This is a genomic window from Chengkuizengella sediminis (assembly GCF_010078385.1).
GTDB classification, from domain to species: domain Bacteria; phylum Bacillota; class Bacilli; order Paenibacillales; family KCTC-33759; genus Chengkuizengella; species Chengkuizengella sediminis.
Genome location: NZ_SIJC01000009.1, coordinates 57,672 through 115,342 on the forward strand (window position 1 = coordinate 57,672; position 57,671 = coordinate 115,342).

Genomic DNA, 57,671 nt, shown 5'->3' on the forward strand with positions numbered 1-57,671 from the left:
CCCATTTTTTTATTTATCTTTTATTATATCTCTACATTAATTGTCAATTCATTATTCTCTGAATATAAATTTAACTATTATTATGGCAATAAGAACAAAAAATAAACTAATCATAAAAGGAATAATTCCTGCAGCTAATACAAAAGGTAAGGCTAATAGCAGAACTAGATAAAAGAAAATTTTATACATACTATAATCCCCTTATTATTTTTGTTAACAAACCAAGAAGCATGGTCTTCTTATTATAGTATGTTAGTTAGTATTAATTCTATAGTAGCCTTGTGCGTAACCTGAATACACTGGATAAGAAAACATAAAATCTTGTTTAACTGTATAACCTATACCTACATAAGGTCTAAATGTGTAGTTGTAGTTATCCCTCTCACCAATAGAAAATTTAAACCATGCATTAACTCCTGTAGTATAACCGCTCTCTGCACGTTCGTTAGCATAAGTTTCAACGTGCCATGCGTCATAACTATTGTCTGCGCCAACAGATAAAGGTAATCCGAAAGTATCATAAAATTTTATTCCTTTATTATCATATCCAGAAGGTTCACCAGCTGAAAAATATTCTGTTGAACTACATACCCCATTTGTTATTACTTTAACTACATCAGCTAAATAAGTAAATGCTGCTAAATCATAAATAGCTTCAGGAATACAATTGCTACTACTTTCACTTGGAGAACGTCCATCTATCCACATTGCACTTCTTGGATCTGCATCAGCTAAACCTGCTTTAATATAATCAACTTTCACTTGACTTTGGCCAGTTATGCGTTGAATACTTTCATAACGAGCAAAACCTCTTACATTAACACGAGCCTCAGCAGTTGTGCTACTCATCCATGCATTTAATGTCATAGTAGATGTTTCATGGCTTGATGGATTAAAATTACTACCATCAGTAGAATAATCCTTATTATTTGCAGCACCCTTATACCAATACGTCCCTGATGGTGAAGCAATTGCTTCGGTTGGGAAATTCATGCTAAATGTCATAAATGCAATCACTAAAACTAATAATATTTTTTTTAGTTCCAATTTATTACACCTCCCGAAGCTTCTACTGCTTCTTCCCATTTCATATGAACATTAAAGTCACCATAAATTGTTGTTCCACCATTCTCTTCAAATCCTACAGTTGAGGCTATATAAAATTCAGTTTCAGGATTTTCTGCATTAAAGACAATAATAAATCCACCGTTCTGACCATCTATAGCTTCATATGTTGACTGATTTTTGTTAACATTTACACCTTTTACCTCTCCTGTTAAATGCCCATAGTAATAAGTTTGTTTTGTCTCGGGGTTTGTAACTCCTTTTACTGGACCAGAAAATTCAAAACCGTAAGCTCTTTCATCAATCTTAAATGCCCCATTTGCTTTTCCTTTATACTCTTCATTATTGCCATCTGTTAGTTTTAATGTCATTTGAATCATAGTGTTATCTTTATTTAATTTATCAGTATTAAACTTTTCCATAGCAGAGTTTACCGCATAATTAGGAAGTTTTTTCATAATATTTTCATTTAATTTGGAATTGAAATGATATATGTTATTTTCTGACTTAGCATCTATTAGTTCTGGTTGACTTATTATAGTTGTTATAGATACAGTTCCCAATACTAACGTTAATGCTAGTAATATTTTCTTGAAATTACTCACAATATACCCTCCTTAAATATTTTCATAAAATAGGACAATTAGTTGTAAAAAACTTTCATTAACGCGCGTCAATGTTATTATAATCCTATTTAAATATTTCAGTAAGTCATCAAATATTACCATATCCACTTGAAATTACTAATATAGAACAAAGAAGATGATTTTCTCGTAATTAAACTGATTCTTTTTGGATAAATAAAAAAATACTTTCCGTAAGTCCCATCACCTCTCTATAAGGAATGTCTAATTAAATGTTTATTGCAGGCTTATCTAATTGAACGGGATGATTTTTCTAAACTTCGCTCGACTTACTCTTCGGGAAAAAGTATAATGAAATTTGCAGAATTCCTTACGAGTGAAGAGAAGGGTGTAATGTACTATAAATTATCGGTCCATGCTTACAACTTGTGTTTATTTAAAGAGAGTGTAGAGATGGGTGAAGAGGCACTGGATGCTTCTATCTTTGATACTAGAATAAAGGCGAACACTATTCAAGCTATATGCAATAGTCACTACTATTTAAGTAATTATGAACAAGCAAGAATATATTTGGATCAATACAAAGAATTCTCGCTCCCAGAAGTGAAGGACAATGTAAATGTATTAGAAGCGATGTTATATTCAGCCAATGGAGATTATCATATTATCAGTTGGCTATTTCACTCTTAAAAGAGAATATACTGAGTTGTGGAAATAACGCCTTGTTACATGCAGTAAATGAATTAATTACAATATACTTGCAAACGCATAATTTTTCGGAAATCAAAGAACTTCTTGAATTAGAAGACAAACTTTTAACTGTTCCATGTGTCACTCCATTTAAAAAGGCTGAATTAGCCCTTTACTACAAACTAAAAGGGGAATATTTTTTCCTAACAGAAAGAGAAGAAGAAGGGGTAGTTTGTTACTTGGAAGCAGCAACTCGATACTCTAAGCTTGACTTTGTTAATAAGGAAAGTGAGTGTTTACAACAAATTACAAATATACATACTAATAAAAATGCTAACCCATGAAAGGTAACACTAGGAAGGTCATGACGGGATGTGTTTGCTCTCTAATCCAAGAATTTCTGAGCTTTCAAAACCATTAAGCCATACGGGGACTTGTTGAATGAAACTTTCAATAAGTCTTTTTTACGTCTTCTGCAGAATGTTGGAAAAGAAGCAATCAACAAAGGATGAGGTTGGCTCATGTTTACTATAATGAGCAGGGTTTGCTTTCTTTTAAAAAAATCCCATCTGAAGAGATCATTGCGCTTTGGAAAGATGCAGCTCATACCATCCTCGATGCTGTGATCCGTGCTTATGATATTGAAGTCTATGAAGGCAAAGCTAAAAAGACAATTACCAAAGTTGTTTTGGAACATTCAAGGTGTAAAGTGATTGCAAAGGGTTAAACTTGATTGGGTTGTAGTCGAAGAACTTTTAGCCGCTGGATCGGATGGTAGGGGTGCTCCTACTCCTAATTTGTTTGAGGTAGATGTGACCCTTGTTGCTTCTGTAGAATATAGACTTTATAGAAATAATAAACAAATTGGAACTGTAGTTACATCAAGTAAAGAGTTTAATACTAAGATTAGTACAGATATTAATACGGATATTGGTGTTTTTGGTCTTGCATTAGAAAATGAATTTAAAGAAAAACTTCAGCCTAATTTTGCATTTTGTGATGAAGAACCAGATTTGGGAGTCAATTGTTATCAATTGAAGGCCAAATTATTAGATAGCGATGCGAATTTATTCGTTCGATCATTGAATGCAATTTATTAAAAATGACTGTTCTGAAGTTTTAGACAACTGAAAAACAGGCTCATTTTTACCTTGAAAGTTAATTTAAAATCATCTAATAATTATTCTTAAATGAAATGTACAGAAGACATAAGACTTTTAGATGGTTATCTAAATTTACTCAGTTAAGGCAAATTAGATTAGAGCATGAGGATGAATATGAATGGATCAAGTTTGATGATATCGTGGGTATTTTATCGTGAATATACAAAAAATAGTTCTGTAGGTTATTAAAATTAACAAAATAATTAGTGTATAATTAATTAAAAGTATTTTCCTTTAGCTGGAATTTATGAGGTTTAAAAGTTTTATAGGGAAAGTATAAAAAATTGAAGGGTGATGAAAATATTGAAAAAAATCCTTATATCTTTAGTTGCAGTCGTTTTATGTTTTATGTTAGCTTTTCCAGTGTATGCAAATGATACTCAGTCAGAAATTGATTTAGCGAATATTGAATTTATCGAAAATTTAATCACTCCTGATATTGAAGTATCTGGAGAAGATGAGCCATTTAACTATGATGAATTCTGGGATAAATATCGCTACCACGTTTTACAGTCTATTGATAATTTAGTAGCTCCTGAGGTAATAGTTGAAACAGAAGACGATATTTCAATAATAGAATTATTAGACACTTTAGTAGCTCCTGAGGTAATAGTTGGAACAGGAAGCGATCCGACTTAATAGATACTTTAGTTGCACCTGAGATTGAAGTAAATTCACGTAGACCATGAGATGATGTTGAAATTAGGCACTACGTTGTAATTCCCTGAACGACCCTGCAAACTCATGTTTGTGGGGTTTCCCATTTTCTTCTATACTTCATTTCCTGTATAACTTCACGCATCAAAACGTAGAATGCCAACAATACCAGAACTCGAAATCAAAACAGGTAAAGAAATGATCAAGAAAGTATTTATTGGTATCCCGCAACTAGTAGTCTTGAAAATAACAGTGAATATATGACTGCTATTTAAAGTAAAATTCTCAACTAATGATGTTGAATAGACAAGGGAGAGTACTTACGAAATTTGTTTTCCTAGATATTTCTGATTAAAATTACAAAAATCCACCAATCTTAACTACTTTAATACTGTCATCTTCAAATACAACTTTATAATAATCTTCCATTGCCGTTCCAGATTTGAGAGGGATCTATTTCCAATCTAATTCATTAATATTTTAATTTCATTAGTATGAAAATTATAAATACAATTTTGAATCTTAGTATGGTTTGTAATCAAATCTTAACATTACATTCATCTGATATTAATATTGAACTTTTATAATGGACTTAACCCCTTTTTAATATATAAAATTTTTCGACCTACAGACAGAGAAACTGTAGGTTTTTTCTTTTATTAAACTTTAGATTAAATTACAGTCGTTAATAATTTCCTGCATAGAAAAGATAAATCAGTCCATACTACTCTTGACGGTGAAAGAGAGGTGTGGTTCCGTTGGACAACCAATTCAACGAATCAGCCAAAGTGATTCTTTCTGATTCGATGTAAGAAGCCAATCCTTGTGATTGAGCTTAAAAACCTTAAACACAAGTAAAAAGTTGAGTTGTTGTTTCACAATAATAAGACAAAAGTTTCTTCTCGTTATATTTAGAATGAGTGCTTAACTAACACCGTCAAAAGAGGTCCCTTCATTGGGACCTTTTTATAATTGGGGGTGATGAAATGGATGATTTAAGTCAATTTGTGAATGAAATTAATGAGACTCAAGAAAAAAATGAAAAAAATAAAAAACACTATGGCAAAGGACAACCGAATAGAAAATTACAGAATAAACAGCATGCTACAAATAAATGAATTAATAAAATACCCCAAAAAGTTTAAAGGGTTCAACCTAACTTTTTGGGGTTTGTTTTTACATTTTAAGAAATCATATTATCTTCTTAGATCGATTCTTTACTCTTCAATTTATGAAGCATATCAATCATCGTATCAATTTCTTCATTGGTTAATTCATCCACACGATCCAGTTCTTTTTTCAAATAATCTACTTTAGGATTTTCTTGTTTTTGACCTTCCATGAAATAGGTTGCGACAGATCCTGTAACCATACCTATTAATCCTATTCCGAATACCATAAGGACAACAGCTATCATTCTCCCCCATGGTGTTTCTGGTGAGAAGTCACCATATCCTACAGTGGTTGCAGTGACGATACTATACCAAATTGCATCATCATAACTTTCAACGGAAGGTTCTACTAAATAAATTGGAACAGATGCTATGAAAATTAAAGCAAATACTGCCGCAATGACTTTATTTAACCCATTGATTTGCATAATATCTATAATAGAAGGTTTAAATAATCTAGATATAATGGCAATGGCTCTTATAACACGAAATAGGCGGACAATTCTAGCAAGTTGGAAAATGGCATCAAATGGAATAGCAGCGATAATATCAAAAGGATTTTTTTTAACATATTCCCACTTCTTCTCCGCTGTAATAAATCGAACAGATACATCAATAGCAAATATGCCCCATATAATCCAATCGACAAGTGTTAATGTTAAATTATTTGTATCATCAAAGGCTAAAGATACTGAAGTAATGGCTAGTATGAGCAGAGAAAACTCATACATTAATGATAGTTTTTTCATAAAAATTAGATCACTCACTTTCGAAAATATGATTAAATATGTTTCATTTCATTTTTTTATTAAATATATGGTAAAATAATAGTTATTTGAATGAAAAGGTGATTTAATGAAGTTGAAAAGATTTATGCTTTCAGATGGATTATATGTTAGCTGGGCTATTTCCCTCATCGCAACATTAGGCAGTTTATATTTTTCTGAAATTAGAGAGTACATTCCATGTACATATTGTTGGTATCAGCGTATTTTGATGTATCCACTAGTGATTTTATTAGGAATAGCAGCGATAAAAAAAGATCATAAGATTGTAATATACACTCTACCTATGACCCTACTAGGTATGATAATATCCGGTTATCATTATATCATTCAAAAAACATCATTATTTCAAGAAACAGGCAGCAGTTGTGGTATTATTCCATGTAACGCAAGTTATATTAACTGGTTGAACTTTATAACCATTCCGTTTCTTTCATTTACTGCATTTACTCTTATATCTATAATTTTATTATTTATTTGGAAAAACACATCTAATGTAAAGGCGTAAATAGAAAAAAAGAGTCTAGGTACGCTTTCTTACATATAAACATATCTTAATCATTGTATAACAACATTTTATTATTGTGAAGGAAGCGGTTCATGTGCAGCAAGCGATTGGCATATTTGACTCAGGTGTTGGTGGGCTTACAGTTGTCAAAGAAATTAAACGTCAACTCCCTAAGGAAAAAATCATATATTTCGGGGATACTGCCAGAGCACCTTATGGTCCAAGATCAGCTGAAGAAGTACGTTCATATGCACTTCAAATAGTGAGTTATTTAATTAAATTTAATCCAAAGATGATTGTCATAGCGTGTAACACAGCAACAGCAGTTGCGTTGGAAGATATAAAAACGATATTACCTATACCCGTAGTAGGAGTCATTCATCCTGGCGTGAGAACTTCCATTAAAAATACAAAATCAGGTTCAATTGGGGTGATTGGGACAGACGGTACTATTAGGAGCGGAGCTTATCAAGAAGCTATTCATATGATTTCCCCAGAGATCAATGTAATAAGTCAAGCCTGTCCAGCGTTTGTGCCACTAGTTGAAAAAGGATTGTTTATGCATCAGGAATCATTGGATATCGTAAAACGATCACTTGAACCTCTAATGAATGAATTATTGGATTGCTTAATACTAGGTTGCACTCACTATCCTTTTTTAACCGAGCTGATATCTGAAGTCATGGGTTCAGAAGTGAAATTGATTAATTCTGCGGAAGAAACAGCTAGAGAAGTGAGTGCGATTTTATTTGATAGAGGTCAATTAAATTCAACAACCCATTCATCACCACAACATGAGTTTTACTGTAGTGGGGACAAGGGTCTTTTTCAAAAAATTGCACAACAATGGTTAGATGAACAAGTAGAAGTGAAACATACTTCTTTAGTACGATAAATTTAAATGGAAATATTAGTTGAACTTATAGAATACAATATGAGAAACTGTCCAAGTTGATCTTCTGATCATTGAGGATGGTTTTTTCTATTTAGAAGTTTATTTTATCTGCTTTTGGGCTCTATTATTTCATGTGACAAGTTATAAATACATAATCATTTAGAGGAGATATCTTTAAGGAGGGTTCACGCATGAGAACGTATGTCGTTCAATCAGGAGATACCTTATCTAGAATAGCAAAACGTTTTGGAGTTAGTGTTAGTTCTATTATAAATGCAAATTCACAGTTAACAAATATGGATTATATTATTCCTGGTCAAGTATTACAAATACCAAATGCCTCAATTCATTATTATGTGATTCAGGCAGGAGACACATTTTATGGAATATCTCAGAAATTTAATATTCAAATAAACGATCTTATCTCTGCAAATCCCAATGTTGATCCACAACGTTTATACATTGGTCAAAGGATTGTTTTACCAAATAGTTCCGGTAATAGTATTGTGGATACAACATCAGAGTATGGATTTCAAGAAATGGTAGAAGATATCGATGCTTTAAAAAAGAAATATCCATTTTTAGAAGTTGTTAGTCTTGGAAAAAGTGCCATGGGCAAAGATATTTGGGCAATTAAAATTGGTGAAGGACCAAAAAAAGTACATTATAATGGCTCTTTTCATGCAAATGAATGGATTACAACGGTTTTGTTAATGAAATTCATCGAAGATTATGCAAAAGCTTACAGCACTGATGGAAATTTAAGAGGTTCAGATATGAAAAAGTGGTTTAACAATACCTCTTTATGGGTTGTACCTATGGTTAATCCTGATGGGGTGGAGCTTGTACAAGAAGGTATAACAGAGCAGCATCCTTATTATAAGCAGCTACTAGAATGGAATAATGGATCTTTTAATTTTAGTGGTTGGAAGGCAAATATTCGAGGCGTTGATTTAAATGATCAGTTCCCAGCTAATTGGGAAGAGGAAAAAGAGAGGCGTGCAGCAACAGGTCCAGGTCCGAGAGATTGGGTTGGTCCATATCCTTTAAGTGAACCTGAAGCGAAAACCATAGCTAATTTTACAAATAATAATAATTTTGATATGGTCATAGCTTTACATACACAAGGTGAGGAAATATATTGGAACTATCGTGACTTAGAGCCACCTGTTTCTGAAGAAATTGCAAACCATTTTCAATCAGTAAGTGGATATAAACCTATTAAACTAACAGGAAGTGATGCTGGGTATAAGGACTGGTTTATTCAAGATTTTAGAAGACCTGGTTTTACTGTTGAAGCAGGAAGAGGAATTAATCCTCTCCCTATAACTGATTTTCCTAGAATTTATAATGAAGTGATTGGGATTATGATCGATGGATTAAAAGTAGTTTGATAAATTGTTCGATAAATCCCTAAGTCCATTTCGCTGCCCATAACTTCATCTGTTTAATAATTGGATGTAAATCATCCCCTTTTGGAGTGAGAGAATATTCTACAGTTACGGGTACAGTAGGAATAGCATGACGTTCTAATACGCCTTGTTGTTCTAAATGCCTTAATGTATTTGTTAAAGACTTTGGGCTTATTCCTTGTATACTTTTTTGTAATTCACCGAATCTTTTTTTTCCGCAAAACAGTTCTCTTAAAACTAAAAAAGACCATTTTCCTCCCACTACATCGATCGTTTTTTCTATAGAACATTCAATATGGACAGGATCATTAGGAATGTAATTTTGTTTTGTTTTTTTAGTATTTTCTTTTGAAATCATTGTAGTTATCTCCCTCAAATGATTCATTATACTTACTATAAAAAAGATAGTAAGTAAAAAATAAGTAATAATGTAAAAATAAATTCACTACTTTCCATATTAAAGAATAAGGACTAAAATAGCAATGAGTGGTTTAAAATACTTACTGTGTTTCATTATTTAAACTATGATTTGAATAATTAACTAGGAGGAGAATGCTTTGAAATATCGTCGTTTAGGAAAAGCTGGAATAAAAGTTAGTGAAATTGGTTTAGGTAGTTGGTTAACCTATGGAGGTTCTGTGGGAGATAATAATGCAGAAGCGATTGTAGATCGAGCCTATGAATTAGGAATTAACTTTTTTGATACTGCTAACGCATATTATAATGGAGCAGCTGAAGAAGTAGTAGGAAGAGCATTGAGTAAATATCCTCGGCATTCTTATGTTTTAGCAACCAAAGTATTTTTCCCAATGGGAGAAGGTCCAAACGATAATGGATTATCTCGTAAACATATTATGGAACAGTGTGATGCAAGTTTAAAAAGATTAGGTGTAGATTACATAGATATGTATCAATGCCATCGTTATGATCCAGAAACACCACTCGAGGAAACATTACGTGCATTAGATGATTTAGTTTCACAAGGAAAGATATTATATGCAGGTGTAAGTGAGTGGAGTGCAGTTCAATTAAATGATGCAGTTCGTTTATCTCAAAAATATAATTTAGATCAAATTGCATCTAATCAGCCTTTATATAACATGTTCCATCGTGATATTGAGAAAGAAATCGTTCCATTGTCTGAACAAGAAGGGATTGGTCAAGTAGTCTTTTCTCCTCTAGCTCAAGGTGCTTTAACTGGTAAATATAAACCAGGCTCACCATTGCCAGAAGGATCAAGAGCCACAGATCCTAAGTCTAATATGTGGATGGAGCATGTGTTAAAAGAAGAACAACTACAAAAGGTCGAAAAACTAAAGGTAGTTGCTGAAAGAAATGAAATTAGTGTCGCTCAACTAGCTCTTGCTTGGATTTTACGTTTAGACAACATTTCAAGTTGTATCGTTGGTGCGTCTAGACCTGACCAAGTAAATGAAAATGTAAAAGGTTCTGGCGTAGATTTATCCGCGGAAGACTTACAAGAAATTGAGGATATCTTAGCATAATTATTGATTTCTGACGAACCTTTCATTACAATAAGTACAGGTTAAAAGCTGAACTTATTGAAAGGATTTCTCATAAAATGCCAAATACGATTCAAGTTTGTGATAAATGTAAACATATGAAAATGAAGACGATCATGCCTAAATTAAAAAAAATAGCACCAGATGCGACGATTAATGTAGGTTGTAAATCATATTGTGGTCCATGTACTCGAAGTGCATTTATTTTTATTAATGGAAGATATGTTACGGGTAAGGACGAAGATCAAGCGATTGAAAAAGCGAAAAAATATGTAAAGTAGTTAGTTCTATTTTAATAGTTAAATTGTAAAGCCTCACGATGTTAAAACATCTGAGGCTATTATTTATATTCCAATTATACTTTTTTGTGTTTTTTGTTCCGGTCCGGGTTAAACCTCTAATTCAGAATGGAGTGTATTTGATTTTTCCACTTGAATTGTAACATGATGGATATTAAATTTTTCTTCAAGCACCAATATGGCTTCCTGTAAAAACGCTTGTTCATTTTTAGAATCTTCTATTACAACGTGACAAGTTAATGAATGAAGATTAGAGGTAATCGTCCAAATATGCAAATCATGAACGTTTTTAACTCCTCCTATTCCCATCAAAGTCTTGTTTACTTTATCATAATCTATATTGAGTGGTGTTCCTTCCATTAAAATATGAATAGCATGTTTTATAATACCCCAGGCACTTTTTAAGATGAGAATAGCTACAATGACACTAATAATGGGATCTGCAACATACCACCCAAAAACTAACATAATAAATCCAGCAAGTATGGCTCCAACTGATCCTAATGCATCTCCAATAATGTGCAAATAGGCGCTTCGAACATTAATGTTGTCTTTTACATCTCCTTTTCTCATTAGAATCCAAGCGCTCATTATATTTGCTAGCAATCCAATCGTTGCAATGATCATCATGGATCCACTTGATACAGTAGGAGGTTCCCAAAAACGTGTATAAGCTTCAGAAATAATAAAACCAGCGATAATAAACAAAGTAACTCCATTAAACAAGGCAGCTAATATTTCAAATCGATGAAATCCATAAGTTTTACTTGAACGAACAGGTTTGGTTGCGATCCACATTGCAGCGAGACTCAGAGCGAGTGATGCTGCATCACTTAACATATGGCCAGAATCTGATAGTAACGCGAGACTATTTGTTATTAATCCTCCAAAAAACTCCAATAGCATAATTGTACTTGTAATAAGTAAAGCGATAGTTAATCCTTTTTTATTATTAGATGTATGTTGACTATGACTGTGATCATGATGTGTGTGCATATGTAACTCTCCTCCCAAAACTATATATTAATATATGAGCATCTGTTCATATATTAATATATATCAAAACCATTTTAAAATCAATTATTAAATACTAATTTATTTTAACCGATCTATCAACCCTTCATGCATGGAAAATGTACATTGCTTAGATAAAATAAAAAACCCTTTGATATTTTTTTATCAAAGGGTTTAATTAACGTATTCAGATTATTTTTTTTGCTTTCTCATTGCAATGGAGATGGTTAAGGCTGCTCCGCCCCAAAGCAACACAGCTCCGAAAATCATCATGGTAATAGCTCCTGTGCTCATTAGCGAATCCCCTCCTGACTATCTTTCCACTTCATTCCAGTCATAATAGCAGCAACAACTACCATTATGGCTAATGCACCCCAACCAAAAATTAAGATGGTTGCTAAAGGATAACCTCCATATAACCCACTAAATTCACTTCTGAAGTTGATGATGATCATGATCAATAACATGATTGGTGTTACTACCTTGATCATGATATCCCACCAGTAACCAATTTTAAAATCAGAAACTAAGTTGTTTTCCTCTCTTATCGTTGCTAATTTAATAAACCAGCCCAATAAAATTAATTCTACGAATCCAGAGATTACAATTCCAAAGCTATTAATAAAATGATCCAAAGTATCGAAGAAGTATAATCCTGTACCTGTAATAAATATCAAACTGATAAAAAATCCGATTAAACAAATCCATGCAGTGGCTTTTGTACGTGAAACTTTTAGCTTATCCATGATTGAAGATACTACAACTTCAATGATGGATATAGCGGATGTAAATCCAGCCACTACCAATGTTAAGAAAAACAGTACACCAAAAAATTCATTAAATGCAGGGAATTCAGAAATAATTTGTGGAAATGCCACAAAAGCTAAACCGAGTCCGGCAGTTGCTACTTCACTTACTTCTGTATTAGCTTGATTTGCCATGAAACCAATCGCTGCAAAAACTCCAATCGCAGCTAAAAATGAAAATCCACTGTTAGAAAATGCTGTAATGAAAGCACTGTTGTTTACGTCTTTGTCTTTTGGTAAGTAACTAGAATATGTAATCATAATTGCAAATGCTATAGATAAACTAAAGAAAATTTGCCCATAAGCTGCTATCCAAACCTGTCCCCAATCTGGGTTGCTTCCCCAAGGTACAATATAATCGAAATTAGGGGTAAATAAATGATTCAGACCTTCTAAAGCACCAGGTAAAAAGATAGCTCTAAGTACAATAATAACCATTAATACAAGTAGGATTGGCATGAAAATAAGACTTAATTTTTCTATCCCTTTTTTAATTCCTCTGGAAATGATAAAAAAGAGTGCAATCCACACAAAAATCAATGGGATGAAAATATGCCACTGAATACCACCCAAATTAAATCCACTAATTTCAGTTAAATTTAAAAATTTGTCTCCATAAAAGAATGCTTCTGGGTCATCGCCCCATTTCAAATTAAATGAGAAGATCATATAGTTGATTGACCATGCGATAATAACGGAATAAAAAGTAATAATACCAAAGGATAAGAAGGTTTGAAACCAGCCTAACCACTCGAAACGTTTTGAAAGTCTACTGAATGATAATGGAGCTGAACCACGTTTTGATCTACCAACACCAAATTCTAGTATTAGTATAGGAATACCTGCTGTTAGGAGAGCAAATAAATAAGGAATAAGAAATGCTCCTCCTCCATTTTCATATGCCACATAAGGGAAACGCCAAATGTTACCTAAACCAATGGCAGAACCGATCGCCGCTAATATAAACCCAACGCGCGATCCCCATTGCTCACGATTTTCCATGCATAAATTCCTCCTTTATAAATTTATTTAATTTTTTCACAGTTAACACCTAGTGTCAATGACTTTTTTCACAATTTCTTCACAATTTGTTCACAAACCTATCACTAGTTTATGTGTAGGTACTAATAATCATGCCTGTAATTCTTTTGACTGATGCATATGAAACTATAGATTCATTTCATCAGTAGTTTTGATTCTATTGGACTATTCCAAATTAAGGAAGGAACTATGTCGATTTGCAGGGGGGATCCATGTCGAAAGTAGTGGAATTACGTGGAAATTTTGGTAAATTTGGTGGATATTCAAAATGAATTCGATCAGGCTATGATTATTAAGAACAAAACATCGATTGACAGTGAAATCTTCTAGACAATAAAGACAAGGGCAAATCTGGTGAAAATCAGTGGCGCAAAGCTATAGGGGCTAAAGTGGAGACACTATGCTAGCCAGCTGCCGAAAATAGCGGATTTCATTCATTATCCTGCTTTCGGTAATACATAGGGTAATTTCATATAGGAGGTGTTAAATAATGAGGGTTATCAATCAAGGAAATGATGTTGTCATTGCGGAACAAGTTCGATCAGCACATACTTTTTTTTCAAGACTCAAAGGACTCATGTTCAAAAAACATTTTTTTCGTGATGATGCTCTTCATATCAAGCCCTGTTCCCAAATACATACATATTTTATGAAATTTCCAATCGATGTTGTTTATCTTAATATGGATTTTAAAGTTGTAGGGATTGAACAAAATTTACCTCCATGGAAATTGGGGAAAAAATTCAAACAAGTAAAATCTGTCATTGAGCTTCCACCAGGAACTGTTGAAAAGACAAGATTAAATACTGGGGATACCATTTATTTTAAAAAAAATTAGAGGAGTGTTTATTATGTTAAAAAACAAATTAGTAGGTTTAGTTAAAGAGGAAAAAGGACAAGGTTTAACTGAGTATGGTTTGGTGTTAGGTATTATTGCTGTAGCTGTAGTTGCTACTATTGGTTTATTTAGAGATGAAATAGTAGGAATGTATGAAACTGCATTAACTGACCTTCAAACTAGGTAAAAATAATATATTTTTAAAAAAATTAGAGGAGTGTTTATTATGTTAAAAAACAAATTAGTAGGTTTAGTTAAAGAAGAAGAAGGACAAGGATTGACAGAGTATGGTTTAGTGTTAGGTATTATTGCTGTAGCTGTAGTTGCTACCATTGGTTTATTTAGAGATGAAATAGTAGGAATGTATGAAACTGCTTTAGCTGATCTTCAAAGTAGATAATCAAATCATCATTTCTATAAATTAGCTAGAGGGCCAACGAAAACTGTTGCCCCTCTCCCTGTTAACACTAAGAAAAAAACTATATAAATAAATTTTTATAAAATAAAAAAATTTTACGCTTATTAGTGAAAATATTCACTTCGAAAGAGGCGTTACAAATGTATTTAAATGCTTGTTTAATCGTTATTTTAATCATTAGTGTCATCACTGATTTAAAAAGTCGGAAAATTTATAATGTAGTTATATTTCCAGGCATTTTATTAGCCTTTTTCTCCCATTTAATATCAGGTGGTTTTCAACCCTTTTTCTATTCTATATTGAGCTGTTTTGTAGGTTTATTAATCTTGTTAATCCCTTACTTTATGGGTGGAATAGGAGCAGGTGATGTTAAATTACTAGCACTAGTTGGAGCTTTTAAAGGCATTACTTTTGTTTTTTTTACCGCTATTTATATGAGCATCATTGGTGGAGTATTATCTCTTATTGTCCTCTTGTTTAAAAAAGGAGCAAAACAAAAACTTAAGTTCATTTTTTATTTTTTATATGGATGGAAAAATGGGATTCGCATCCCATTAAGTTTACAAAAAAATTCTATTTCTGGAACAGTACCTTATGGCTTGGCGATCGCAGGTGGTGTGGTGTGGAATTGGATTAGGGGAGGGATCTAATTAAATGTTTAAGAATGAAAGAGGTCAATCCCTAACTGAATTTGCGTTGCTGTTACCCATATTATTGTTAATGATATGTGGAATTATTGATTTTGGAAGGTTGGGATTCAGTTACATGAATCAGCATCTAACAACACAGGAAGCAGTGAGGTTAGGAGGATTAGGGAAAACGGATGATGAAATTGTTGATTTTGCAAAAGATTATATAAATATCGAAGATTCTGAAAATCTACAAGTATCCATAACTCCAAATGATAATATCAGAGAGTCTGGTGATTACGTTACGGTTACACTTACGTCTTCCTTTGATTCTATTACTCCACTCATAGCGATGCTTATGCCAGATTCTATACAAATATCTACAAACTCTACGATTAGAGTTGAGTGAGGTGTTCATAATGAAAAAACTTAAACATTTCATACATGAAGAAAAAGGAAGTTCTCTTGTATTAGTATCAATTTCATTGGTAGTTTTATTAGCGTTTGTTGGTTTAGTTGTGGATTTTGGGAAAGTTTATGTCATAAAAACAGACTTACAAAAAGTAGCCAACGCCGCTGCATTATCTGGAGCACAAGAATTAACAAATAATGAAGCGAATGTTATGGAAGTGGTAGACACAATTTTAAATGAACACGGTCAACAAAATAATTTAGAAACTACTGAAATTAATATGGAGCAGGATGTAACTGTTTTTTTATCTGAAAATGTATCACTTTCTTTCTCAAAAATTTTAGGATTTACAAATATTGATGTTCCAGTTCGTGCCAAAGCGGAGATTAAAGCGATGGGAAGTGCTATTGGAGTTGCTCCTTTAGGTATTGATGAGTCTATCCCCTTACAGTACGATCTAGAATATCAATTAAAAGTTGACCAAACAGGAGTAGATACAGGTAATTTTGGTATTTTAGCTTTAGGAGGTACAGGGGCAAAAACATATGAAACCAACTTAAGAAATGGTTACGATCAGGAGATTAAAATTGGAGATATTTTAGACACACAAACTGGGAATATTGCAGGGAAAACAAGATCAGCTGTTAATGAACGAATCGATGATTGCCAATACATACCAGGGGATGAAATACCTAGAGACTGTTCAAGAATCATACTAGTGCCCGTATATCGTCCATATAATCAAACTTCTAATCAATTAAAGGAAGTTGAGGTTGTAGGATTTGCTTATTTTTATCTGTTAGAACCAATGAGTCATAGGGATACTGCTATTACTGGAATGTTTATCAAACGTACAGGTACGGGTTCTACAAGTGAAGGTGTGTCTAACAAAGGTGCTTATGCGATAAGGTTAACTGATTAACTCAACGAAAAGGTGAATTCAATGAGGTCAAAAATAACATTAATATTAGCGGTAGTTATGGGTTTGGTAACAACTTTACTTTTTTACAAATATATAAATGAAATGAATACAAGTCCAGAAGTGAATGTAAAACTAGTAGAAGTTGTTTCTACGAAACAGGAGATTTTAGAAAATCAAGTCATTACAAATGATTTAATAGAGCTCGTAAAAGTGCCAGAGAGTGGGGCACATCCACAAGCGATAAAAGATTCTGAGCAGGTTATTGGTAAAATAGCACTTACTAACATCACAAGTGGTGAGATTATTTTACCACATCGCATAGGAAGTGGAGCAGAAGAATCGTTGTTTGTATCAAGGAAAATTACAGAAGGGTTCCGTGCAGTATCTATTGGTGTCAATTTTGTTACATCGGTATCCAACTTAATTGAACCAGAAGATATTGTTGATGTGATATGGACGCATGAAAATAAAGATACAGGAGAAATAGAATCCGAGATCTTATTAGAAGAGATTCGTGTTTTAACGGTAGGAAGAAGAATGATCGAATCTATCCCTGATACGGAATATGTAGAATATACTTCAAGTACGTTAGAACTATCGGCAGATGATGCTGTAACAATTATTAACGCTTCAAATACTGGCGCGATTCAGCTCATCCTCCATAGTCGAATTGATGATGAGGATGTGATCAAAGATGAAGAATGAACTAAAACAACTGAAAGAGGCGAGAGAAGCGAAGGCGAGCAAGAATAAAAAAGGTGAAATGATTGCCATTTGTAGTGCAAATGGAGGGATAGGTAGAACAGTGATGTCCGTAAATCTTGCCGTTGCACTTGCTAAAAGTAATATGCGAGTTTGTAACATTGATGGAAATTTCCAGTTTGGTGACCTTTGTTTATCCCTGGATTTAAGACCTACTTTTTCAATTAAGGATATCGTTGAAGAGTTAGATCAGATGGATGAATATGCATTAGCTAATTTTTTGGTAAATCACAGTAGTGGTGTGAAAATATTAGCCGCTCCCGAACGACCCGAATATGCAGAATTAATTACAACTACTGTTTTAGAAAAAGTCCATAAACTGCTTATTAATCAATTTGATTATTTAATTGTTGATACTGAAGCAGGACTTCAAGATTTAAGTCTTTTTTTTATTGAAAAGTCAGATGAGATTTTTTTACTTTCTACCTTAGATATGATCGTGATGAAAAATACGAAAATGATGTTAGAAACTTTTGACATATTAGGACAAAAAGAGAAGGTACGTGTGATAGTAAATAAATCATCTGTTGATAATGTGATCAAAGCAGCAGACGTTCCAGATATTCTTGAAACAGATAACATATTTCATATACCTAATCAGCCGGAACTCGTTTTGCAATCTTTAAATGTAGGAGTTCCCTTTGTTTCAAACCATGGAAAAAGTGATTTAGGAAAATCTTATTTTAAAATAGCAGAACAATTGTTATCAAAAAGGGAAGACTCAAAAACGGAAACAAAAACAACCTCAAATTCAATTCTACAGTCAATTTTTCAAAAAGGAAAAGCTGTCAGATCGATATTTTAGACAGGAGCGAATGATATGAGCTTATTAAATAAAATTCAAGCAAAAAAAGATGAAAAATCTAAGATGGATCAATCTAATTCTAATGAAACAATAACAACGGCCAAGATAGATATTTTATCTTCCTATCGTAAAACAGACAATCATGCAGATAAAAAAAAGGAAAAAGACCCTAAAACCATCTTACACCAGGATTTGAAAAAATTATTACATAAACAAATCATGGATCGAGTGAAAGACGATGACGTGAAGAAAATCATTCCTCAAATTGATGGCATGGCTGTTGAAATTATGAAACAGAATGAAAAATTTAGAGGGGTCATTAATCGTAAAATAGTAGTGGATGAACTTATCAATGATTTAACTGGTTATGGACCCATAAATCCATTGTTATTAGACCCAACGATTACTGAGGTAATGATCAATGGACCAGAACAAGTATATGTAGAAAAAGCCGGAAAAATCATTAAAACAGAGGTTCAATTTCGGGATGATGAACACATTATGAGCATCATTGAAAAAATCGTAGCACCAATTGGAAGAAGAATAGATGAAAGCAGTCCAATGGTGGATGCTAGGTTACCAGATGGTTCAAGGGTAAATGCGATAATACCTCCACTTGCATTGAAAGGACCAACTTTAACGATCAGGAAATTCTCAAAGGATCCTTTTAAGATGGAAGATCTGATTAGGTTTGGAACGATTACAGAAGATATGGCGGTTTTTATTGATGCATGTGTCAAAGCTAAATTAAACGTTTTTGTCAGTGGGGGTACGGGTTCAGGAAAAACTACCACTTTAAACGTTTTATCTTCTTGTATACCTAGTGATGAAAGAATCATAACAATAGAAGATGCTGCAGAGTTGCAACTTTGGCAGGAGCATGTTGTTTCACTTGAGTCCAGACCATCTAATTTAGAAGGAAAAGGTGAAATCAGCATACGTGATCTTGTGAAGAATGCTTTAAGAATGAGACCAGAGAGAATTATTATAGGGGAGGTACGTTCTGGAGAAGCACTGGATATGCTGCAAGCTATGAATACAGGTCATGATGGTTCTTTGGCAACAGGTCACTCCAATAGTCCTAGGGACATGATCTCCCGTTTGGAAACGATGGTATTAATGGTTGGAATAGATTTACCAGTTAAAGCAATTAGAGAACAAATTGCAGGAGCGATCGATGTGATTATACATCAATCACGAATGAAGGATGGGACTAGAAGAATTACACATATTACTGAGGTACAAGGTATGGAAGGGGACGTCATTGTATTACAGGATATATTTATATTCGAGCAACATGGAATTAATGAAGAAGGTAAAATTATAGGAGAGCTCAAACCGACAGGAATACGCCCGAAATTTTATGAAAGACTAGAAACCTCCGGCATTTATATTCCACCAACTGTTTTTATAGAAAATGAATATTCATAAAAAAGGGGGATCCTATATTGAAATTATTGATCGTAGTCTTTTTTATGATGACATGTATTTTTTTATTTTTTAGCTTTTTGCAGTTGTTCTTTAAATCAGATAAAAAAATGGAAAAGAGATTGAAGTTTTTTTTGAAGGAAAATGATGAGAAGCCTCTGGGTAAACGTTCTTTTCATGGTTTAGTTCAAATGAAATTATTCCAACAATCTGTAAAGGAAAGGATGAAAAAGAAAAAAAATAATAAAAAACTGGAGCAAAGTTTAATTAGTGCTGGGATTTCTCTAAGTGCTGAGGAGTTTATCATGTTCAGAACTATACTTTCTATTCTTTCTGGACTGATTGTATACTTGATTTTCGACAAATGGATCATGATCATATTTGGATTTTGCATCATTTACTTTGGTACAAAGTTTTGGATAATATTCAAACAAAAAAAACGAATAAAAATGTTCAACGATAGTTTATCAGATATGATTACGACCATAATTAGTTCACTTCGAGCTGGTTTTAGTCTAATACAGTCTTTACAATCAGTAGTTGAAGAATCTGAATCGCCTATGAAAGAAGAAATAGAACTTGTGGTTAAAGAAATGCAATACGGAAGTTCATTGGAAGACTCCCTAAATCAATTAAAAGAAAGAATGCCCAGTGAAGATTTAGATTTGATGATCCAATCTATTTTAATTCAAAGACAGATTGGAGGAAACCTATCTGTCATTTTGGAAACAATTGAACAAACAATTCGGGATAGAACAAAAATTCAAGGTCAGATTTCAACTTTAACTGCACAAGGTAAATTATCTGGAATGATTATAGGGAGCTTACCTATTGGTGTAGGTTTTGTTATTTTTTTGATAGAACCTGAATATTTCGCTGATTTTTTCCGCCATCCAATTGGTATTATGCTTATTATTTCAGGAGTTATCTCTGGCACGATTGGATTTATGTTAATTAGAAAGTTAACTACGATTGAGGTGTGATTATTATGTTTTATGTTACATTTTTTTTAACAATCACCTTAGTTATTTATAGTGTTTTTGTATTACGTAGAGAGAGGACAGAGAAAATCACGAAAAGAATCTCTTTAATCAAAGGTGAAAAAAATAAGTTCCTTGATAACAGTGAGATGATTAAGAAGGAAAATAAAAAACAATCTTTCTTAGAAAAATGGTCAAAAATTTTATTGCTTAAAATGAAAAAAATATTCGAAAGTAAAATGAAAGAGAAAAAAGTAGCTAAGATTGAAATGAAATTAATGCAAGCTGGGAGACCATTTCAAATGACCCCAATTGAGTTTCGTTTATTTCAAATCGGATGTGCTATTTTATTTCCAACTTTTTCAGGTATATATGCAGTTTTCATGGAATTTTCAACTATATTAATATTTGTTGTAATATTGTCTGCCTTTGTGAACGGTCTGATTATACCTCATTTATATTTGAAAAGTAAAATTAAAAAACGTAACTATAAAGCTTTGCGAGAACTTCCAGATGTTTTAGATTTATTAACGGTAAGTTTGGAGGCAGGGCTGGGATTTGATGCCGCATTAAACAAGTTGGTTTCCAAAAAGAAAGGCGTATTATCAAGTGAATTCCAGCATTGTTTAGAGGAAATTCGGTTGGGAAAATTAAGACGTGATGCTTTATTAGGTATTAAAGAAAGATTACTTTTAAAAGAAGTAAAAACAATGGTGAGTAACATTCTCCAAGCTGAAAAATTAGGGGTTGGTATGGTAAAGGTAATGAGGGTTTTATCTCAGGAAGTTCGTCAACAAAGAAAACAACGAGCGGAGGAACAGGCAATGAAAGCTCCGATAAAAATGCTAATCCCTCTTGTGTTTTTTGTGTTTCCAACTTTATTCATCGTACTGTTGGGACCTGTCCTTATAGGTTTCGTTGAAACATTTTCAAAATGATCATTCTGCCTAATAAAAAAGATCATGGATGAGCGTCGCCATGATCTCTATATATTATTTTTTAAAATTTTTGACAACTTTCCTTTGTCTTTTCCTTTGAGGCTCGCTAAAAGGCGAGTTTTCTTTTTTCATATAATTACTTACTCCAATCAATCATCTGGTGGAAGAGTAAGCGATGTACAGTTATCAGGAAAATCAAAAGGAATGACCTGCTCATATGGTGGTGGTGGTAAATCTGCATGTTTGTTTTCTATATAAGGAATGTCTACTGGCTCACCTCTTGAATCCGTTTCACTAGCTAAAATTGGAATGATATGTTCCGCTACTTGTCTACCTAATTTTAAACCCTCGTCATTATCGACAGGGAAATGGACGAGTGCATACAAACGAGATAAAGAACATTCTTCACCTAATTCATCTAATCTAGCAGCTTCCCCTGGGAAAAAGTATTTTAGAATTGTAGTAACACATCCTGCTACAGCAGCATGTCCAGACGGATAGGTTGGATGACGTGGTGTACATAATAGGGTAGCAAATTCTTGATCATACTGATCAGGTCTCGCCACTAACCACATAAATTTGTAATACCAGGTAATCATAAATGCATCGTTTGCAGCACTTAATACAGCAGATTCTAATCGTGCAGCATATGGAGCAGTTACTCCATACGTATCTACTAATATATCTAAAACAGGTAACCATTGTTTAGTTGCTACACCTGTTCCCCAATAAGTTGCAACTTGTTTTTTGAATTCATCTAAGTTGTTTGCAGTTTCATATACAGCATCTAATTGTGCACCTCCCCAATCTATAAAATTAGGATGTTTGACCGTGAAATAAATGTGTTCTCCAGTCTGTTTAATCTTAAATTTCTTACCACATCGATCGTAATAATACATGGGCCATGAGCCAGCTAAAGGATCCTCTGGATTAGTTGGTGGGAATTCTTCGCCTGCATAGGGAACTTCATTCCACAATAAATAATTAGGATCAAAGTTTTTACAACATTTACTCATGTTATTTACTCCTTTCTTGTAAGATATAATATTTTATTCTAGTAATATTGGATTCGAAATGATGAAAACGTCTGTTTTTTTATAACAAACACCCATTTTTAATATAAAAATAGATTTATACCTATATCCCAATGTAAGAGAGGTTTACTTAATAGGCTAATAGCGATATATCTAACGTACATTGTGACTTTTCTTGAAAATTGTTAGTTTTTTGGAAAGTTATTGTAATGTGATTCAGTTCATGGTAAGTTAATACTAAGTTAATAAATGCAGGGAGCTTGGAAGACCAGGCTGAGAGGATGGCTATTCTGCTATCGACTGTTGAACCTGATCTGGGTAATGCCAGCGTAGGAAAGATGTCTATTCTTGAATGTTCTGTCATGACTTCTTATATCCTTAAGTAGTCATTTTTTATTGGATTGCAAAGAATAAAATCATGCAAGATTGTATACTCAAGAAAATATACCTTCATATTTTCTTAATGACCACAAAAGAATGATTCCACGATATCTTTTAATTTCACTACTTTTCTAAAATGACAGAAACCTACTATTGGCGAAATTTCTAAAAACCTATTTCAATTTCTACAACTAGAATTGTTCACCTTCTGAACCCATGCATAAGGTAATATTTTTTTATACATTTCTATTAGGAGGTTTCTTATGTCAAATCAAACTAATCAAATTTCTGTCTCCTCATTTCCAGGGAGCAAAAAAGTATATGTTACTGGGTCTAGAGAGGATATCAAAGTGCCAATGCGAGAAATTGCATTGAGCTCAACTACATCAGATTATGGTGAAGAAGTAAATGAACCAGTGAGAGTTTATGATACAAGTGGGCCGTATACCGACTCAGCTTATGATACGGATATTCGTAAAGGTCTGTCATCACTGCGAGGGAATTGGATTAAAGAAAGAAATGATGTAGAAGAATATGATGGGAGAAATATTAAACCTGAAGATAATGGTTATCTAAATGAAGAAGTTATTAAAAACGTGGATGTGTTTCCGGGGTTGAAACGTAAACCTTTACGTGCTAAAACAGGTCAGAATGTGACTCAAATGCATTACGCAAAAAAAGGGTTGGTTACACCAGAAATGGAGTTTATTGCAATCCGTGAAAATGTTTCTCCTGAATTTGTCCGTGACGAAGTGGCAAATGGTCGAGCAATTATTCCATCAAATATTAATCACCCAGAAAGTGAACCGATGATCATTGGACGTAATTTTCATGTGAAAATTAATGCAAATATCGGAAACTCAGCTGTCACTTCATCTATTGAAGAGGAAGTAGAAAAAATGACTTGGGCAACTCGCTGGGGTGCTGATAATATTATGGACTTGTCAACAGGAAAAGACATACATACAACACGTGAATGGATTATTCGAAATTCTCCTGTTCCAATCGGTACAGTCCCAATTTATCAAGCATTGGAAAAAGTAAACGGTGAAGCTCAAGACTTAACATGGGAAGTATATAGAGATACCTTAATTGAGCAAGCTGAACAAGGTGTTGACTATTTCACAATACATGCAGGTGTTTTATTAAGATATGTACCTATGACTGCAAAAAGGGTAACAGGTATCGTATCTCGTGGTGGCTCTATTATGGCAGCATGGTGTTTAGCTCATCATGAAGAAAGTTTTCTCTATACTCACTTTGAAGAAATCTGTGAAATTCTTAGAACCTATGATATTTCAATTTCCTTAGGAGATGGTTTAAGACCAGGTTCCATCGCAGACGCTAATGATGAAGCTCAATTTGCAGAGCTGGAAACATTAGGTGAACTAACTAAAATAGCATGGAAACATGATGTCCAGGTAATGATTGAAGGACCTGGTCACGTGCCGATGCATAAAATAAAAGAAAATATGGATAAACAGCTTGATATATGTCATGAAGCACCATTTTATACTTTGGGTCCATTAACAACGGATATTGCTCCAGGATATGATCATATTACTTCAGCGATTGGAGCAGCCATGATAGGGTGGTATGGTACAGCGATGTTGTGTTATGTTACACCAAAAGAGCATTTAGGTTTACCGAATAAAGATGACGTTCGTGAAGGTGTAATTACGTATAAAATAGCGGCACACGCTGCGGATCTTGCAAAAGGGCATCCTGGCGCACAAATTAGAGATGATGCATTGTCTAAAGCCCGTTTTGAATTCCGTTGGCGTGATCAATTTAATCTATCTCTTGATCCAGAAAGAGCTCTTTCATTTCATGATGAAACACTTCCAGCAGAAGGAGCAAAAACAGCTCATTTCTGCTCAATGTGTGGTCCTAAGTTTTGCAGTATGAGAATTACTCAGGATATTCGTGAATATGCCAAGGAAAAAGGGCTAACGGATGAAAAGGCCATTACAGAAGGATTAAAGGAAAAAGCACAGGAATTTTCAGATAAAGGTAAAAAATTATATAGTTAGAAGAGTCACTGAGCAAAAAATGAACCTGATGGATTTCCATCAGGTTTTTTTAGTGTAATTTTTATGGTTTTTGAATAACTAATTTCATTTTCTTATGGATCATCATAAGTAACGTAAGTTCCTGCAATGAAATCATGTACCGAACGTTTATCTTCTCTCACAGCAACCATGGTAATGCTTACAATAATTGCAATTCCCAACGTAATAGCGTAAATTATACCTCCAACTAATTGACGAAGTAGCATTGTACCTATTCCAACATTTTCACCATTCATTTTTACAATTCGAATGCCACAAATTCTTTTTCCAATTGTATACCCATACCAAACAACAGGTACAATAATCAAATATAAAACATCAAGAATTTGACTGAGATCTCCAATTCCAATGATATACCCAAAGATGAATGTGAAAAAGATTGCTATAAAGATCGAATCTAGAATACTCGCTGCAAATCGAATCCAAAAACCAGCTGGTTGTTGTACCAAAACTATCTCCCCCCATTATTCAAAATAAAAAAATATCTCATATAGAATATTATATAAAAATGTAATAATGCAAGTCCGGTTATAATTCATTTGCAAAGCCTTACAATACCAATAATGTCATCCATCCTCAACTCATCTTAGATAGAGAAAATTATCATATCATAATGGCATTAGATTTTTAAAGAAGGATGGTTTACTATATAGAATGAAAAAAGGGAGTCAATAAAAAATCAAAAAAAATTAGGAGGGTAGAAATGATACTAAAAGAAGAGCAAGTATTATCCAAAGAAAATGACTTTGATCAGGCGATTGAAAACAAGCTAAGAGTCATCGTTAGACAATATGGTGTAACTGTGGATTACGGCGGAGAAATTACGAATCACGATAATGAATATGTCAAAATACAAGAGAAATATTTCAAAAAAAACACCTGTGAGTTTTTAGTTCGTTAAAACTCATAGGTGTTTTTTATTCAAAGCTGTTTTTCACTTTTTGAGGTATTAATGTTTTTCTAACCCATAACATATTTAAAGTCAACAACACACCAGACATGATGAATAATCCAGGTATGGTGATGAAACCCGAAATAAATCCTCCAGTAATCGGACCTAACATATTACCTAGAGCTAATGCACTTGTATTAAAACTATAAGCACGACTTTCCATTCCTTCAGGTATAAACTTTCTAAGTAGGGAGTTTACAGATGGAAGCAATCCCCCTATAAAAATCCCCATAAAAAATCGGAGTACGAGAAGCTGCCAAACGTTGTTTACAAATGCTTGTGGGAATGAAGTTAATGCAGCGCCTAAAAGGGCAATGAATAGTATTTTTTCTGAGCCAATACGATCACTTAGTCTTCCTAATACAGGTGATGAAATCATATTTGAAAATCCTGTTATGGAACTAACCAATCCTACGTAAAATGCTAACCACTCAGTATTTCCATGCATATCCTGCACAAATATAGCCATCAGAGGCATTACGCTTAGTAATGAAAATTGGATGATAAAAGTAACTGAAAATAATGCAGGGATTTGCGGTATTTTTTTTAAGTCCAGAAAACCCTGCAATACAGAAATATTCGTTTTAATAGCAGCCTTTTTTTTATCAAATTTTTCTCTAACTAAAAAGAGAGCTAATAAGGAAGCAATAAAAAGCAAAGCCCCTGTTATAAAAAATATAGTTTGAAAGGGAACGAAATTTGCTAATAATCCACCAATGAAAGGCCCAAGTATCGTACCAGCTACAGCACCTGATTGCATCATTCCCATGGCAAAACCAATATGTTCACGTGGTGTATTTGTGGATATCAAAGAGGTGGAAGCTGGGATATATCCTGAGATGGTTCCATTTAATAAACGTAAAAATAATAATTGCCAAGTGTTTGTAGCAAATCCCATTAGTGCAACTACAATCGACATTCCGAAACCTGATCGGAGGATCATGATTTTTCTACCGTATCTGTCTCCTAATTTCCCCCATAAAGGCTGAAATAAAAATGAAGTTAAAAAATTTCCTGCAAATATAATGCTTGTCCAGATGGCGACCTCATTTGGATCAGAAATTCCCAATTCCTGTATATATAAAGGTAAAAACGGTATGATCATACTCATTCCTGATGTTGCCATAAATTGACCAAACCACAACACAATAAGATTAGTTTTCCAACGAGGCAAAATAGTTTCCTTCTTTCAAAATGAATATGCTTCACTTCACTTTTGTGGGTTTTTATTATGTATACTTGTTTTCATTATGGTTACATTAAATTTGTATCACTTAAATCACATAATTCAAAGGGAGATGACAAAATGCCTTTCGGTGCTCATGAAACAATGGAAGTTCATGAAATATTAAATGGAAGTATTAATATGATTAATCATTTTTCTCTTTATGCGAATCAATGTCAAGATCATAACTTACGCCAGATGATTCACAATCATATGCAGACAGCTATTCAAGGTTATGATCAATTAGTTGCGTATACACATGACTATAATGCAGCAAACAGATCAATGCAACCTTATTCACAACCTAACATCCAACCGCAGCAAATTCGATATGGCTTACATCAGCCTCAATCTCATGTGCCACAGACACAAGGGCAACTTAATGATCAACAAATTATTGCAGGGATGTTATGCCTCCACAAAGGCTCTGCAAAAAATCATATTGCTGCTTCTCTTGAATGTGCTGATCCTAATGTAAGGGAAATGTTGATTCATGGTGCAGTAAACTGTGCTAATCAAGCATATGAAGTGTTTTTATTTATGAATCAACAGGGGTACTATCAAGTTCCTACTATGGAAGATCATACTGCCAAAACTTATTTACATAGTTACCAGCCTGTACAACAAAACATTCATCAATAAATAATTGAATAAAGGGCATTTTCTCGAGTGAATTGAAAGTGCCTAACTCCTACCCTAATCATGCCTTCTTACAATGGTCAATATTGTGTATAATATGATTTATATTCCTATTCATCTAATATCATTTAGATTTATTAATTATGGAGTAGGTTAGGAGAACTGTATCATTCATGACAGAGTGGGTCATAGGTTTTGTAGGGAGTTTCATGATTGCAGGATTAGCGTTTTGGAAAAAATCATTGTCTTTATCAGGTGCTATAATGGCTATTTGTATAGGTACATTAATGTATGCCTTAGTTAGTTTAGCTTGGTATGGTACACTCATTGCCTTTTTTATTTCTTCCTCTCTTCTTACAAAATGGAAACAGAACAGAAAAAAAATGATAGAACATAGTTATGAAAAAACAGGAAATAGAGATGCAGGACAGGTGTGGGCAAATGGTGGATTAGCACTATTATTAGCTGTGACCTTTTATATTTGGCAGCAACCTATGATTTGGTGGGCATTTATTGGTATATTAGCTACAGTAAATGCGGATACTTGGGCGACCGAAATTGGTAGTTTAAGCAAAAAACCACCTCGTTCTGTTCTTTCTTTTCAAACAGTAACTCCTGGATCTTCTGGCGGAGTATCAAGTTTAGGTTTGGTATCAAGTATATTAGGCGGAGGGTTTATCGGTATTACGGCTTGGATCTTATCCACAGAAAATGATATGGGAATGTTGTTTTTTTACTTGATTATAGGTATAGTCAGTGGTTTTATTGGAGCTTTGACAGATTCGTTTATTGGAGCAAAATGGCAAGTGATGTACGATTGTGAGCAATGTGGAAAAGAAGTTGAAAGTTCTAACCACTGTTTACACCCTGCCCGTATGAAACGAGGTTGGAGATGGATGAATAATGATAGAGTGAATATGATTAGTTCTATCATTGGTGGTATGATTGCGATACTAATAGGCATCTTATGGGTGTAATCTCCGAAAGTTTTATTTTCATTTGTACAAAATTTTGGTAATATAAGAATATAAATATATGGAAGTGATAGAAATGAATGCGGAAACATTAAAACTATTTAAAACATTAACGGAAATGCCAGCTGCACCAGGTTTTGAAAAAGATATCCGAGCTTATGTTAGATCAGAGATAGAAAATTATACAAATGAGATCATTCAGGATCGATTGGGCAGTATTTTTGGTGTTGTTCGAGGGAATGAAAATGGCCCAAGAGTAATGGTGGCAGGTCATTTAGATGAAGTTGGTTTTATGGTTACAAAAATAACAGATAACGGTATGATTCGATTTCAACCTCTAGGTGGTTGGTGGAGTCAAGTACTATTAGCTCAACGAGTACAAATCATAACACAAAAAGGTCCTGTTATAGGAGTGATTGGTTCAACACCACCCCATTTGTTAAATGAAACACAGCGTAAAAAACCAGCAGATATGAATCAGATGTTTATAGATGTAGGAGCAGATGATCGACAAGACGCAGAAAACATGGGAATTCTTCCTGGACTGCAAATTGTTCCAATTTGTCCATTCACGGTGTTATCAAATCCTAAAAAGATTTTAGCTAAAGCATGGGATAATCGTTACGGTGTAGGTTTGGCAATAGAGCTGCTTAAAGAAGTACATAAGGAACAACTGCCAAATATTTTATTTACAGGAGCAACAGTACAAGAAGAAGTAGGATTAAGAGGGGCAGTGACAGCATCTAATTTGGTGAAACCAGATATTTTCTACGCTTTGGATGCAAGCCCAGCAAATGATACTACTGGTGATAAAAGTGAGTTTGGTCAGCTTGGTAAAGGAGCATTACTTCGTATTTTAGATCGTACAATGGTAACACATCAAGGATTAAAGGAATTCATTTTAGATACTGCAGAGTCTAATGATATTCCATACCAGTATTTTATATCTGCTGGGGGTACTGATGCAGGTAATGTACATCTGAATGGGATTGGGGTTCCTTCAGCAGTCATCGGAGTATGTTCTAGGTATATTCATACTTCATCTTCCATCCTACATGTGGAAGATTACGAAGCTGCCAAGGAGTTGTTAGTAAAGTTAGTGAAAACAACAGATCAATCAACTTTTGAAGAAATCATCAAATAGAGTATGGTTTCACAATTTTAATTCATATCATACATGTTTTCTTTCATATCAAGATTTCAAACAATTATCATGAATTCTTCATTCTAAGCTCAGAGAAGCCAGCAAATGTTTAATTAACTAGCAGTGAGTGTTTAATTACCTCGGTTTTATAGGTTTTATATTAAAAGGAGGGATTTAATGTATCAATTAAAAGAAAAGGAAATGATTTTTGTTTTCACAGGCCCAGATGGATCTGGAAGAAAAACTGTGGCAGATATGGTTGGTACGACATTGGGGATTAAAAAGGTGATTTCTTATACCTCAAGAGAAAAACGTCCAAGCGAGGTAGATGGTCAGGATTATCATTTTATTTCACGGAAGCAATTTGAAGAAGGTATAAATAATAAAGAATTTGTTGAAGTTACTGATATTGATGGGAATTTTTATGGAATCAAAGGGTTAGATATTGAACAGGAGTTTAAAAATAACGATTTTATTTATCTGATATTAAATTCAGCTGGTGCTAGAACTTTAAAGAAGCTATTTGGTGAAAAGGTTAGTCGTTTATTTATTTACGTAGATCGTGATGTGATTATTGAACGTCAGAAAGCTTTAGGTGTGAATCAAGAAATTGTAGATTTTCATTTTAAACATTATAATGAAGATATGTCATACAAAGATGAATGTAAACATGCATTTGAAAATACAGATTTAGCTCATACTGTGTTTGCAGTAACAGAAGTATTAGAAGGGTATATGGATCGTCAATTAGAAGAAAAAGACTAATCTAATAAAAATATAGAAACTCGCCAATTTACTTGTGGCGAGTTTTTTATGATATAGAAAACTCATAACTATCTAAAAAATACATTTAGGATGGAGTCTATATTCGAGGAATGAGCAGAAAATCACGCACAGGTGTTTTTTTGCTTGTTTAATACATAGTTCGCAGTGTTTGTGTGTGACAAACATCATAGCACAGGCTCTCCATTTGAAGTAATATTTATCATACTAGTTTAAGTTTATAATGCGTTTTTTTGTACGAAAGTAAAGAGGAGTTGGCTTATGAGTTTTTATGAAACTTACAAGAAATTAAAAAATAAATCGATTGAAGATATTTTTTCTATTATAACATCAGTGGAAATAAAAAAAGTTTTACAAAAGAATACGTTTAATGAATTTGATTTTTTAGTATTATTATCCCCTGCTGCTGTACCTTATTTAGACATCATGGCACAAAAAGCACATGAGAACACTGTTCAACATTTTCATAAAAAAATAGAGCTTTATGCTCCGATTTATATATCTGATTTTTGTGTTAATCATTGTGAATACTGTAGTTTTAGTATCACTCAAACATTTAAAAGAAAGAAACTGTCATTATCTGAAATTCAATTAGAAGCAAATATTTTAAATAAGTTAGGTTTTAAACAACTGCTTATTTTAACCGGGGAATCTAAAACTCATATTCCAATCTCTTTTTTAAAACAAGTCATTACAATGTTAAAAAATCAATTTGATTCTGTTTCTATAGAAATTCAACCTATGGATACTACAGAGTACGAGGACTTAGTTGCAAGTGGAACAGATGGAGTTACGGTTTATCAAGAAGTGTATGATGAAGAAATGTATAAAAAAGTTCATGTCAAAGGTCCAAAAAGAAACTATCAATATAGAATCGATACACCAGAAAGAGCATGTAGAGCTGGTATGTCAAAGGTGAATATGGGTGCTTTATTAGGATTAGCAGATTGGAGAAAAGAAGCCTATTATTTAGCGATGCATGTAAACTACTTGCAAGAAAAATATCCTAACACACAAATTGGCTTATCTTTTCCTAGAATTAGACCTCATTTAGGAGATTTCGAACCTGTTGTGGATGTAACCGATCAACATTTAATGCAGATGATGCTGGCTATGCGATTATTTTTACCTGAATGTAATATGAATTTATCAACAAGAGAAAGCCCTACATTGAGAGACGAATTACTATCCTATGGTGTTACCAACTTGTCGGCTGCTTCTTGCACTGCAGTAGGAGGATATGCAAATCAATATCAGATGGAAACAGCAAATCATCAGTTTGATATCTCAGATGAACGAAGTGTGGAAGAGATTGTAACTATAATAAAACAAAAAGGATACCAGCCTGTATAAGGAGGTTTATAACATGATCAATCGTGATTATCATAAAAATCCGTTTATCGTTATTTGGGAATTAACAAGAGCTTGTGGCTTAAAATGTTTGCATTGTCGTGCTGAGGCTCAATATAAACGAGACTCTAGAGAGCTTTCATTTGAGGAAGGGAAAAAATTAATAGATGAAATTTATGAAATGGACAATCCTTTATTAGTTTTTACTGGTGGAGATCCACTGGAACGAGACGATGTATATGACATAGCAGAATATGCTATACAAAAAGGTGTAAGAGTTTCAATGACACCTAGTGCAACCCCAAATGTGACAACAGCAGCAATTAAAAAAGCTAAGGATGTTGGTTTATCACGATGGGCGTTTAGCTTAGATGGTCCCAATGCAAGTATTCATGATCATTTTAGAGGGACGAATGGTTCTTTTGATCTAACTATGAGAGCAATAGAAACGATTAATGAACTAAAATTACCTCTTCAAATCAATACTGTTGTTTCAAATTATAATTTAGATGTATTAGAAGATATGGCTCGATTAGTTGAGGAATTAAATTGTGTCTTGTGGAGTGTGTTTTTCTTAGTACCAACAGGTAGAGGAAAGATATCTGATATGATCACACCAGATCAACATGAAGAGGTTTTCCAATGGTTATATGAATTAAGTACTAAAGCATCTTTTGATATAAAAACAACAGCGGCCCAGCATTATCGCAGAGTTGTTATTCAAAACAAACAAAAAGAAAATAATCAAAAGGATACCATCAATTATTCTCAATCTATAAGAAGTGGACTGATAGGCACAATTGATGGTTTAGGACGTGCACCTAAAGGTGTAAATGACGGTAATGGATTTGTCTTTATATCTCATATCGGTGATGTATTTCCTAGTGGGTTATTACCCGTAAAAGCTGGGAATGTAAGAGAAAGTTCACTATCAGAAATTTATCGTGAATCTAAAGTTTTTAAACAATTACGTGATCCTAACCAATATAAAGGAAAGTGTGGGGTCTGTGAATTTAGATTTGTATGTGGAGGTTCTCGATCTAGAGCTTATGCCATGACTGGAGATTATTTAGAAAGTGAACCTTATTGTACTTATATTCCTAGAAAATATAGTTTAGGTAAACATTGATTGATTCATTTTTAAAAAGTTAGTAGTTAAAGCCCTTTTAAGTATATAGTGTTTGTTCATGTATTATGTGACAACTCTGTATATTTGGAAGGTTTTTTTTATTTTTCTAATTTTACAGACCTTCAATTTATTTGTTCATATTCAGTTCATATTTATAAATTAAACTATTTTAAGGCTAGTCATTTGTACATAGGCTGGGTTAGCGTATGATTTAATTAGAATATAAACATGAGGTCTATGGTGAGTTGATAACATTTTTTCATTAAGCAATGGGAGTGGAGAATCATTGCATAATTTTTGTTTCGCGAAGGGAATGTATAGAAGAATGAAAAAAAGCATTGGGATTTTGTTAGCATTATTGGTGGTTGCTGGTTGTTCAGCAGGAGGCGCACAAAGTGGCTCCCCTCAGGAAATGGTGAATATACCTAAAGTAGCTGTTGAGATTGAAACTATCAAAAAAGGGGATATACAAGAAAGTAAAAAATTAATTGGAAATATTGAGTCTGCATCAGAAATTGAGGTTTTCCCAGACATCACAGGAGAATTAGTTACTCTCCAAGTAGATAATGGAGACCAAGTTGAAGCAGGTCAAGTTATAGCTGTTTTGGATGGGAAAAATCAAATGGATAGTTTACAGCTTGAACAAAAATCATTTGAAAGTACAAAACAGCAACTGGAAAATGCAAAACTTACTAGAGCGCAGGCAGCTCAAAGACTACAAGATGCACAAACTAGTGAGGAAGGAATTTCTTCAACTGATTTAGATTTGGAAAATTTAACAATTGCGTTGGAAGATGCAAAAACAAATCGGGAAAGACTTGAACGTTTATATGAAGAAGGTGCCGTTTCGTTACAGGATCTAGAAAGAGCACAGCAACAAGAAACACAAGCTGAAATTTCTCTTGAAAAGGCACAGCTAAATACAGGTAGCAATCTTGAACAATTACAATTAGATTTAGAAAAAGCAGAGGTTGGAGTTCAACAGAGCCAAATTTCATTGGATCAAGCTCAATTAAGATTATCACAAGCTGAGCGAAATGTGAATGATACCACTGTATATGCGCCTATTTCTGGTGTGGTAGAAGGCTTGAATACTGAAGTAGGAGAGAATGTATCCTCTCAACAACCTTTGTTGACGATCACAAACGTATCTGAATTTATTATTACTACACAGATTACTGCGGAGCAAAAAAAACTAGTACCACTAGGAACAGAAGTTGAAGTACATTCATCAATACAAGATGGATATAAAGCAGAAATGATTTATGTAGCACCAACGAGAAATGATATTGGTTTATTTGATGCGGAGCTTCGTTTTATTGAAACAGACAATCAATTAACTACAGGTGAAGTTGTACAGCTTGTATTCAGTAACACGTTAGTGGAGGATGAAGTGTTAGTTCCTACTCATGCGATTATCCAAAAAGGGAATGAAGCTTACGTATTTGTAGCTAATGAAGGTAAAGCAGTTAAAAAAGATGTTGAAATTTTAAGTATGCAATCAGAATGGACTGCAGTTAAAGGTGATCTTAAGGCTGGAGAAGACCTTATAGTTAATGGACATAAACTAGTATCTGATGGGATGCTTCTATTGTTACCAGATGAACAACAAACAACAAATAACGATACTCCATCAGAAGAGAAAACTACTGATGAAAAAGTTGATGATGAGATAAATTCTGAGCAAGAAAAATCTGATGATAATGCAGCCGCTGGAGGTGGCAATTAATGCATCTTATAAAAACAGCAGTACAGCGACCAGTTAGTGTCATCATGCTGGTTATCTGCGTATTGATTATTGGGACGATTTCTTTACGTAATATTCCAATTGATCTTTTTCCAGAAGTTGAAGTGAATGTAGTGACAGTTCAAGCTTCATATAGCGGTGTATCTCCACAAGAGATGGAGAAACTCGTTACAAGACCATTAGAGGAGCAAATAGCATCACTAAATGGAGTTGAATCTATAAACTCACAGTCAAGTGCAGGATTCTCTTTTATTCTTGTTGAGTTTGCTACAAGCATTGATTTTGATCAAGCCGTTACAGATTTACAGGAAAAAATAAATAAAGCGGCTCTACCAGATGATGTAGATACACCTAATGTTTTGAAATTTGATATTAATAGTCAGCCCATTATTTATTTGGGATTAACGGGTAAGGACACTACTACATTAGAAAGTATTGCCGATGATTTATCTGCAAATTTTGAGAAACTTGAAGGGGTTGCAGCGGTTGATATTTCAGGTGGGACAGATCGGGAAATTCAAATCACACTTGATCCGATTTTACTTGAACAATATAACTTAACTGCAACAGATGTAGTCAATTCGATTAGAAACAAAAACTCGGCTTCAACTGTTGGAGATGTGTTACAAGGTGATACTGAAGTACAAGTTAGAGTGGATGGAGAATATGACACTTTAGATGAGATTAGAAACACAGCGATTCCGCTTCAAAATGGAACAACGATAACTGTGGAAGATGTAGGTATTTTAGAAGATACAATTAGTGATGTACAATCACAATCAAAAATAAATTCTGAACCTGCAGTTATACTATCTATCTCTAAGCAATCTGGAACAAATACAATAGAGATTAGTGACTTAATTCTTGAGGAAGTAGAGAGCATTCAGAATGATCTTAGTGAAGGTGTAGCATTAGAAGTTGTTTTTGATACTTCTACTTTTATTAGGGATTCCATAAGTGGTGTTGTTATAAGTTTATTAGCAGGTGGATTTTTTGCAATCTTAGTATTGCTATTTTTCCTAAGAAGTATTAGAGCAACTGCAGTTATAGCCTTGTCTATTCCATTTGCGATTATTTCTACGTTTATTTTAGTTGATCGTTTTGATCAAACTTTAAACATCATTACTTTATCTGGATTAGCCTTAGGGATAGGTATGATGGTAGATAGCTCCATTGTAATATTGGAAAATATCGTCAAGTACAGGCAAAATGGTATGGATCCAAAAGAGGCAGCTATTAAAGGTGGTAGTGAATTAATTTCTGCGGTGATCGCATCTACAACTACGACTGTTGTTGTATTTGTACCTATGATGATTATTGACGCTGGCATCCTATCACAAATATTCCTGCCATTAGCAATGGTTGTTGCCTTTGCATTACTTGCAGCATTACTTGTTTCACTTACTTTAGTTCCAATGTTAGCAGCGGGTTTTCTTAAAACGAATGCTCATGAGAAAATAGCAAAAGAAGCGAAATGGTTACAGTTTATAAATCAAATCTATAATAAGCTTCTAAGGTGGAGTTTAAAACGTAGATGGATTGTTGTTCTATGCACTTTTTTAATTATAGTCGGTAGTTTGTTTTCAATTGCACTATTGAACATCACTACTTTTCCTTCTTCTGGTCAGAACCAAATTCAACTCTCTACCGAATTTGATAACGGCGTAGAATTTTCAGTGGTTCAAGAGTATGGTGATCAAATCGATAAAGTGCTGAGTAAATATGAGGAGAATATTGATATTCAATATACAGAAATAAGTTCTACGAATATTACTACAATACTTCTTTTAATAGATGAGAGTGAAAGAGAAATAAATAATGAAGATATATCAAAAGCAATACAAGATGATCTAAATTCATCTATTGTAGGGATTGAAGTGAAGGCTGTACAACAAATGAGCGCTGTTGGTGGATCAGATTCAGATATAAACGTGTCGATATCTGGACCAGAACAAGATGTGCTTGAAACATTAACGGATCAAGTTGACCTTTTATTATCAGGGATTCCATCCGTTGAAAATATTGAGGTGCCAGGGTTAAGCGGTCAGCCTCAGCTTACAATTACAGTGAATGATGAATTAGCTGGGCAGTATAATTTAAGTCAAGGTCAAATTATGGGTCAGTTGAATGAAACATTTAAAGGATCAACGGCTACAAAATTCCGTGAAAATGGAGATGAGTTTGATGTTATTGTTCAGTTACCAGAATCAGAAAGAGAAACGATTGAATCCTTAAATGCATTTTTACTGACTACACCTACTGGCGGACATGTACCATTGATCTCAGTAGCAACGATTGATCAAACATTAGGACCTGTTTCAATCCAACGTGTAGATCAGAAGCAGGAATATTCTGTTACAGCTGATATGGTTGAAGGAGCAGATGTACGTGAAGTAACTGAACAAGTAGATCAGGTATTATCTCAAATTCCAGTACCTAAGGGATATGATGTGACTACTGGAGGGGTACAAGCAGACTTTAACGAATCTGCAGTTGATTTATTGCTCATATTAGGGCTAGCCATATTCCTAGTTTATACTGTAATGGCTGTACAATTTGAATCATTCTCATATCCATTTATCGTCATGTTTTCATTGCCAACAACAATTGTTGGTGTTATATTTGGACTATTAGTAACTGGCACTGAATTAAGCTTTCCAGCACTTATCGGATTAATTGTTTTAGCTGGGATTGTGGTGAATAATGCCATTGTATTAATTGATTATATTAATCAATTAAAACGAAGTGGTAAAGAACGGAATGAAGCCATTATTGAAGCAGGTAAAAGTCGTCTGAGACCTATTCTCATGACAAGTTTTACGACCGCATTGGGGATGTTACCTATTGCATTAGGAATAGGTGAAGGTAGTGAAACACAACAACCGATTGGGGTTGTAGTCATCTTTGGTTTATTAGTCTCAATGGCATTCACTCTGTTATTGATACCGGTTATGTACACAATTATTGATGATTTTAGCAATAAATTTACTAGCATATTTCGTAGAAAAAATAAAAACACAGAACCAAAAGATCCAACAGTAGTTAGCAGTTAAGGAGAGGTGAAACCAATGAAAAAAAGAATATTAGTAATATGTTTAGCGTTAGCAATTCCAACAATGACAGTACTTGCAAGTGAAACAGTGAGACTATCTATTTCTGAAGCGGTGAATGAGATACTGGAAAAGGACACAAGCCTAGAAAAATTTGATTTAGATGAGGTCAAACTAACTAGTGCAGCAAATGCATTTATGGGTAGTTTTTCGGATGAGTTGGAAGAATTACAAGAAGTTCAACAGGAATATGCTGAACAATCTACTCAGTGGGGAGTAGAGTATAAAGCTTATTCAATGCTTTACAATTATTTAAAATTGGAAGAAACAGTGAAGTTGCAAGAAGAAAATTTAGAAATTACTGAAAAAGATGAAAATATTGTAGGCATGAAGTATGATGAAGGATTAGCTTCAAAACAAGATCTTATTCAAGCCGAGATGAGTGTATCCAATGCTAAACTTTCTTTAGAATCTACTAAACAAAGTTTAAAATCTTTAAAATATGAATTGAATCAAATGTTAGATCAGGACTTATTAACTACGTTAAACATCGATGAATTAGGTGATATAACACGTCTTAAGTCTTCAGAATATAACGCTGAAAAGATAGCGGATGAAATGAAACTTGGACATAAATCTCTTATATTTTATCGCTTTGTAATGGAGACGTATGAAGAAATTATTGAAGAAGCAGAGGACCTTACGGGTTATGGTAGTTATGCATTATCAATAAGTAGTGCAGAAGCTGCTAAGACTGAAATAGAAGAACAAATAATGATATTAGAGCCTACCGAAGATCCAGACAATCCATCCGATCAAATGAAATTGCTAAGAGGATTATTTGATGAGAAAGAAGCTTTAATAACATATTATGAATCAACAGCAAATAACGACAGAAGAAAAGCAGAAGATGATATTCCAGAGTATTACGAGCAAGAAAAAGATAAAGCTCAAATAGATCTATTCGATCAAATGGATTTATTAGAATTAAATGCTTATCAATTTGCTGATGAGTTTGAAATTTCTCATTTAAAATTAAACACGCTAGAAGATAATGTGAAAAAACAAGAAGAATTATATAAAATGATGCAGGTGCGTTTTGATGAAGGCTTTATTACAGCTACAGACTTAGAAAAGAGTCGTGTAGGTGTATTAAATGCTAAGGTAGAATTATTGAATGCAGAAATTGATTATGCATTATTAAAAGAAGAGTATGAATTATTTAAAGAAGGTTTTTTACCATAAACAAATAAGATAATTTTTGTCTTAATAACAATAACCTCAGAATTTTATGTAATAGACACTGGAGATATCTCCAGTGTCTATTTTTTTGAAACTTAAGAATCTACAAGTTTACTTTTCTAATAACAAAAGCCACCATTAAAATTCGGTAAATGGTAAAGTGTTTAACGTAGACAGAATAGTAGTTACCCTTCAGAAGTTTGAATTAGCTATGAAATAGAGGGAATTTCTGGTCTTATCTCTTACAACATCAGCTCAAAAAAATAAATAGCGGGAATACGTGGTCTAATATCGTCCATATTCACATCAAACTGCCATATCTGGGCTTAAAACAGCTATTTAGGACCATAATTTCCCTTTATTATATAAAATTCTTTAAGTATGAGGAGAATAAGACCGTTTATTCCCTTTATTTTTAGATTACTAATACAAAATGAATGTAGAAAGGAATTTGGCTGGAAAGTGAAACGACTTATATCGGCACTCAATATTTTCGGTTTGTACATTAAAGGATCTTCCGATGATTTATTCAGATGGTTTTCTTAAACATAACTTCCCCAATTTATATAAAAATGGGAATTTACATCCTTGACATCTTCCAGACACATAACTTGTATAAGATATTTCTAATATGGACTTGTTTAACAAGGAGGGGAAATTGGGAATGAAATGGAAAAGAGTGATCATTACGATTATAGCATTGACTTTAGTAGTAGGATGTTCTAATGAAGATTCTACAGAAGGTCAGCCAACAGATATGCCTAAAGCAGATGTTATGACAAGTGGCGCTCCAAGAGGCGCAGGTCAAGGTGCAGGTGGCATGGTCGGTATGAGCATGGTTGGTTCAGGTCAGAGGTCACCAGGAGGAATGGGGCAGAGAACTCCTCAATTTGTTACAGTTGAACTTGAAAATATTGAAAAAGGTAATTTAGAAGTGACTCAACGTTTATTAGGTACCGTTATTCAATCATCTGAAGTTGAAGTTATCCCAGATATTAATGGAGAAATCATAAATTTATTAGTAAATAAAGGTGAAGTAGTTGAAAAAGGTCAGATCATAGTCGAGTTTGATTCTTCAAGTTTTGAAGATAGCTTGTTGCAGGAACAAAACAATTTAGCAAGTGCAAATCAACAGCTTGAAAATGCATTGATTTCTTATGAACAAGCAGAACAAAAATTAGAGGATGCAAAATCAGGAACGATCAATGAGCTGGATTCGTCAAATCTCAATTCTACTTGGGAAGATGCACAGGAAAATGTGGCAAGTATGCAGCGTTTATATGAAGAAGGTGCTGTTTCATTACAGGATTTAGAAAATGCGAAGGATCAAGAAGCACAAGCGAAATTGGCTTACGATAAAGATTCATTAAACAATGAAAATGATGTTGAATCAGCAGAGATTTCTTTGCAGCAAGCACATAATTCTGTGGACTCAGCAAAAATTTCTGTTTCTCAAGCACAATTGAAGTTAGATCAAGCATCAGAAAACTTTAATGATACAGTCATTTATGCCCCTAGTACAGGAGAAATCACAGTATTGAATGTAAACATAGGTGATCAAGTTTCAACTCAAGCTTCTCTTATGACAATTACAGATGTAGCCGATATGATGATCATAACGAAAGTTACAGCGGAGCAGAAGGCTTTATTACCCGTTGGTAAAGAAGTAGAGGTGACTACAACATCGCAAGATGAACCAGTAAAAGCAACGATTACATATATATCTTCAGTTAGAAGTTCTGATGGTTTTTTTGATGTGGAATTACATTTAGATGAGGAAACTGAAAATAATATTCAAAATGGTGATATTGCTCAAATTATATTATCAACCATATTGGTAGAAAACGAATATCTTGTACCAACTAATGCAGTTTTTCTAAAAGAGGATAGCAACTATATTTTCGTAGTAGATATGAATTCTGATATGAAAATTGCGATGAAACGAGAGGTCGAAATTTTAAATTTACAATCGGATTACACGGCGATACAAGTAGAACTTGCAGCAGGAGAGCAATTGATTGTAGATGGGCAAACGTTAGTTTTTGATGGCATTCCTGTTTTATTACCTGGGGAAGAACCACCCCAAGGCATGTCCCCTAATCCTGATGGTATTGGTGAGCTAACTAGACCAGAAGGTATGAATCCAAATGCTGGCGGTGATGGTCAGCGAACTCCACCTGAAGGTAGAACACGACCTGAAGGTATGGATCCAAAAGATATGAAAAACGGTCAAAGAATCCCACCAGAATTACCGGAAAGTAGCGACAACGCTGATTCAGAGAATGAAAGTTCCGATGTCGGAGGTAATTAACAATGAACCTTTTAAATACATCTGTTAAAAGACCTGTCAGCGTCATAATGATTGTGATTTGTGTATTAATTATGGGACTGGTTTCTATTCGGGATATCCCAGTTGATTTGTACCCGGAAATGGAAATACCAATGTTAAGCGTAAATGTTAATTATACTGGTGTTGCCCCACAGGAAATGCGGTCATTAGTCACAGAGCCTTTAGAAAATCAAATCGCATCTTTGTCGGGAATTAAAACAATGACTTCGACTACAAGTACAGGATCAGCACAAATCAGAATTGAGTATGAATCAGATATAGATCTTGATGAGGCTTATAATGAATTACAAAGTACAGTAGCATCGATTAGAGGATTACCTGATGAAGCAGGTGATCCAAATGTTAGAAAGTTTGATCCAAATAGTGCGCCAATCATGACCTTAGGTTTGCTAGGAGATGATTTAGTTGAGTTAGAACAAGAAGCTGATGATATTTTGGTCAACTTTCAAAGAATTGAAGGGGTGGCTTCTGTAGACATCGATGGAGGCCAACAGAAGGAAATTCAAGTAAAGCTGGATCCTTTACAATTAGAACTATATGGATTATCACCATCAGATGTTAGTAATACCATTCAAAATAAAAATAATGCTGCTTCAGTTGCTACAGTTCCTCAAGGTGATGTGAATGTTTCCGTACGTGTAGATGGTGAATATGAATCCATTGAAGATATCAATAACACCATTATTCCATTATTAAATGGAAACTCCATTAAAGTAAAGGATATTGCTGAAGTGGAAGAAGTGTTAAGTGAAAGGTCATCGATAACAAAAGTAAATGGCTCACTAGCAGTATTATTAAGCGTTTCAAAACAGTCTGATAGCAATACGATCGATATATCTGATTCAGTACAAGAGGAAGTTGAGAAGCTGCAGCAAGAGATAGGTGAAGCGGTTGAATTGATTGTTGTATCTGATGAATCAGATTTCATAAGAACATCTATAAATAGTGTCTTGGTTAGTTTAATAGCAGGAGCATTTTTTGCAGTGTTGGTATTGCTTATTTTTCTGAAAAGCATCCGCGCAACAGCAGTTATAGCTGTATCCATCCCTATTGCAATCATTACAACCTTTATCTTTGTTCGTTATACGAATCAAACATTTAATATCATTACGTTGTCTGGATTAGCATTAGGACTTGGGATGATGGTGGACAGCTCCATCGTTATTTTAGAAAATATCGTAAAATATCGAAAAGAAGGGCTAGGACCTAAGCAGGCTGCAATCAAAGGAGGAGGAGAATTAATATCTGCAGTCATTGCCTCAACTACAACCACGCTTGTTGTGTTTGTTCCAATGATGTTAATCGACAGTGGAACTATAACAAATCTATTTTTACCATTAGCTATTATGGTCTCTTTTGCTTTAATAGCAGCACTTATTGTAGCTATGACTTTAGTCCCTATGGTTGCATCAAAACTTCTGAAATCAAAAAATCATAAGAAACTTCTAAATGAACCTCTTTGGATGAATTTTTTAAGTGATCGATATTCTAAATTATTAAAATGGAGTATTAAACGGAGATGGATTGTTGCAATTTTTACAATTTTAATAACGGTTAGCAGTATATTTTTCATAGCCAGCTTAAATATGACTACTTTTCCAACCTCTGAAGAAGATTCCATCAGATTATCTGCTAGCTTTGAAGAGGACACACATATTTCAGTAGTTGAAGAGTACGCGATTCAGGTGGAAGAACTTTTAAAATCATATGAAAACGAAATAGAACTTCAGGAGCTTAGTGTAAATACTTCTAGAATTACGGTTAATTTAGATCTGACTGATCAGGATGTTAGGTTGATAACAAATGCGGAGTTGCAAAGTGAAATACAGGAAAAAATGAAACAAATTCCAGGAGCTAGTGAATCCTCTGCTCAACGATCCAGGCGCGGAGTTTCTACTTCAACTGGTGATATTAACATTACATTATCCGGTTCTGATCAAAATGTATTAAATAATTTAGTGGAAGAAGTGGATTTGTTGTTATCATCAAATTTGAGTTTAGAAAATATTGAAGTTCCAGATTCGAGTGGGGAACCTCAGCTTACCATTACGGTAGATGATGAATTAGCTCAAATGTATGGTTTAAATCAAAATCAAATCATTAATCAAATATCTGAAACCTTTAATGAAACAAGTGCAACTCAACTTAGAGAAGGTGGATATGAGTACGATGTTATCATTGAGCTTCCAGATTATCAAACGGAAAGCATTGCTGCATTGTCATCATTTCAGTTATCAACTCCATCAGGTAATTATGTACCTTTATTATCTGTAGCATCTATAGATACAACGATAGGCCCGACATCTATTACAAGGGTAGATCAAAAAAATGAACTTACTGTGACAGCAGATACAGTGGATGGGACAAATTTAGCTGAAGTAACAGCAGAAGTAAAAGAAGTTTTTGAATCGATTTCTGTTCCAACAGGTCATGATATTTTAGTAGGTGGTACACAGCAAGAATTCGATGAAACCATCATTCCCTTATTATTAACCGTACTATTAGCAATTTTCCTTGTATATACGGTGATGGCGGTACAATTTGAATCCTTTATTTATCCGTTTATTATCATGTTTTCATTGCCAACTACCATCGTAGGTGTAATTTTTGGATTACTTATTACAGGTACTGATCTTAGTTTCTCTGCTCTTATTGGAGTGATTGTTTTAGCGGGTATCGTAGTAAATAATGCTATTGTATTAGTTGATTATATTAATCAATTAAAGAAAAGTGGAGAAAGTCGTAATCACTCTATAGTGCTAGCGGGTAAAAGTAGGTTGAGACCGATTTTAATGACAACTTTTACAACTGTACTTGGTATGGTGCCTATGGCTTTAGGGATTGGAGAAGGGACTGAAATGCAACAGCCAATTGGAATTGTTGTTATCTTTGGTTTATTAGTATCCATGTTTTTCACTCTCTTATTTGTGCCTGTGATGTACACTATTATTGATGATGCTGGTCAAAAAATAAGGGAGTTATTCCGGATAAACGAAGATGAAGATGAGGATGAAGATAATATAGACTCACAGCAACAAATTGGAACTACAACAACGATTACAGGATAAGGAGCTGCGTTATAAAGAAAACCCATCCTATGAAATGGATGGGTTTTTGATGTTTAATTTAGGATGCTATTATAAATCACTAAAACCTTCAGAACCATTTTCATGTCTTTCAATACGTCGAGGATATGAAATTTGAATTCCGTTTTTGTTTAATTGTTTAAGTAATCCTTTACGAATTTCTTTCGCTGCTGTCCAGTAATGAACATCTTTCACCATACTAATGACAGTATACTTTGCACCTAACGCATTATTTTCAACATCTGTAATGCCATATAATTGAGGAGCTTCCATGACTTCTCCTTTATCATCTAACAAAAATAAATGTTTCTGATTCATTGTAAGTTCGTTAGATACTTCATTGATAGCTTGTTCTATTTCCGACGGATCTATTTCATAAGGTACGGTCACATTAATGATTGCACGCATTCGTTCACGATTATAGTTTTGACTTGTTCTGATTTCAGAGTTTTGAATAACAACAGAATGCTGTCCCCATGTTCGTATTTTGGTAGCACGAAGTCCTACATCTACGATAGTTCCATTTATTTCACCGTTATTAATGGAAACATAATCACCAACTGAGAATTGATCTTCAAAAATGATGAAAAATCCTGTGATTAAATCTTTTACTAACGTTTGCGCACCAAAACCAACTGCTAAGCCAAGTACACCTGCTCCAGCAATGATAGGAGCGACATCTAGACCCGCATTGCTTAAAATCATTAAAATTGAGATGATGAAAATAATATATTTCGTCAAAGAAAGAAGTAAAGATTCTAAAGTATCTTTTTGTTTTTCTTGCATTCTTGAAATATTAATATCAAACACACGAGTAATAATTATTTTCCTCATTTTTAAAGCTAACCATGTTAGCCCAATAATAAGTAAAATCATAAGTGATCGTTGAGATAGTTCAATAAGTTGAGGTTCCCAAGTCTCCCAAGTAAAATACTCTTTAATTGATTGCATACTTACTTCAAACATTTTTCTCCTCCATAGTAATGTTGTATGATTGCTAGATTCATATATTGTAGCATATCAGTGAGTATTTCTACAAAAAGAGTATTTGAGTTTAATGAATCAAAAACCCCCTTTAAGGAAATGTGAGAACAAATACTTAAAGGGGATATCATCTGTAATTTATATATAAAATTTATTGAGTTAGTTTTTCCATTTCTGAAATCACTTCCTCAAACACACTCATCGCTTGGCGAATCGGTTCTGGAGAGGACATATCCACACCTGCACGTTTCAAAATGTTGATAGAATAATCGCTTCCCCCACTTTTTAAGAATCCTTTGTATCGATCAACGGCAGGTTGACCTTCATCTAAAATTTGTTTTGAAAAGCTTGTTGCTGCCGAAAACCCTGTTGCATATTTAAAAACATAAAAGCTGGAATAAAAATGCGGAATACGGGCCCATTCCATTTCAATGTCTTTATCTATAGTCATTCCATCACCATGATATTTTACATTTAGTTCATAATAAATTTCACTTAAATCTTGTGGAGTTAGTGATTCACCAGCTTCCGCTTTCTCATGGATAATTTTTTCAAATTCTGCAAACATCGTTTGTCTGAATACGGTTGTTCTAAATTGATCCGCATAATAAGTGAGTAAATACAATTTTTCTTTTTCGTCTGTTGTATTTTTTAATAAGTGATCCATAAGTAAAGCTTCATTTAAAGTAGAAGCAACTTCAGCTAAAAAGATCGTATATTGTGCATCACGATATTTTTGGCTTTCATCTGATAAATACGAATGGATGGCATGACCCATTTCATGCGTTAAAGTAAACATACTGTTTAAGTTGTCTTTATGGTTTAAAAGCACATATGGGTGAGTGCCGTACGCACCCCAACTGTAGGCCCCACTTCTTTTTCCTTTGTTTTCATAAACGTCAATCCATCCGTTATTAAATCCATCATCCAAAATAGACAAGTAGTCTTCACCTAATGGTTTTAGACTTTCAGCAACTTTTTTCTTGGCTTCTTCAAAGGTGATTTCCATTCTAAACTCATCCACAAGAGGAGAAAACAAGTCATACATGTGTAACTCATCTACTTTTAACAACTTTTTACGTAACTCCATGTAACGATGCATCAAAGGTAAGTGTTCATGTATTGTATCAATTAAATTCGTATAAACTTCTTTTGGAATGTTATCTCCATACAAAGCCATATCTAAAATAGAGGGATATTTTCTTGTTTTTGCATAGAAGTTATTTTTATTGATATTTGCGTTTAAAGTTGCACCAATGGTGTTTTTGTGTCGGCTGTAAGTATCGTACATTGCTTTAAATGCATTTTTACGAACTTCTTGATCGTCACTTTCAAGGAATTGAATGTAATTTCCGTGTGTGAGCTCGACTTCTTCCCCTTTATCATTTTTAATTTTAGGGAATGTCATATCCGCATTGTTTAACATACCAAAAATGTTTTGAGGTGCCTGAGATAAGCTCCCAACTTGAGCTAATATGGCTTCTTCCGATTGTGAAAGAATATGTGCTTTTTGACGTAACATTTCTTCTAGAGTACGTTTATAATCACTTAACTCCGGATCATCAATAAACATTTTTAATTGTTCATCAGTTAAACTTAATATTTCCGGGGTAATAAAGGATAAAGAGCCATTAATTTCTACACTTAATTTTTGCGCCTTATCTGATAAGGCTTGGTAGGTTGATTCCGTTGTATCTTCATGGTGTTTCATATTGGAATAAACATAAAGTCTTTCTGTATGTAATGAGATCTCATCTTCTAATGCAAAGCATTTTTTTATGTTATCAGCATCTGTTAGTTTCCCCTGAAATTTTTTGATTTCTTCTACCTTTTTTTGAACTTCTTCGTATTCTTGATCCCAAGTTTTTTGATTTTCGAATATATCCTCTAACTTCCATTTGTTTTCCTCTGAAACATCAATTCTTTTTAATACTTCACTCATGGGACTCCTCCTATGATCTTTATAAATTTTATTGCTTTTAGCATAATTCATGGATGAAAATAATGGTACTATTGTTAAGATAACAATCATTAGAAAGAAGGTCAAACGTTTCAATATAATCACACCCCTGTAACCTATATCAGTTCTTTACAAAGTTTTGATTAGTATGACCTTATCAAAATGATATTATGATTTTTCTAGCTCATCCAAAAAATGAAATGACCAATAAAACGAATGAACATATGACCATAAATAAAGCAAAAATCGCTAAATATTTACGAAAAGGTTGGGAGATAGAATCTTTTTTAAGAATTAATACCAATGCTAGCGCAAAGGATACGATGATAAAAATGACTGTATTTTCCATTGATGATACCACCTTTCTTTGAATACACATAGAATGATCAAAATTAGTAATATTATATCAGAAAACAAACAGAAAAAGACCGAAATGAACTACACCATTATTTCGGAAATAACACAGAAAAATGATGAAATGGCCTAATAAGTGAATGTTGTTTACTTTTGTGGATATAAAAAAATCTGTCCTTATTCTGGACAGATTGTATAATTGATATTTATTTTTACATGTTAATTATGTTTACCTATTCAGTTAATCGCCCAATATCCTTATTTTTCATTCTTCCTGCAACAATCACCCCTACAACTATCACAGCAATGAATGCCCATTTGATCCATACATTTTCCTCAAAAAACACTTTAAACCAAGTCTCATCCGTAATCATTTTACCGGCAGTAAAAGCAAGGACACCAGAACCGATATATATAATGACTGGAAAACGTTCGATGAATTTTAAAATAACAGTGCTTCCCCATACAACAAAAGGAACACTGATCATCAATCCAATAATGACCATTAAAAAACTTCCATGTGAGGCTCCAGCAATAGCTAAGACATTGTCTAGTCCCATTACGGCATCCGCAATAATGATCGTTTGAATTGCTGACCACAAGCTTGTTCCTGATTTAACATTGTCGTGTGATTTTTTTTGTGTTAATAATTTATAAGCTATCCAAATTAGTAACAGTCCCCCGATGAGCAGCAATCCAGGGATTTTTAGTAGCCAAACAACTAATAATGTGCCTAATGCTCTAATGACGATAGCACCTACAGTTCCCCATATGATGACCTTTTTTTGATATTCTTTAGGGACATTTCTTGCAGCTAGGCCAATGACAATAGCGTTATCACCTGCAAGTACTAAATCAATGATGATGATACTTAATAGTACAGTCCAGAAGTCTGGAGTAAAGAGTTCCATGTATAACACTCCTTGAAACTGATTTCTATTGCTTATTTTAGTTTATCCAAATTAAAAACGATCATCTACCTAAATATATGGTAATGATCGTTAATGATTATGTATTTCTATTGCTTCATTTAAATTTCTTTAAATTTTTCAATGATTTCTTTTCTTTCTTCTTCTGAACCTTCAAAATTTTGTGTAGAAAAACGTTTATTCACCCAATCCATTAAAGCAGGTCTGCTTAAAAAATCGTGCGTATCCTCACCCCATTGATCAGAAATTTCACGTAAAATGATATGTCTGCCATTAACTTCAACATTCATCATGTTCCATTTATCTTTTTTATAAATTTCGTGTTTTTTAATCATAGGTATATCTCCATTCTAATAAGCTTGAGCATTATTATATCACGATTGTTTTTTAAATGCATATGTTGGAGGATTTATACCACAACATCCCTCTTTTTGAATACATACTGCGAAATTAAAATAAACAAAATAAAATAGACAATTAAAACAGTGATTGAAAAACCTAAACTCATTCCTTCGAACTTGGGTTCATTTCCATTTAGATATTGTCTTAAATCTGTATTTGAGTATAAAAAATATTTTCCAAATTGGTAATTTAATAAGCTTAAAAAACTCACTACTGTGGAACTGAAAAAGTGGATAATAATAGACAAAATAATGGATAGAACGCTACTTCTAAATATGGATGAAATCATAAAAGAAAACGTAATGGTCATGATCAATTCAATACTTGTAAATCCATAATTTTGTAAAATAGATCCAAGTGAAAATTCACTATTTGAAGTTGCATTTCCGAAAAAAAGAAATCCAATTATAATAGAAGAGATAAGATTAAATAAGATTAAAAAAACGATATATATCAAAACGGCTATATATTTAGAAGTTAATATTTTAGTTCTGCTAAAAGGTCTAATTAATAATAATTTGATTGTTCCGTTTGAAAATTCAGAAGCTACAATACCTGAAGCAACAACAATAGCATAGATGGCAATAATGGAAGTAAGGTAACTGCTGAGGTCTGCAAAAGTCAGCCAAGTAAACCCAGAGTCTTTTACAAATAACGCCATAACTAGCTGCATAAATAGTAACAATCCTACCATCACCCAGGTTTGAACTTTTTTATATATCTTCATGTTTTCATTTCGCACAAGATTAAACATGTTCATTGACCTCCTTTTTAGCATTTTAAGAATTTAGATACAGAAGATTGTGTTAGTTTGTTAATTCTAAAAATTGATCTTCCAATGATTTAGAAGTGGAGTAAATGCTGTAAACTAAAAAACCTTCCTGTACAAGGAACATATTGATTTTAGGTACTTCTTCTCGGTTCAATAATAAAACAAATCCATTTTCTAACATGTTAATTTCCTTATCTTTATATTGTTCCTTTATTAATTGGAACGCTTCTTCTGGTTGATCCACCTCGAAAACAAACTTATTTTGCTGCTGATTTGTATATTCGCTTAATGATTTCTCTTCAATGATTTTTCCTTCTTTAATAATAGCCACTCGATCACACATTAACTCCATTTCTGAGAGTAAATGACTGGATACAAGAGTAGAGGTTCCTTCATTCGCGAGAATCCTTAAATAATCTCTTAGTTCCCGAATTCCAGCTGGATCTAACCCATTTGTAGGTTCATCTAAGATAAGGATTGAGGGTTTATGTAAAAGGGCTTGTGCAATTCCTAAACGTTGTCGCATTCCTAATGAATATCTTTTTACCTTATCATGAATTCGATCTTTTAAACCAACAAGCTCAGTCACTTCATCGATACGAGCATTGGATATTCCAGGAATCATTCTAGCATAATGAATTAAATTTTGATAACCTGATAAATATTTATACATCTCTGGGTTCTCAACAATTGCTCCAATGGAATGCATTGCTTTCTCAAAATCTTTAGAAATGCTAGTTCCATTGATTAAGATATCTCCTTCGTTAATTGACATAAGTCCTACGATCATTCGGATAGTAGTTGTTTTCCCTGCACCGTTTGGTCCTAAAAATCCATAAATTTCTCCTTTATTTACACTAAAAGACACTTGATCAATAATCGTTCTATTGTTTATTTTTTTAGTTACATTCATTACTTCAAGTACAGTTGAATATGACAAAGAATACACCCCCAGTAACTTAGTATTTACAAAAATAGTTGTTTAATTTCATTTTAATGGAAATTGACAAAAAAAATAGTACTATTTTTATATAGTACTTTATTAAACAAAAATAAGTAAGATCTGTGAAATTCGAAAGAATCAATCGCATCAAGACTTATTTTGTATTATAATGAGAAGAAATAAATTTAGACAAAGTATATATGTATCTAATGGAGGTAAGTTTTGAGTCGATTAAAAGCAAAACAAACGATGGTTCCAAGTTATCCTTTGAGTTTAATGTTTAGGGTCTATCGTTATGTCTTACCTGAAGTGAAAGCTCAACTTAAACAGTGGAGAGAAGTTGCAAATCAAATTCCGAATGATGAGTTGAAAAAACAAGCGATAGACAGCATGACAACGAAACAGTTTCATTGTCAAGGCGGTTCAGTTTATGCTGTGGCTAATTTACCACAACGGCATGTACTTATTCCACTCATCGTGGCTTTTCAAACGATTAGCGATTATTTGGATAACCTCTGTGATCGTAGTGTTTCTATGGATGCGGATGATTTTCGTTTGTTGCATCAATCAATGTTAGATGCGGTAGATCCTTCTGCTTCATTACAAAACTATTATGCAAATCGATCTGATCAAAATGATGGAGACTATTTACATCAATTGGTGAAAACATGTCAATCCTGTATATGTTTATTGCCAAGATATGATTTAGTAAAACCTTATGTTAAAGAATTAGTTTCATATTATTGTGATTTACAAGTTTATAAACATATTAGGCACGATTTACGTGAGGATCAATTATTACAATGGTGGGGATCATATAGTCATTCTTATCCTAATTTACAATGGAATGAATTTGCAGCAGCAACGGGATCCACTTTAGGTGTATTTATGCTTTTTCTAGCTGCAACAGATGAAAACCTAAATATTGAAACCGTCGAAAACATTCGAAAGAGTTATTTTCCACACATATGTGGTTTACATATTTTATTAGATTATTTGATTGATCAGGAAGAGGATGAACAAGGCGGAGATTTAAATTTTTGCAGTTATTATGAAAATAATGAGATGACTATAAACAGAATCGAGTTTATTTTTGAAGAAGCGAATCGAGGTCTGCATCTTTTACCAAATTCATCCTTTCATCAAATGATTATTGAAGGGCTGTTAGCTCTTTATTTATCTGATCCGAAGGTAAAGAACCAAACAGAAGTGAAATTGATTTCAAAAAAATTAATGAAAAAAAGTCCTTTTACACGTTTGTTTTTTTGGATGAATAGTGTGTGGATTAGAAAATTAAAGTAAGGAACGTACAAGGAGGAATAAAACATGACAGCAGTAAAATCAATAGCCGTATTAACAAGTGGAGGAGATTCCCAAGGAATGAATGCTGCGGTTCGTGCAGTCGTGCGAAGTGCATTATTTAACGGTTTAGAAGTATATGGGGTTCAAAAAGGATATGCAGGTTTGATTAACGATGACATTCGAAAAATGGATTTAAGAAGTGTTGGGGATATCCTGCATCGTGGGGGTACAATTTTACAAACAGCAAGATGTTTAGAGTTTAAAACTGAAGAGGGTCAAAAACTTGCAGCAGATAATCTTCGTAAAAGAGGGATAGATGGTCTTGTAGTTATTGGTGGAGATGGATCATATAAAGGTGCACAAAAATTAAGTAAACTTGGCATTAAAACAATGGGATTGCCAGGAACCATAGATAATGATATCCCATTTACTGATTTTACGATTGGGTTTGATACTGCAGTTAGCATTGTTGTAGATGCAATTAATAAATTAAGGGATACTATGACCTCACATCAGAGAGCTTCACTTGTAGAAGTTATGGGTCGCTCCTCAGGTGATATTGCTTTGTATGCTGGATTAGCAAGTGGGGCTGAAACGATTTTAGTTCCTGAGATACCATTTGAATTAGAGAAGGTTGCAGCTCGAATGGAAAATAATTTTGCTCATGGAAAAAGGCACAGTATTATTGTATTAGCTGAAGGTGTAGGAAAAGGAGAAGATTTTTGTAAAATAATCTCAGAACATTGTGGAATGGAACCAAGAGTCACTGTATTAGGACATATACAAAGAGGTGGGACACCAACTCATAATGATCGTATACTTGCAAGTCGTTTAGGAGATTTTGCTGTAAGCCAACTAATTGCAGGAGATTCTGGAAAAGCATGTGGAATTATTAAAAACGAATTAGTTGCAACAGACATCGATACCGTTGTAACTACGAAAAAAGAGTTTAATCACGAACTATTTGAATTAGCCTTACGGTTGTCTAAATAATAATTACAAATGATGGAATGATTTGAGTAGAGTGTTTTCAAAGGAAGAAGGTTATTTATGTTTTTATATAAGCTAGAAATTCAATTGGAAGATCAGTTGACTTTTTTAGTTGTCATCGCTGAATCTGATGAGAAAGCTTTTGATTATGCTGAATCTTCTCTAGCAGTGCATTTTGTGAAAATGCCAAAAGTGTTAGAGAGTTGTATCGTTGAAAAGAAACGTTTAGATAAAGGTTCCGGATATGTAATAGAGACAAGGCAATAGAAATTGGAGTAGCAAAATGTTCTGGTTACTCGGCATCAACACTGTATTGATAACGATTTCTATGTCTTCGCTTTAAGCTCGCCATTGGCGAGCTTTTTTATAACTTAAGAATTTATAAGTTTTTCAAATTCTAAGTTTCAACAAAAGCTAATGTTTCCTTTTTATTTATATTAATGTTAGAACTTAAAACCTTCAAATACTTTTAATCCTTCTTCATTTATTATGTTTGCTACTACTTTGGGTTGATTAGGGCTTTTTTCAAATACTTCATTACAAGATATCATAATGTTACTACCTGATATTTTTGCAAATTGTTCATACGAAACACTATAAACCAATCTTCCTACACTTGACCAAACCATAGCTCCAGAGCACATTACGCAAGGTTCACAACTACTGTATAAAGTATATTCGGTCAAGTCAGAAATTTTATTTTCAAAACAATACTTACTTATAAGTCCAATTTCTGCATGATAAGTAGGATCATTATCATTATTTATTTTATTCTCACCAGTCATAACTATTTTATCTTGTTTAACTAAAATTGCTCCAAATGGTTGATTTCCATTTTTTCTAGCTTCTAAAGCAACCTCAATCGCTTTTCTCATATAAAACTGATCATCCATGTTTGAACCCCCCTAATATTAACTTTTTTTATATTATTTCTTAAAAAGAAAAAACCATCCAAAGGATGGTTATAAGAATTATTCAAATACGCTTAAAAATTGTTTGGTACGTTCCTCTTTTGGATGATTAAATATTTGATCTGGATGCCCACGTTCTACTATATAACCACCATTTATAAAAATAACCTCATCAGCAACATCCTTAGCGAAACGCATTTCATGTGTGACAACAATCATCGTCATCCCTTCTTTTGCAAGGTTTTCCATAACTCTTAAAACTTCACCCACAAGCTCAGGATCAAGTGCTGAAGTCGGTTCATCAAATAACATCACTTTTGGTTCCATTGCCAAAGCTCGTGCAATCCCAACTCGTTGTTGCTGTCCACCCGATAATTGAAAAGGATAGTAGTCAATCTTGTCTGCTAGACCTACTTTTTGAAGGAGATCTTCAGCTTTTTCTCTTGCTTCAGCTTTTGGGATTTTTTTCACTGTAACTGGTCCTTCCATTACATTTCCTAAAGCGGTCATATGGGGAAATAAGTTATAACTTTGAAATACCATCCCAGTTAAAGAACGAAATTGTGCCACTGATTTTTTAGAAACAGATCTTGAAAAATCTAAAACATTTTCATCTATTTGTATTTTGCCTTCTGTAGGTGTTTCCAGAACGTTTAAACACCTTAATAAAGTAGTTTTACCTGATCCAGAAGGTCCGATTAAAACCACGATTTTACCTTTCTCTATGTTGAGGTCAATCCCTTTGATTACTTCTAGCTCACCAAAGTTTTTAACTAAACCGTTTATACTTATCATATAACTAACTCCTCAAGATTACTTACTATGAAATAAATCTTTCTAATCTATTTTCAATTTTATCTTGCAACAGAGATAATATAAAACAAATAACCCAATAAATAATGGCTGCTTCTATATATAACAATAAAAATTCATATTCTTTTGCTGCAATTTGTTGTGCTTTACGAAACAGTTCCGTTACAAGAACTAAAGATGCTAATGATGTATCTTTGACTAAACTAATGAATGTGTTGGACAATGGGGGAACAGATACGCGAGTTGCTTGTGGTAAGATGATTCTTTGTAAAATTTTAGTATATGACATTCCAATGGAGTAACCAGCCTCCCATTGTCCTTTAGGAATAGAGAGTATAGAAGCCCTAATAATTTCTGATCCGTATGCTCCTACATTTAAAGAAAATCCAATAATGGCAGAAAGGAATGGATCAAGTGTAATTCCGATATTTGGTAACCCATAAAAAATAATAAACAACTGAACGAGTAAAGGTGTACCTCTAATAATAGAAACATAAACTCTAGATAAACTTTGTAAAAATTTAATTGTAGAAATTCGTGCAACTGCGGATAGGACGGCTAAAGTTAATCCAATAATAAATGAAATGATGGTCAATGGAATTGTATAGTACAAAGCCCCCTCCAATAATGGGATTAGGGAGCTTTGAGCTAAGTTATACAATTCAGTGGATTTTTCTGAATTTATAAACGAATTATTTAGATACATCTTCACCAAACCATTTCATTGAAATTTCTAAATATGTGCCGTCCTCCATCATCTCTTCAATTGCTTTGTTGATGGCTTCAACTAATGTCTCGTTTCCTTTTCTTATCAAAATACCACTTGGAGATTTCTCTTCAATCGTAGGAATGACTTTGATGTTTTCCTCACCTTTTTGTGTTATATAATCCAACACTGTTAATCGATCATTTATCGTGATATCTACTCGATTTGATTGTATAAGTGATATGGCTTGTGTAAATCCTTCCACAGGTTCAATAACAGCACCATATTCTAGAGCTATACTTTCATAGTTACTTGTTAAAGATTGTGCAGAAGTTAGTCCTTTGATATCCTCAACACTATTGACAGCATCATTATCTGCTTTTGTTACAATGACTGCAGAAGAAGTAATATATGGAATTGAAAAATCATACTTTTCTTGACGATCTGCTCTAATTCCTACTTGATTGGCAATCACATCAAAACGTTTAGCATCTAATCCTGCCATAATACCATCCCATTGTGTTTCCAAAAACTCGGCTTCAACCCCTAAACGAGCTGCAATTTCACGAGCAATTTCTACGTCAAACCCTGTCAATTGACCACTATCATCATGGAAAGTAAATGGTGGATATGTACCCTCAGTACCTACTTTTAAAACACCACTTTCTTGAATAGATACCAATAAGTCTGCCTGTTCATTAGTTGGAATCTCAGTGTCCACAGCGGGTTCATTATTTTCATCCGCTTGTCCACAAGCAGTTATTATCATTGCGATAATAGTTAGAAAAGATAATACTATAGTTCTTTTTTTCATTATTATTACCTCCAAAAGTTAAAATTGAAATGAAATTTTAGAACAATAATCCAAACCATACTATACCATAGTCGGTTTAGATATGAAACTTAGTAACGATAATGTTGTCAGCACAGGATGTGCTGATGTCTATGTTCACCCAGCTCATGGATGTGCTGGTGCCAGAATTGTCATATGAGGTGACAGTTTATGATTGGCCACATGGAAGTGGTGTGATCTTAATCGACCATCATTGTAACTTTATTCATTAAAAATAAGTTACCGAGTTTTAATATTCTCGGTAACTTTTTGGCTTCTATACATTATTCATGGAATTAGAAGTTTGGTTATTATTGTAAATCATAATTAACATCTGGAGTGAAATTATTTCCAGCGTTCCAAAGTAGGAATTCATTTACGCCTGTATCATGCAGCGCTCTTATTTGTTCTTCCACTTCTTTTTTTCCATATGGTATGTAACCTTTAACCCATGATGCAGTAAAATCTTGAATCCATGGTCGAATGACTGGTTTATGTTCCTGAATTTCCTCAAGTTTTTTATGGGTGTCAATCATTGATCCATAAATGGTTATGTATGGAGCAGCATCAGGAACTGTAGAGCCAAACCAACCTGTAGAATAGTGACTTGGATATACCATAGGACTAATTACATCTACATATTGTGAGATTTTATTAAAATCCTGACCAATTCCTTCAGCAGCTGGAACAGAAGCGGCGTACCCAAAAATATCAACAGAAATACGGACTCCTAGTGGATTAAGCTGTTCACGAGCATATTTCACAAAATCTGCGACGACATCGGTTCGAGAGATGTCTGTTTTGTGATAAGTTAAAATATCTGCTCTATTCTCAAAACCTTCAGGAAAACGAACATAATCAAATTGAAT

Annotated in this window: 61 protein-coding genes and 2 riboswitches (1 of these 63 only partly in view); of the genes, 39 read left to right on the forward strand and 22 right to left on the reverse strand. The window is 33.6% G+C overall.

Annotation, left to right across the window (positions count from 1 at the left end; genetic code table 11):
• Window positions 1–252: 252 nt before the first annotated feature.
• Window positions 253–1,047, reverse strand: coding sequence for a hypothetical protein (locus EPK97_RS16505; RefSeq protein WP_162037726.1), 795 nt, complete (start codon window positions 1,045–1,047; stop codon window positions 253–255).
• Window positions 1,038–1,670: a hypothetical protein gene (locus EPK97_RS16510; protein ID WP_162037727.1), complete on the reverse strand. Its 633-nt coding sequence runs from the start codon at window positions 1,668–1,670 to the stop codon at window positions 1,038–1,040. Before EPK97_RS16510 ends, EPK97_RS16505 begins: the two co-directional genes overlap by 10 nt.
• A gap of 330 nt (window positions 1,671–2,000) precedes the next feature.
• Here EPK97_RS16510 and EPK97_RS16515 point away from each other — a divergent pair, with 330 nt between their 5' ends.
• The 6 genes from EPK97_RS16515 (at window position 2,001) to EPK97_RS16540 (ending at window position 5,277) form a co-directional block, all read left to right on the forward strand.
• On the forward strand, window positions 2,001–2,339 hold the full coding sequence (locus EPK97_RS16515; RefSeq protein ID WP_162037728.1) for a hypothetical protein: 339 nt from the start codon (window positions 2,001–2,003) through the stop codon (window positions 2,337–2,339).
• A 32-nt stretch (window positions 2,340–2,371) separates the two neighbouring features.
• The gene (locus EPK97_RS16520; RefSeq protein WP_162037729.1) at window positions 2,372–2,683 is read left to right on the forward strand and encodes a hypothetical protein; all 312 of its coding nucleotides are present in this window, start codon (window positions 2,372–2,374) and stop codon (window positions 2,681–2,683) included.
• A gap of 170 nt (window positions 2,684–2,853) precedes the next feature.
• Entirely contained in the window at window positions 2,854–3,066 is a 213-nt protein-coding gene (locus EPK97_RS16525; RefSeq protein WP_162037730.1) for a hypothetical protein, read from the forward strand.
• Complete coding sequence (locus EPK97_RS16530) at window positions 3,053–3,439, forward strand: hypothetical protein (protein ID WP_162037731.1); 387 nt, start codon at window positions 3,053–3,055, stop codon at window positions 3,437–3,439. The genes EPK97_RS16525 and EPK97_RS16530 overlap by 14 nt, the downstream gene beginning before the upstream one ends.
• 366 nt (window positions 3,440–3,805) lie before the next feature.
• Window positions 3,806–4,141: a hypothetical protein gene (locus EPK97_RS16535; protein ID WP_162037732.1), complete on the forward strand. Its 336-nt coding sequence runs from the start codon at window positions 3,806–3,808 to the stop codon at window positions 4,139–4,141.
• 1,004 nt (window positions 4,142–5,145) lie between these two features.
• Entirely contained in the window at window positions 5,146–5,277 is a 132-nt protein-coding gene (locus EPK97_RS16540) for a DUF4023 family protein (protein WP_162037733.1), read from the forward strand.
• 86 nt (window positions 5,278–5,363) lie between these two features.
• Here the strand turns inward: EPK97_RS16540 and EPK97_RS16545 are convergent, their stop codons facing one another.
• Complete coding sequence (locus tag EPK97_RS16545; RefSeq protein WP_162037734.1) at window positions 5,364–6,080, reverse strand: potassium channel family protein; 717 nt, start codon at window positions 6,078–6,080, stop codon at window positions 5,364–5,366.
• Window positions 6,081–6,186: 106 nt separating this feature from the next.
• Between EPK97_RS16545 and EPK97_RS16550 the strand changes: the two genes are divergently transcribed.
• The 3 genes from EPK97_RS16550 to EPK97_RS16560 all read left to right on the forward strand — a co-directional run bounded on the left by EPK97_RS16550 (window position 6,187) and on the right by EPK97_RS16560 (window position 8,913).
• A complete protein-coding gene (locus EPK97_RS16550; protein ID WP_162037735.1) occupies window positions 6,187–6,624 on the forward strand; it encodes a disulfide oxidoreductase in 438 nt (145 codons plus the stop codon).
• A 94-nt stretch (window positions 6,625–6,718) separates the two neighbouring features.
• Window positions 6,719–7,519, forward strand: a complete 801-nt coding sequence (gene racE / locus EPK97_RS16555; protein WP_162037736.1) for a glutamate racemase — start codon at window positions 6,719–6,721, stop codon at window positions 7,517–7,519.
• Between the two features lie 191 nt (window positions 7,520–7,710).
• Window positions 7,711–8,913, forward strand: a complete 1,203-nt coding sequence (locus EPK97_RS16560; RefSeq protein ID WP_162037737.1) for a M14 family zinc carboxypeptidase — start codon at window positions 7,711–7,713, stop codon at window positions 8,911–8,913.
• Between the two features lie 19 nt (window positions 8,914–8,932).
• On the opposite strand, the gene EPK97_RS16565 is transcribed toward EPK97_RS16560, so the two are convergent.
• Window positions 8,933–9,289: a winged helix-turn-helix transcriptional regulator gene (locus EPK97_RS16565; RefSeq protein ID WP_162037738.1), complete on the reverse strand. Its 357-nt coding sequence runs from the start codon at window positions 9,287–9,289 to the stop codon at window positions 8,933–8,935.
• 199 nt (window positions 9,290–9,488) lie between these two features.
• Between EPK97_RS16565 and EPK97_RS16570 the strand changes: the two genes are divergently transcribed.
• Together EPK97_RS16570 and EPK97_RS16575 are read left to right on the forward strand one after the other, a co-directional pair.
• The gene (locus EPK97_RS16570) at window positions 9,489–10,436 is read left to right on the forward strand and encodes an aldo/keto reductase family protein (RefSeq protein ID WP_162037739.1); all 948 of its coding nucleotides are present in this window, start codon (window positions 9,489–9,491) and stop codon (window positions 10,434–10,436) included.
• Window positions 10,437–10,513: 77 nt separating this feature from the next.
• Complete coding sequence (locus tag EPK97_RS16575) at window positions 10,514–10,735, forward strand: YuzB family protein (protein ID WP_160645145.1); 222 nt, start codon at window positions 10,514–10,516, stop codon at window positions 10,733–10,735.
• A 108-nt stretch (window positions 10,736–10,843) separates the two neighbouring features.
• Here EPK97_RS16575 and EPK97_RS16580 read toward each other — a convergent pair whose 3' ends face one another.
• From EPK97_RS16580 to EPK97_RS16590, 3 genes are all read right to left on the reverse strand, one after another.
• Window positions 10,844–11,749, reverse strand: coding sequence for a cation diffusion facilitator family transporter (locus EPK97_RS16580; protein WP_162037740.1), 906 nt, complete (start codon window positions 11,747–11,749; stop codon window positions 10,844–10,846).
• Window positions 11,750–11,959: 210 nt separating this feature from the next.
• Window positions 11,960–12,061: a methionine/alanine import family NSS transporter small subunit gene (locus EPK97_RS16585; RefSeq protein WP_162037741.1), complete on the reverse strand. Its 102-nt coding sequence runs from the start codon at window positions 12,059–12,061 to the stop codon at window positions 11,960–11,962.
• On the reverse strand, window positions 12,061–13,575 hold the full coding sequence (locus EPK97_RS16590; RefSeq protein WP_162037742.1) for a sodium-dependent transporter: 1,515 nt from the start codon (window positions 13,573–13,575) through the stop codon (window positions 12,061–12,063). The genes EPK97_RS16585 and EPK97_RS16590 overlap by 1 nt, the downstream gene beginning before the upstream one ends.
• Before the next feature lie 373 nt (window positions 13,576–13,948).
• A riboswitch (cyclic di-GMP riboswitch) is annotated at window positions 13,949–14,033 on the forward strand.
• Between the two features lie 71 nt (window positions 14,034–14,104).
• On the opposite strand from EPK97_RS16590, the gene EPK97_RS16595 reads away from it, so the two are divergent.
• From EPK97_RS16595 to EPK97_RS16645, 11 genes are all read left to right on the forward strand, one after another.
• Entirely contained in the window at window positions 14,105–14,452 is a 348-nt protein-coding gene (locus EPK97_RS16595) for a DUF192 domain-containing protein (protein ID WP_162037743.1), read from the forward strand.
• 13 nt (window positions 14,453–14,465) lie between these two features.
• Window positions 14,466–14,639 (forward strand): Flp family type IVb pilin, encoded by a 174-nt coding sequence (locus EPK97_RS16600; RefSeq protein ID WP_162037744.1) that lies wholly within the window; start codon window positions 14,466–14,468, stop codon window positions 14,637–14,639.
• A 39-nt stretch (window positions 14,640–14,678) separates the two neighbouring features.
• Window positions 14,679–14,852: a Flp family type IVb pilin gene (locus EPK97_RS16605; RefSeq protein WP_162037745.1), complete on the forward strand. Its 174-nt coding sequence runs from the start codon at window positions 14,679–14,681 to the stop codon at window positions 14,850–14,852.
• Window positions 14,853–15,010: 158 nt separating this feature from the next.
• Complete coding sequence (locus EPK97_RS16610) at window positions 15,011–15,520, forward strand: A24 family peptidase (RefSeq protein WP_162037746.1); 510 nt, start codon at window positions 15,011–15,013, stop codon at window positions 15,518–15,520.
• Window positions 15,521–15,524: 4 nt separating this feature from the next.
• Complete coding sequence (locus EPK97_RS16615) at window positions 15,525–15,908, forward strand: TadE/TadG family type IV pilus assembly protein (RefSeq protein ID WP_162037747.1); 384 nt, start codon at window positions 15,525–15,527, stop codon at window positions 15,906–15,908.
• A 10-nt stretch (window positions 15,909–15,918) separates the two neighbouring features.
• Window positions 15,919–16,833, forward strand: coding sequence for a pilus assembly protein TadG-related protein (locus EPK97_RS16620; RefSeq protein ID WP_162037748.1), 915 nt, complete (start codon window positions 15,919–15,921; stop codon window positions 16,831–16,833).
• Between the two features lie 21 nt (window positions 16,834–16,854).
• Window positions 16,855–17,538: a Flp pilus assembly protein CpaB gene (cpaB, locus tag EPK97_RS16625; RefSeq protein WP_162037749.1), complete on the forward strand. Its 684-nt coding sequence runs from the start codon at window positions 16,855–16,857 to the stop codon at window positions 17,536–17,538.
• On the forward strand, window positions 17,528–18,400 hold the full coding sequence (locus EPK97_RS16630; protein ID WP_162037750.1) for a CpaE/TadZ family protein: 873 nt from the start codon (window positions 17,528–17,530) through the stop codon (window positions 18,398–18,400). The genes cpaB and EPK97_RS16630 overlap by 11 nt, the downstream gene beginning before the upstream one ends.
• Before the next feature lie 15 nt (window positions 18,401–18,415).
• Window positions 18,416–19,831, forward strand: a complete 1,416-nt coding sequence (locus tag EPK97_RS16635; RefSeq protein WP_162037751.1) for a TadA family conjugal transfer-associated ATPase — start codon at window positions 18,416–18,418, stop codon at window positions 19,829–19,831.
• Between the two features lie 17 nt (window positions 19,832–19,848).
• The gene (locus EPK97_RS16640; protein WP_162037752.1) at window positions 19,849–20,811 is read left to right on the forward strand and encodes a type II secretion system F family protein; all 963 of its coding nucleotides are present in this window, start codon (window positions 19,849–19,851) and stop codon (window positions 20,809–20,811) included.
• 5 nt (window positions 20,812–20,816) lie between these two features.
• Window positions 20,817–21,746: a type II secretion system F family protein gene (locus EPK97_RS16645; protein WP_162037753.1), complete on the forward strand. Its 930-nt coding sequence runs from the start codon at window positions 20,817–20,819 to the stop codon at window positions 21,744–21,746.
• A gap of 149 nt (window positions 21,747–21,895) precedes the next feature.
• Here the strand turns inward: EPK97_RS16645 and EPK97_RS16650 are convergent, their stop codons facing one another.
• Window positions 21,896–22,762: a vanadium-dependent haloperoxidase gene (locus tag EPK97_RS16650; RefSeq protein WP_162037754.1), complete on the reverse strand. Its 867-nt coding sequence runs from the start codon at window positions 22,760–22,762 to the stop codon at window positions 21,896–21,898.
• A 260-nt stretch (window positions 22,763–23,022) separates the two neighbouring features.
• A riboswitch (TPP riboswitch) is annotated at window positions 23,023–23,134 on the forward strand.
• Window positions 23,135–23,424: 290 nt separating this feature from the next.
• On the opposite strand from EPK97_RS16650, the gene thiC reads away from it, so the two are divergent.
• A complete protein-coding gene (gene thiC, locus EPK97_RS16655) occupies window positions 23,425–25,194 on the forward strand; it encodes a phosphomethylpyrimidine synthase ThiC (RefSeq protein ID WP_162037755.1) in 1,770 nt (589 codons plus the stop codon).
• 92 nt (window positions 25,195–25,286) lie between these two features.
• On the opposite strand, the gene EPK97_RS16660 is transcribed toward thiC, so the two are convergent.
• Window positions 25,287–25,682 (reverse strand): RDD family protein, encoded by a 396-nt coding sequence (locus tag EPK97_RS16660; protein WP_162037756.1) that lies wholly within the window; start codon window positions 25,680–25,682, stop codon window positions 25,287–25,289.
• Window positions 25,683–25,936: 254 nt separating this feature from the next.
• Here EPK97_RS16660 and EPK97_RS16665 point away from each other — a divergent pair, with 254 nt between their 5' ends.
• Window positions 25,937–26,134, forward strand: a complete 198-nt coding sequence (locus EPK97_RS16665; RefSeq protein WP_162037757.1) for a hypothetical protein — start codon at window positions 25,937–25,939, stop codon at window positions 26,132–26,134.
• Between the two features lie 16 nt (window positions 26,135–26,150).
• Here the strand turns inward: EPK97_RS16665 and EPK97_RS16670 are convergent, their stop codons facing one another.
• Entirely contained in the window at window positions 26,151–27,359 is a 1,209-nt protein-coding gene (locus tag EPK97_RS16670; protein ID WP_162037758.1) for an MFS transporter, read from the reverse strand.
• Window positions 27,360–27,491: 132 nt separating this feature from the next.
• On the opposite strand from EPK97_RS16670, the gene EPK97_RS16675 reads away from it, so the two are divergent.
• The 11 genes from EPK97_RS16675 (at window position 27,492) to EPK97_RS16725 (ending at window position 44,886) form a co-directional block, all read left to right on the forward strand.
• A complete protein-coding gene (locus tag EPK97_RS16675) occupies window positions 27,492–28,052 on the forward strand; it encodes a spore coat protein (RefSeq protein WP_162037759.1) in 561 nt (186 codons plus the stop codon).
• Between the two features lie 170 nt (window positions 28,053–28,222).
• The gene (locus EPK97_RS16680; protein ID WP_162037760.1) at window positions 28,223–29,026 is read left to right on the forward strand and encodes a DUF92 domain-containing protein; all 804 of its coding nucleotides are present in this window, start codon (window positions 28,223–28,225) and stop codon (window positions 29,024–29,026) included.
• Window positions 29,027–29,099: 73 nt separating this feature from the next.
• Window positions 29,100–30,167 (forward strand): M42 family metallopeptidase, encoded by a 1,068-nt coding sequence (locus EPK97_RS16685; RefSeq protein WP_162037761.1) that lies wholly within the window; start codon window positions 29,100–29,102, stop codon window positions 30,165–30,167.
• 177 nt (window positions 30,168–30,344) lie between these two features.
• Window positions 30,345–30,932: a guanylate kinase gene (locus tag EPK97_RS16690; protein WP_162037762.1), complete on the forward strand. Its 588-nt coding sequence runs from the start codon at window positions 30,345–30,347 to the stop codon at window positions 30,930–30,932.
• A 279-nt stretch (window positions 30,933–31,211) separates the two neighbouring features.
• Window positions 31,212–32,303 carry a 2-iminoacetate synthase ThiH gene (gene thiH / locus EPK97_RS16695; RefSeq protein WP_162037763.1) on the forward strand — a complete coding sequence of 364 codons (1,092 nt, stop codon included), beginning with the start codon at window positions 31,212–31,214 and terminating at the stop codon, window positions 32,301–32,303.
• Between the two features lie 13 nt (window positions 32,304–32,316).
• Window positions 32,317–33,429: a TIGR04053 family radical SAM/SPASM domain-containing protein gene (locus tag EPK97_RS16700; protein WP_162037764.1), complete on the forward strand. Its 1,113-nt coding sequence runs from the start codon at window positions 32,317–32,319 to the stop codon at window positions 33,427–33,429.
• A 325-nt stretch (window positions 33,430–33,754) separates the two neighbouring features.
• Window positions 33,755–35,158, forward strand: coding sequence for an efflux RND transporter periplasmic adaptor subunit (locus EPK97_RS16705; protein WP_162037765.1), 1,404 nt, complete (start codon window positions 33,755–33,757; stop codon window positions 35,156–35,158).
• Window positions 35,158–38,229, forward strand: a complete 3,072-nt coding sequence (locus tag EPK97_RS16710; protein WP_162037766.1) for an efflux RND transporter permease subunit — start codon at window positions 35,158–35,160, stop codon at window positions 38,227–38,229. Before EPK97_RS16705 ends, EPK97_RS16710 begins: the two co-directional genes overlap by 1 nt.
• A gap of 15 nt (window positions 38,230–38,244) precedes the next feature.
• The gene (locus EPK97_RS16715) at window positions 38,245–39,471 is read left to right on the forward strand and encodes a TolC family protein (RefSeq protein ID WP_162037767.1); all 1,227 of its coding nucleotides are present in this window, start codon (window positions 38,245–38,247) and stop codon (window positions 39,469–39,471) included.
• A gap of 661 nt (window positions 39,472–40,132) precedes the next feature.
• A complete protein-coding gene (locus EPK97_RS16720; protein ID WP_162037768.1) occupies window positions 40,133–41,779 on the forward strand; it encodes an efflux RND transporter periplasmic adaptor subunit in 1,647 nt (548 codons plus the stop codon).
• Between the two features lie 2 nt (window positions 41,780–41,781).
• Window positions 41,782–44,886, forward strand: coding sequence for an efflux RND transporter permease subunit (locus tag EPK97_RS16725; protein WP_162037769.1), 3,105 nt, complete (start codon window positions 41,782–41,784; stop codon window positions 44,884–44,886).
• A 69-nt stretch (window positions 44,887–44,955) separates the two neighbouring features.
• Here EPK97_RS16725 and EPK97_RS16730 read toward each other — a convergent pair whose 3' ends face one another.
• The 7 genes from EPK97_RS16730 to EPK97_RS16760 form a co-directional block, all read right to left on the reverse strand.
• On the reverse strand, window positions 44,956–45,870 hold the full coding sequence (locus tag EPK97_RS16730) for a mechanosensitive ion channel family protein (RefSeq protein WP_162037770.1): 915 nt from the start codon (window positions 45,868–45,870) through the stop codon (window positions 44,956–44,958).
• Window positions 45,871–46,039: 169 nt separating this feature from the next.
• Complete coding sequence (gene pepF / locus EPK97_RS16735) at window positions 46,040–47,830, reverse strand: oligoendopeptidase F (RefSeq protein ID WP_162037771.1); 1,791 nt, start codon at window positions 47,828–47,830, stop codon at window positions 46,040–46,042.
• Between the two features lie 202 nt (window positions 47,831–48,032).
• Window positions 48,033–48,197 carry a hypothetical protein gene (locus EPK97_RS16740; protein WP_240903858.1) on the reverse strand — a complete coding sequence of 55 codons (165 nt, stop codon included), beginning with the start codon at window positions 48,195–48,197 and terminating at the stop codon, window positions 48,033–48,035.
• 238 nt (window positions 48,198–48,435) lie between these two features.
• Window positions 48,436–49,113 carry a TerC family protein gene (locus EPK97_RS16745; protein WP_162037773.1) on the reverse strand — a complete coding sequence of 226 codons (678 nt, stop codon included), beginning with the start codon at window positions 49,111–49,113 and terminating at the stop codon, window positions 48,436–48,438.
• Between the two features lie 119 nt (window positions 49,114–49,232).
• Window positions 49,233–49,466: a hypothetical protein gene (locus EPK97_RS16750; protein WP_162037774.1), complete on the reverse strand. Its 234-nt coding sequence runs from the start codon at window positions 49,464–49,466 to the stop codon at window positions 49,233–49,235.
• Between the two features lie 74 nt (window positions 49,467–49,540).
• On the reverse strand, window positions 49,541–50,287 hold the full coding sequence (locus tag EPK97_RS16755; protein ID WP_162037775.1) for an ABC transporter permease: 747 nt from the start codon (window positions 50,285–50,287) through the stop codon (window positions 49,541–49,543).
• Window positions 50,288–50,339: 52 nt separating this feature from the next.
• Window positions 50,340–51,218: an ABC transporter ATP-binding protein gene (locus EPK97_RS16760; RefSeq protein ID WP_162037846.1), complete on the reverse strand. Its 879-nt coding sequence runs from the start codon at window positions 51,216–51,218 to the stop codon at window positions 50,340–50,342.
• A gap of 252 nt (window positions 51,219–51,470) precedes the next feature.
• Between EPK97_RS16760 and EPK97_RS16765 the strand changes: the two genes are divergently transcribed.
• From EPK97_RS16765 to EPK97_RS16775, 3 genes are read left to right on the forward strand one after another with little or no spacing between them, the layout of a single operon-like run.
• A complete protein-coding gene (locus EPK97_RS16765; RefSeq protein WP_420826800.1) occupies window positions 51,471–52,550 on the forward strand; it encodes a tetraprenyl-beta-curcumene synthase family protein in 1,080 nt (359 codons plus the stop codon).
• Between the two features lie 24 nt (window positions 52,551–52,574).
• Window positions 52,575–53,543, forward strand: coding sequence for a 6-phosphofructokinase (gene pfkA, locus EPK97_RS16770; protein WP_162037776.1), 969 nt, complete (start codon window positions 52,575–52,577; stop codon window positions 53,541–53,543).
• A 57-nt stretch (window positions 53,544–53,600) separates the two neighbouring features.
• Window positions 53,601–53,807, forward strand: coding sequence for a DUF3906 family protein (locus EPK97_RS16775; protein WP_162037777.1), 207 nt, complete (start codon window positions 53,601–53,603; stop codon window positions 53,805–53,807).
• 176 nt (window positions 53,808–53,983) lie between these two features.
• Here the strand turns inward: EPK97_RS16775 and EPK97_RS16780 are convergent, their stop codons facing one another.
• The 4 genes from EPK97_RS16780 to EPK97_RS16795 form a co-directional block, all read right to left on the reverse strand.
• Window positions 53,984–54,433 (reverse strand): nucleoside deaminase, encoded by a 450-nt coding sequence (locus tag EPK97_RS16780; protein ID WP_162037778.1) that lies wholly within the window; start codon window positions 54,431–54,433, stop codon window positions 53,984–53,986.
• A 78-nt stretch (window positions 54,434–54,511) separates the two neighbouring features.
• Window positions 54,512–55,246 carry an amino acid ABC transporter ATP-binding protein gene (locus EPK97_RS16785; RefSeq protein ID WP_162037779.1) on the reverse strand — a complete coding sequence of 245 codons (735 nt, stop codon included), beginning with the start codon at window positions 55,244–55,246 and terminating at the stop codon, window positions 54,512–54,514.
• A 25-nt stretch (window positions 55,247–55,271) separates the two neighbouring features.
• A complete protein-coding gene (locus EPK97_RS16790; protein ID WP_162037780.1) occupies window positions 55,272–55,970 on the reverse strand; it encodes an amino acid ABC transporter permease in 699 nt (232 codons plus the stop codon).
• Window positions 55,957–56,784 carry an amino acid ABC transporter substrate-binding protein gene (locus EPK97_RS16795; protein ID WP_162037781.1) on the reverse strand — a complete coding sequence of 276 codons (828 nt, stop codon included), beginning with the start codon at window positions 56,782–56,784 and terminating at the stop codon, window positions 55,957–55,959. Before EPK97_RS16795 ends, EPK97_RS16790 begins: the two co-directional genes overlap by 14 nt.
• Before the next feature lie 125 nt (window positions 56,785–56,909).
• Here EPK97_RS16795 and EPK97_RS22255 point away from each other — a divergent pair, with 125 nt between their 5' ends.
• The gene (locus tag EPK97_RS22255; RefSeq protein ID WP_276609514.1) at window positions 56,910–57,035 is read left to right on the forward strand and encodes a hypothetical protein; all 126 of its coding nucleotides are present in this window, start codon (window positions 56,910–56,912) and stop codon (window positions 57,033–57,035) included.
• Between the two features lie 78 nt (window positions 57,036–57,113).
• Here the strand turns inward: EPK97_RS22255 and EPK97_RS16800 are convergent, their stop codons facing one another.
• Window positions 57,114–57,671: the 3' portion of a putative glycoside hydrolase gene (locus EPK97_RS16800; protein WP_162037782.1), read on the reverse strand. It continues 636 nt past the right edge of the window; 558 of the gene's 1,194 nt are visible here — the last part of the coding sequence; its start codon lies beyond the right edge, outside the window; the stop codon is at window positions 57,114–57,116.

What these genes read in the sequence shown, in the direction of transcription:
- EPK97_RS16685 (WP_162037761.1), top strand. Translation starts at nt 29,100, where the DNA reads ATGAATGCGGAAACATTAAAACTATTTAAAACATTAACGGAAATGCCA.
- EPK97_RS16575 (WP_160645145.1), top strand. Translation starts at nt 10,514, where the DNA reads ATGCCAAATACGATTCAAGTTTGTGATAAATGTAAACATATGAAAATG.
- EPK97_RS16635 (WP_162037751.1), top strand. Translation starts at nt 18,416, where the DNA reads ATGAGCTTATTAAATAAAATTCAAGCAAAAAAAGATGAAAAATCTAAG.
- EPK97_RS16690 (WP_162037762.1), top strand. Translation starts at nt 30,345, where the DNA reads ATGTATCAATTAAAAGAAAAGGAAATGATTTTTGTTTTCACAGGCCCA.
- EPK97_RS16515 (WP_162037728.1), top strand. Translation starts at nt 2,001, where the DNA reads ATGAAATTTGCAGAATTCCTTACGAGTGAAGAGAAGGGTGTAATGTAC.
- EPK97_RS16715 (WP_162037767.1), top strand. Translation starts at nt 38,245, where the DNA reads ATGAAAAAAAGAATATTAGTAATATGTTTAGCGTTAGCAATTCCAACA.
- EPK97_RS16585 (WP_162037741.1), bottom strand. Translation starts at nt 12,061, where the DNA reads ATGAGCACAGGAGCTATTACCATGATGATTTTCGGAGCTGTGTTGCTT.
- EPK97_RS16775 (WP_162037777.1), top strand. Translation starts at nt 53,601, where the DNA reads ATGTTTTTATATAAGCTAGAAATTCAATTGGAAGATCAGTTGACTTTT.
- EPK97_RS16650 (WP_162037754.1), bottom strand. Translation starts at nt 22,762, where the DNA reads ATGAGTAAATGTTGTAAAAACTTTGATCCTAATTATTTATTGTGGAAT.
- EPK97_RS16615 (WP_162037747.1), top strand. Translation starts at nt 15,525, where the DNA reads ATGTTTAAGAATGAAAGAGGTCAATCCCTAACTGAATTTGCGTTGCTG.
- EPK97_RS16630 (WP_162037750.1), top strand. Translation starts at nt 17,528, where the DNA reads ATGAAGAATGAACTAAAACAACTGAAAGAGGCGAGAGAAGCGAAGGCG.
- EPK97_RS16560 (WP_162037737.1), top strand. Translation starts at nt 7,711, where the DNA reads ATGAGAACGTATGTCGTTCAATCAGGAGATACCTTATCTAGAATAGCA.
- EPK97_RS16605 (WP_162037745.1), top strand. Translation starts at nt 14,679, where the DNA reads ATGTTAAAAAACAAATTAGTAGGTTTAGTTAAAGAAGAAGAAGGACAA.
- EPK97_RS16565 (WP_162037738.1), bottom strand. Translation starts at nt 9,289, where the DNA reads ATGATTTCAAAAGAAAATACTAAAAAAACAAAACAAAATTACATTCCT.
- pfkA (WP_162037776.1), top strand. Translation starts at nt 52,575, where the DNA reads ATGACAGCAGTAAAATCAATAGCCGTATTAACAAGTGGAGGAGATTCC.
- EPK97_RS16730 (WP_162037770.1), bottom strand. Translation starts at nt 45,870, where the DNA reads ATGTTTGAAGTAAGTATGCAATCAATTAAAGAGTATTTTACTTGGGAG.
- EPK97_RS16705 (WP_162037765.1), top strand. Translation starts at nt 33,755, where the DNA reads ATGAAAAAAAGCATTGGGATTTTGTTAGCATTATTGGTGGTTGCTGGT.
- cpaB (WP_162037749.1), top strand. Translation starts at nt 16,855, where the DNA reads ATGAGGTCAAAAATAACATTAATATTAGCGGTAGTTATGGGTTTGGTA.
- thiC (WP_162037755.1), top strand. Translation starts at nt 23,425, where the DNA reads ATGTCAAATCAAACTAATCAAATTTCTGTCTCCTCATTTCCAGGGAGC.
- EPK97_RS16595 (WP_162037743.1), top strand. Translation starts at nt 14,105, where the DNA reads ATGAGGGTTATCAATCAAGGAAATGATGTTGTCATTGCGGAACAAGTT.
- EPK97_RS16550 (WP_162037735.1), top strand. Translation starts at nt 6,187, where the DNA reads ATGAAGTTGAAAAGATTTATGCTTTCAGATGGATTATATGTTAGCTGG.
- EPK97_RS16580 (WP_162037740.1), bottom strand. Translation starts at nt 11,749, where the DNA reads ATGCACACACATCATGATCACAGTCATAGTCAACATACATCTAATAAT.
- pepF (WP_162037771.1), bottom strand. Translation starts at nt 47,830, where the DNA reads ATGAGTGAAGTATTAAAAAGAATTGATGTTTCAGAGGAAAACAAATGG.
- EPK97_RS16720 (WP_162037768.1), top strand. Translation starts at nt 40,133, where the DNA reads ATGAAATGGAAAAGAGTGATCATTACGATTATAGCATTGACTTTAGTA.
- EPK97_RS16795 (WP_162037781.1), bottom strand. Translation starts at nt 56,784, where the DNA reads ATGAAAAAAAGAACTATAGTATTATCTTTTCTAACTATTATCGCAATG.
- EPK97_RS16540 (WP_162037733.1), top strand. Translation starts at nt 5,146, where the DNA reads ATGGATGATTTAAGTCAATTTGTGAATGAAATTAATGAGACTCAAGAA.
- EPK97_RS22255 (WP_276609514.1), top strand. Translation starts at nt 56,910, where the DNA reads ATGTCTATGTTCACCCAGCTCATGGATGTGCTGGTGCCAGAATTGTCA.
- EPK97_RS16710 (WP_162037766.1), top strand. Translation starts at nt 35,158, where the DNA reads ATGCATCTTATAAAAACAGCAGTACAGCGACCAGTTAGTGTCATCATG.
- EPK97_RS16725 (WP_162037769.1), top strand. Translation starts at nt 41,782, where the DNA reads ATGAACCTTTTAAATACATCTGTTAAAAGACCTGTCAGCGTCATAATG.
- EPK97_RS16740 (WP_240903858.1), bottom strand. Translation starts at nt 48,197, where the DNA reads ATGGAAAATACAGTCATTTTTATCATCGTATCCTTTGCGCTAGCATTG.
- EPK97_RS16590 (WP_162037742.1), bottom strand. Translation starts at nt 13,575, where the DNA reads ATGGAAAATCGTGAGCAATGGGGATCGCGCGTTGGGTTTATATTAGCG.
- EPK97_RS16700 (WP_162037764.1), top strand. Translation starts at nt 32,317, where the DNA reads ATGATCAATCGTGATTATCATAAAAATCCGTTTATCGTTATTTGGGAA.
- EPK97_RS16780 (WP_162037778.1), bottom strand. Translation starts at nt 54,433, where the DNA reads ATGGATGATCAGTTTTATATGAGAAAAGCGATTGAGGTTGCTTTAGAA.
- EPK97_RS16750 (WP_162037774.1), bottom strand. Translation starts at nt 49,466, where the DNA reads ATGATTAAAAAACACGAAATTTATAAAAAAGATAAATGGAACATGATG.
- EPK97_RS16785 (WP_162037779.1), bottom strand. Translation starts at nt 55,246, where the DNA reads ATGATAAGTATAAACGGTTTAGTTAAAAACTTTGGTGAGCTAGAAGTA.
- EPK97_RS16675 (WP_162037759.1), top strand. Translation starts at nt 27,492, where the DNA reads ATGCCTTTCGGTGCTCATGAAACAATGGAAGTTCATGAAATATTAAAT.
- EPK97_RS16545 (WP_162037734.1), bottom strand. Translation starts at nt 6,080, where the DNA reads ATGAAAAAACTATCATTAATGTATGAGTTTTCTCTGCTCATACTAGCC.
- EPK97_RS16760 (WP_162037846.1), bottom strand. Translation starts at nt 51,218, where the DNA reads ATGAATGTAACTAAAAAAATAAACAATAGAACGATTATTGATCAAGTG.
- thiH (WP_162037763.1), top strand. Translation starts at nt 31,212, where the DNA reads ATGAGTTTTTATGAAACTTACAAGAAATTAAAAAATAAATCGATTGAA.
- EPK97_RS16600 (WP_162037744.1), top strand. Translation starts at nt 14,466, where the DNA reads ATGTTAAAAAACAAATTAGTAGGTTTAGTTAAAGAGGAAAAAGGACAA.
- EPK97_RS16755 (WP_162037775.1), bottom strand. Translation starts at nt 50,287, where the DNA reads ATGTTTAATCTTGTGCGAAATGAAAACATGAAGATATATAAAAAAGTT.
- EPK97_RS16745 (WP_162037773.1), bottom strand. Translation starts at nt 49,113, where the DNA reads ATGGAACTCTTTACTCCAGACTTCTGGACTGTACTATTAAGTATCATC.
- EPK97_RS16610 (WP_162037746.1), top strand. Translation starts at nt 15,011, where the DNA reads ATGTATTTAAATGCTTGTTTAATCGTTATTTTAATCATTAGTGTCATC.
- EPK97_RS16620 (WP_162037748.1), top strand. Translation starts at nt 15,919, where the DNA reads ATGAAAAAACTTAAACATTTCATACATGAAGAAAAAGGAAGTTCTCTT.
- EPK97_RS16680 (WP_162037760.1), top strand. Translation starts at nt 28,223, where the DNA reads ATGACAGAGTGGGTCATAGGTTTTGTAGGGAGTTTCATGATTGCAGGA.
- EPK97_RS16665 (WP_162037757.1), top strand. Translation starts at nt 25,937, where the DNA reads ATGATACTAAAAGAAGAGCAAGTATTATCCAAAGAAAATGACTTTGAT.
- EPK97_RS16645 (WP_162037753.1), top strand. Translation starts at nt 20,817, where the DNA reads ATGTTTTATGTTACATTTTTTTTAACAATCACCTTAGTTATTTATAGT.
- EPK97_RS16790 (WP_162037780.1), bottom strand. Translation starts at nt 55,970, where the DNA reads ATGTATCTAAATAATTCGTTTATAAATTCAGAAAAATCCACTGAATTG.